This window comes from Streptomyces sp. M41 (genome assembly GCF_043673425.1).
GTDB lineage: Bacteria > Actinomycetota > Actinomycetes > Streptomycetales > Streptomycetaceae > Streptomyces.
Window position 1 is genome coordinate 1 of sequence record NZ_JBIMKE010000009.1, and the last position, 57671, is coordinate 57671.

General features: G+C 71.9%; 43 protein-coding genes and 2 pseudogenes (1 of these 45 running past the window's edge). 23 read left to right on the top strand and 22 right to left on the bottom strand.

The features are described 5' to 3' along the window. From ACHBTE_RS14385 to ACHBTE_RS14420, 8 genes and pseudogenes are all read left to right on the top strand, one after another. Nucleotides 1-122: pseudogene (locus ACHBTE_RS14385) on the top strand (S-(hydroxymethyl)mycothiol dehydrogenase); the annotation flags it as partial. Then, the gene (locus tag ACHBTE_RS14390) at nucleotides 122-751 is read left to right on the top strand and encodes an MBL fold metallo-hydrolase (RefSeq protein WP_394724182.1); all 630 of its coding nucleotides are present in this window, start codon (nucleotides 122-124) and stop codon (nucleotides 749-751) included. The pseudogene ACHBTE_RS14385 and the gene ACHBTE_RS14390, both read left to right, overlap by 1 nt. Before the next feature lie 51 nt (nucleotides 752-802). Next, a complete protein-coding gene (locus ACHBTE_RS14395; protein ID WP_394724183.1) occupies nucleotides 803-1177 on the top strand; it encodes a DUF4180 domain-containing protein in 375 nt (124 codons plus the stop codon). A 107-nt stretch (nucleotides 1178-1284) separates the two neighbouring features. Next, a complete protein-coding gene (locus tag ACHBTE_RS14400) occupies nucleotides 1285-2199 on the top strand; it encodes an SDR family oxidoreductase (RefSeq protein ID WP_394724184.1) in 915 nt (304 codons plus the stop codon). A 222-nt stretch (nucleotides 2200-2421) separates the two neighbouring features. Continuing rightward, entirely contained in the window at nucleotides 2422-3219 is a 798-nt protein-coding gene (locus ACHBTE_RS14405) for an SDR family NAD(P)-dependent oxidoreductase (protein WP_394724185.1), read from the top strand. Nucleotides 3220-3416: 197 nt separating this feature from the next. Further along, nucleotides 3417-4118 carry a L,D-transpeptidase family protein gene (locus tag ACHBTE_RS14410; RefSeq protein ID WP_394724186.1) on the top strand — a complete coding sequence of 234 codons (702 nt, stop codon included), beginning with the start codon at nucleotides 3417-3419 and terminating at the stop codon, nucleotides 4116-4118. A 3-nt stretch (nucleotides 4119-4121) separates the two neighbouring features. Beyond that, a pseudogene (locus tag ACHBTE_RS14415) lies at nucleotides 4122-4249 on the top strand (MarR family transcriptional regulator); the annotation flags it as partial. A gap of 114 nt (nucleotides 4250-4363) precedes the next feature. Continuing rightward, entirely contained in the window at nucleotides 4364-4552 is a 189-nt protein-coding gene (locus ACHBTE_RS14420; RefSeq protein WP_394724187.1) for a hypothetical protein, read from the top strand. 164 nt (nucleotides 4553-4716) lie between these two features. Here the strand turns inward: ACHBTE_RS14420 and ACHBTE_RS14425 are convergent, their stop codons facing one another. Then, nucleotides 4717-6081: a S1 family peptidase gene (locus tag ACHBTE_RS14425; RefSeq protein WP_394724188.1), complete on the bottom strand. Its 1365-nt coding sequence runs from the start codon at nucleotides 6079-6081 to the stop codon at nucleotides 4717-4719. A 280-nt stretch (nucleotides 6082-6361) separates the two neighbouring features. Here ACHBTE_RS14425 and ACHBTE_RS14430 point away from each other — a divergent pair, with 280 nt between their 5' ends. Then, nucleotides 6362-6754, top strand: a complete 393-nt coding sequence (locus tag ACHBTE_RS14430) for a PPOX class F420-dependent oxidoreductase (protein ID WP_394724189.1) — start codon at nucleotides 6362-6364, stop codon at nucleotides 6752-6754. A 204-nt stretch (nucleotides 6755-6958) separates the two neighbouring features. Here the strand turns inward: ACHBTE_RS14430 and ACHBTE_RS14435 are convergent, their stop codons facing one another. From ACHBTE_RS14435 to ACHBTE_RS14445, 3 genes are all read right to left on the bottom strand, one after another. Then, complete coding sequence (locus tag ACHBTE_RS14435; RefSeq protein WP_394724190.1) at nucleotides 6959-9730, bottom strand: hypothetical protein; 2772 nt, start codon at nucleotides 9728-9730, stop codon at nucleotides 6959-6961. A gap of 268 nt (nucleotides 9731-9998) precedes the next feature. Further along, a complete protein-coding gene (locus ACHBTE_RS14440) occupies nucleotides 9999-10412 on the bottom strand; it encodes a Zn-ribbon domain-containing OB-fold protein (protein ID WP_394724191.1) in 414 nt (137 codons plus the stop codon). Between the two features lie 223 nt (nucleotides 10413-10635). Continuing rightward, nucleotides 10636-11376, bottom strand: a complete 741-nt coding sequence (locus tag ACHBTE_RS14445) for a TetR family transcriptional regulator (protein WP_394724192.1) — start codon at nucleotides 11374-11376, stop codon at nucleotides 10636-10638. A gap of 250 nt (nucleotides 11377-11626) precedes the next feature. Here ACHBTE_RS14445 and ACHBTE_RS14450 point away from each other — a divergent pair, with 250 nt between their 5' ends. The 4 genes from ACHBTE_RS14450 (at nucleotide 11627) to ACHBTE_RS14465 (ending at nucleotide 19740) form a co-directional block, all read left to right on the top strand. After that, on the top strand, nucleotides 11627-12460 hold the full coding sequence (locus ACHBTE_RS14450; protein ID WP_394724193.1) for a hypothetical protein: 834 nt from the start codon (nucleotides 11627-11629) through the stop codon (nucleotides 12458-12460). Between the two features lie 175 nt (nucleotides 12461-12635). Further along, nucleotides 12636-13448 (top strand): cellulose binding domain-containing protein, encoded by an 813-nt coding sequence (locus tag ACHBTE_RS14455; RefSeq protein WP_394724194.1) that lies wholly within the window; start codon nucleotides 12636-12638, stop codon nucleotides 13446-13448. A gap of 133 nt (nucleotides 13449-13581) precedes the next feature. Next, the gene (locus ACHBTE_RS14460) at nucleotides 13582-13983 is read left to right on the top strand and encodes a hypothetical protein (protein WP_394724195.1); all 402 of its coding nucleotides are present in this window, start codon (nucleotides 13582-13584) and stop codon (nucleotides 13981-13983) included. An 18-nt stretch (nucleotides 13984-14001) separates the two neighbouring features. After that, a complete protein-coding gene (locus ACHBTE_RS14465; RefSeq protein WP_394724196.1) occupies nucleotides 14002-19740 on the top strand; it encodes a hypothetical protein in 5739 nt (1912 codons plus the stop codon). A 237-nt stretch (nucleotides 19741-19977) separates the two neighbouring features. Here the strand turns inward: ACHBTE_RS14465 and ACHBTE_RS14470 are convergent, their stop codons facing one another. From ACHBTE_RS14470 to ACHBTE_RS14485, 4 genes are all read right to left on the bottom strand, one after another. Beyond that, nucleotides 19978-20352, bottom strand: a complete 375-nt coding sequence (locus ACHBTE_RS14470) for a hypothetical protein (RefSeq protein WP_394724197.1) — start codon at nucleotides 20350-20352, stop codon at nucleotides 19978-19980. A 395-nt stretch (nucleotides 20353-20747) separates the two neighbouring features. Next, nucleotides 20748-21671 (bottom strand): MurR/RpiR family transcriptional regulator, encoded by a 924-nt coding sequence (locus ACHBTE_RS14475; RefSeq protein WP_394724198.1) that lies wholly within the window; start codon nucleotides 21669-21671, stop codon nucleotides 20748-20750. Between the two features lie 81 nt (nucleotides 21672-21752). Next, nucleotides 21753-23399, bottom strand: coding sequence for a phospholipid carrier-dependent glycosyltransferase (locus ACHBTE_RS14480; RefSeq protein ID WP_394724362.1), 1647 nt, complete (start codon nucleotides 23397-23399; stop codon nucleotides 21753-21755). 398 nt (nucleotides 23400-23797) lie between these two features. Beyond that, nucleotides 23798-24490: a nucleoside/nucleotide kinase family protein gene (locus tag ACHBTE_RS14485; RefSeq protein ID WP_394724199.1), complete on the bottom strand. Its 693-nt coding sequence runs from the start codon at nucleotides 24488-24490 to the stop codon at nucleotides 23798-23800. 204 nt (nucleotides 24491-24694) lie between these two features. On the opposite strand from ACHBTE_RS14485, the gene ACHBTE_RS14490 reads away from it, so the two are divergent. Together ACHBTE_RS14490 and ACHBTE_RS14495 are read left to right on the top strand one after the other, a co-directional pair. Further along, complete coding sequence (locus tag ACHBTE_RS14490; RefSeq protein ID WP_394724200.1) at nucleotides 24695-26191, top strand: hypothetical protein; 1497 nt, start codon at nucleotides 24695-24697, stop codon at nucleotides 26189-26191. Continuing rightward, nucleotides 26188-27132, top strand: a complete 945-nt coding sequence (locus tag ACHBTE_RS14495; RefSeq protein WP_394724201.1) for a lysylphosphatidylglycerol synthase domain-containing protein — start codon at nucleotides 26188-26190, stop codon at nucleotides 27130-27132. Before ACHBTE_RS14490 ends, ACHBTE_RS14495 begins: the two co-directional genes overlap by 4 nt. Before the next feature lie 37 nt (nucleotides 27133-27169). Here ACHBTE_RS14495 and ACHBTE_RS14500 read toward each other — a convergent pair whose 3' ends face one another. Both ACHBTE_RS14500 and ACHBTE_RS14505 read right to left on the bottom strand, forming a co-directional pair. After that, nucleotides 27170-28141, bottom strand: a complete 972-nt coding sequence (locus tag ACHBTE_RS14500) for a hypothetical protein (protein ID WP_394724202.1) — start codon at nucleotides 28139-28141, stop codon at nucleotides 27170-27172. 11 nt (nucleotides 28142-28152) lie between these two features. Continuing rightward, entirely contained in the window at nucleotides 28153-29625 is a 1473-nt protein-coding gene (locus ACHBTE_RS14505) for an APC family permease (RefSeq protein WP_394724203.1), read from the bottom strand. Nucleotides 29626-29934: 309 nt separating this feature from the next. On the opposite strand from ACHBTE_RS14505, the gene ACHBTE_RS14510 reads away from it, so the two are divergent. Together ACHBTE_RS14510 and ACHBTE_RS14515 are read left to right on the top strand one after the other, a co-directional pair. Further along, the gene (locus ACHBTE_RS14510; RefSeq protein WP_394724204.1) at nucleotides 29935-30435 is read left to right on the top strand and encodes a DUF5709 domain-containing protein; all 501 of its coding nucleotides are present in this window, start codon (nucleotides 29935-29937) and stop codon (nucleotides 30433-30435) included. Nucleotides 30436-30638: 203 nt separating this feature from the next. Next, a complete protein-coding gene (locus tag ACHBTE_RS14515) occupies nucleotides 30639-31850 on the top strand; it encodes a sulfite oxidase (RefSeq protein WP_394724205.1) in 1212 nt (403 codons plus the stop codon). A gap of 141 nt (nucleotides 31851-31991) precedes the next feature. Here ACHBTE_RS14515 and ACHBTE_RS14520 read toward each other — a convergent pair whose 3' ends face one another. Both ACHBTE_RS14520 and ACHBTE_RS14525 read right to left on the bottom strand, forming a co-directional pair. Next, nucleotides 31992-32198, bottom strand: coding sequence for a hypothetical protein (locus ACHBTE_RS14520; RefSeq protein ID WP_394724363.1), 207 nt, complete (start codon nucleotides 32196-32198; stop codon nucleotides 31992-31994). A 162-nt stretch (nucleotides 32199-32360) separates the two neighbouring features. Then, the gene (locus ACHBTE_RS14525) at nucleotides 32361-33578 is read right to left on the bottom strand and encodes a glycoside hydrolase family 64 protein (protein WP_394724206.1); all 1218 of its coding nucleotides are present in this window, start codon (nucleotides 33576-33578) and stop codon (nucleotides 32361-32363) included. A gap of 486 nt (nucleotides 33579-34064) precedes the next feature. Between ACHBTE_RS14525 and ACHBTE_RS14530 the strand changes: the two genes are divergently transcribed. Further along, nucleotides 34065-34961, top strand: coding sequence for a GNAT family N-acetyltransferase (locus ACHBTE_RS14530; RefSeq protein ID WP_394724207.1), 897 nt, complete (start codon nucleotides 34065-34067; stop codon nucleotides 34959-34961). A 98-nt stretch (nucleotides 34962-35059) separates the two neighbouring features. On the opposite strand, the gene ACHBTE_RS14535 is transcribed toward ACHBTE_RS14530, so the two are convergent. Beyond that, nucleotides 35060-35959 carry a Gfo/Idh/MocA family protein gene (locus ACHBTE_RS14535; RefSeq protein WP_394724208.1) on the bottom strand — a complete coding sequence of 300 codons (900 nt, stop codon included), beginning with the start codon at nucleotides 35957-35959 and terminating at the stop codon, nucleotides 35060-35062. A 538-nt stretch (nucleotides 35960-36497) separates the two neighbouring features. Here ACHBTE_RS14535 and ACHBTE_RS14540 point away from each other — a divergent pair. Genes ACHBTE_RS14540 through ACHBTE_RS14550 form a run of 3 tightly spaced genes read left to right on the top strand, consistent with a single transcriptional unit; the run spans nucleotide 36498 to nucleotide 48507 of the window. After that, on the top strand, nucleotides 36498-37754 hold the full coding sequence (locus ACHBTE_RS14540) for an MFS transporter (protein WP_394724209.1): 1257 nt from the start codon (nucleotides 36498-36500) through the stop codon (nucleotides 37752-37754). Further along, complete coding sequence (locus ACHBTE_RS14545) at nucleotides 37754-41098, top strand: type I polyketide synthase (protein WP_394724210.1); 3345 nt, start codon at nucleotides 37754-37756, stop codon at nucleotides 41096-41098. The genes ACHBTE_RS14540 and ACHBTE_RS14545 overlap by 1 nt, the downstream gene beginning before the upstream one ends. Then, complete coding sequence (locus tag ACHBTE_RS14550; RefSeq protein WP_394724211.1) at nucleotides 41095-48507, top strand: MupA/Atu3671 family FMN-dependent luciferase-like monooxygenase; 7413 nt, start codon at nucleotides 41095-41097, stop codon at nucleotides 48505-48507. The genes ACHBTE_RS14545 and ACHBTE_RS14550 overlap by 4 nt, the downstream gene beginning before the upstream one ends. A gap of 67 nt (nucleotides 48508-48574) precedes the next feature. Here the strand turns inward: ACHBTE_RS14550 and ACHBTE_RS14555 are convergent, their stop codons facing one another. Then, entirely contained in the window at nucleotides 48575-48922 is a 348-nt protein-coding gene (locus ACHBTE_RS14555) for a hypothetical protein (RefSeq protein WP_394724212.1), read from the bottom strand. Between the two features lie 115 nt (nucleotides 48923-49037). After that, nucleotides 49038-50000 (bottom strand): GlxA family transcriptional regulator, encoded by a 963-nt coding sequence (locus tag ACHBTE_RS14560; protein WP_394724213.1) that lies wholly within the window; start codon nucleotides 49998-50000, stop codon nucleotides 49038-49040. A gap of 223 nt (nucleotides 50001-50223) precedes the next feature. On the opposite strand from ACHBTE_RS14560, the gene ACHBTE_RS14565 reads away from it, so the two are divergent. Together ACHBTE_RS14565 and ACHBTE_RS14570 are read left to right on the top strand one after the other, a co-directional pair. After that, nucleotides 50224-50685 (top strand): DUF2269 family protein, encoded by a 462-nt coding sequence (locus ACHBTE_RS14565; protein ID WP_394724214.1) that lies wholly within the window; start codon nucleotides 50224-50226, stop codon nucleotides 50683-50685. 166 nt (nucleotides 50686-50851) lie between these two features. Beyond that, complete coding sequence (locus ACHBTE_RS14570; protein WP_394724215.1) at nucleotides 50852-51073, top strand: hypothetical protein; 222 nt, start codon at nucleotides 50852-50854, stop codon at nucleotides 51071-51073. 18 nt (nucleotides 51074-51091) lie between these two features. Here ACHBTE_RS14570 and tgmB read toward each other — a convergent pair whose 3' ends face one another. From tgmB to ACHBTE_RS14605, 7 genes are all read right to left on the bottom strand, one after another. Then, nucleotides 51092-52066: an ATP-grasp ribosomal peptide maturase gene (tgmB, locus tag ACHBTE_RS14575; RefSeq protein WP_394724216.1), complete on the bottom strand. Its 975-nt coding sequence runs from the start codon at nucleotides 52064-52066 to the stop codon at nucleotides 51092-51094. A gap of 16 nt (nucleotides 52067-52082) precedes the next feature. Beyond that, complete coding sequence (gene tgmA / locus ACHBTE_RS14580) at nucleotides 52083-52274, bottom strand: putative ATP-grasp-modified RiPP (RefSeq protein WP_394724217.1); 192 nt, start codon at nucleotides 52272-52274, stop codon at nucleotides 52083-52085. Between the two features lie 85 nt (nucleotides 52275-52359). After that, entirely contained in the window at nucleotides 52360-52689 is a 330-nt protein-coding gene (locus tag ACHBTE_RS14585; protein WP_394724218.1) for a YkvA family protein, read from the bottom strand. 290 nt (nucleotides 52690-52979) lie between these two features. Continuing rightward, nucleotides 52980-54200, bottom strand: a complete 1221-nt coding sequence (locus tag ACHBTE_RS14590; RefSeq protein WP_394724219.1) for a hypothetical protein — start codon at nucleotides 54198-54200, stop codon at nucleotides 52980-52982. A gap of 228 nt (nucleotides 54201-54428) precedes the next feature. Continuing rightward, the gene (locus ACHBTE_RS14595) at nucleotides 54429-54923 is read right to left on the bottom strand and encodes a lamin tail domain-containing protein (protein ID WP_394724220.1); all 495 of its coding nucleotides are present in this window, start codon (nucleotides 54921-54923) and stop codon (nucleotides 54429-54431) included. A gap of 189 nt (nucleotides 54924-55112) precedes the next feature. Continuing rightward, the gene (locus ACHBTE_RS14600) at nucleotides 55113-56477 is read right to left on the bottom strand and encodes an FAD-dependent oxidoreductase (RefSeq protein ID WP_394724221.1); all 1365 of its coding nucleotides are present in this window, start codon (nucleotides 56475-56477) and stop codon (nucleotides 55113-55115) included. A 192-nt stretch (nucleotides 56478-56669) separates the two neighbouring features. After that, nucleotides 56670-57671 carry the 3' end of a SpoIIE family protein phosphatase gene (locus tag ACHBTE_RS14605; RefSeq protein ID WP_394724222.1) on the bottom strand. 1776 nt of this gene lie beyond the right edge of the window, so only the last 1002 of its 2778 coding nucleotides appear in the window; the start codon falls outside the window, past its right edge — the gene reads right to left on this strand; its stop codon occupies nucleotides 56670-56672.

Sequence of the window (57671 nt, forward strand, 5' to 3'; positions counted from 1 at the left end):
ATCTGCAGGGCCGGCTGGATCTGGGCGCGTTCGTGACCGAGACCATCGCGCTGGACGAGGTGGAGAAGGCGTTCGAGCGGATGCATCACGGCGACGTCCTGCGCTCGGTGGTGATGCTGTGATGGCCACGCGCATCGAACACCTCGTCACTTCTGGCCAGTTCGCCCTCGACGGCGGCACCTGGGACGTCGACAACAACGTGTGGCTCGTCGGCAACGACCACGAAGTGATCGTCATCGATGCCGCCCACGACGCCGACGCCATCGCCGCCGCCGTGGGCGACCGCCGCCTCACCGCGATCGTCTGCACCCACGCCCACAACGACCACATCGGCGCCGCGCCCGCACTGGCCGACCGCACCGGCGCCACGATCTGGCTCCACCCCGACGACCTCCCGCTGTGGAAGCAGACCCACCGCGACCGCGAGCCCGACGCCCACCTCCAGGACGGCCAGATCATCGAGGCCTCGGGCGCCGACCTCGAGGTCCTGCACACTCCGGGGCACGCACCGGGCGCGGTGTGCCTGTACGACCCCGGTCTGGGCGTCGTCTTCACCGGTGACACCCTCTTCAAGGGCGGCCCCGGCGCCACCGGCCGCTCCTACTCCCACTTCCCGACGATCATCGAGTCGATCCGCACCCGTCTGCTGACCCTCCCACCCGAGACCAAGGTGCTCACCGGCCACGGCGACGGCACCACCATCGGCGCCGAGGCGCCGCACCTCCAGGAATGGCTCGACCGCGGCCACTGAGCCGGGAAAACTCGTGGTGAGGGGCGCGACGCGACCGTACGATCACGCCCCATGACCACCAACACGCTCGTGACCCTGCATGACGTACGCGTCCTGCGCTGCGCTCCCGACGGACCCGCCCTGGACGGCGAGAGCGCGGCGCTCGATCTGATCGGAGACGCGTTCGGGCAGGAGGCCGAGCTGGTCGTGGTGCCGGTGGAGCGGGTGGGCGACGACTTCTTCCGGCTGCGGTCGGGTGTGGCGGGCGCGGTCATGCAGAAGTTCGTCACCTACCGGCTGCGCCTCGCCGTCGTGGGTGACATCTCCCGGCACATCGCCGAGAGCTCGTCCCTGCGCGACTTCGTCCACGAGACCAACCAGGGCGGCCACATCTGGTTCCTGCCGACCTACGACGCACTCGACACCCGACTGCGCCCGCCCGGGTGACCCTGCCGGAAAAGGCGTCCCCCCACCCATAAAAGACGACAGAAGATGTCCGGCTTCCCCGGCACCCTCGAGAGCGACACCGCACACGCAGGCACGGGAGGCCGGACATGGCACAGTCGTTGAAGGACAAGGTCGCGCTGGTCGCCGGGGCGACACGGGGAGCCGGACGTGGCATCGCCGTGGAGCTGGGGGCGGCCGGCGCCACCGTCTATGTGACGGGACGCAGCACCCGCGCCCAGCGCTCGGAGTACGACCGCCCCGAGACCATCGAGGACACCGCCGACCTGGTCACCGAGGCCGGCGGCCACGGCATCGCGGTTCCCACCGACCACCTCGACCCGGCGCAGGTCCGCGCGCTCGTCGACCGCGTCACGAGGGAACAGGGCCGCCTCGACGTTCTCGTCAACGACATCTGGGGCGGCGAGAAACTCTTCGCCTGGGACAGCCCCGTGTGGGAGCACGACCTCGACAACGGGCTCAGGCTGCTGCGGCTCGCCGTCGAGACACACGCGATCACCAACCACCACGCCCTGCCCCTGCTGCTGCGCCGCCCGGGCGGGCTGGTCGTCGAGATGACCGACGGCACCGCGGACTACAACGGCGACCACTACCGCAACTCGTTCTTCTACGACCTCGCCAAGGCATCCGTCCTGCGCATGGCCTTCGCCCTCGGGCACGAACTCGGACCACGCGGCGCCACCGCCGTCGCGCTCACCCCGGGCTGGCTGCGTTCGGAGATGATGCTGGAGGCGTTCGAGGTGCGCGAGGACAACTGGCGCGACGCCCTGGAACGCGTCCCGCACTTCGCCATCTCCGAGACCCCCCGCTACGTGGGCCGCGCCGTCGCCGCCCTCGCCGCCGACCCGGACCTCGCCCGCTGGAACGGCGAGTCCCTCTCCGCCGGGCAGCTCGCCCAGGTCTACGGCTTCACCGACCTCGACGGCAGCCGCCCCGACGCCTGGCGCTACCTCGTCGAGGTCCAGGACGCGGGCAAGCCGGCGGACACGACCGGCTACCGCTGAGGCGGCATCGGGCCGGGCGCACCCGGACCGGCCGGCGCGCCCAGTGGCGTCAGAGGATCCGGGTGCGTCCCGTGACCGAGGTGGGCGGCGACCCGGTAGCCACCGTCACCGACTGGCCACCGTCACCGACGACTGCATCACGGCCCGCGCGCAGTCGAAGCGACACCGACATGGGTGCACGCCATCTGCCGGGATGATCGTCCCGGCACTACGGTGCGACGCATGACGGACATCACGCGCTTCTCAGGTCACACAGTCATGATCACCGGTGCGGCCCGCGGCATCGGCGCGGCCACCGCCCGCCGGTTCGCCGAGGAGGGCGCGCGGGTCCTGCTGACCGACCGGGACGGACCCGAGGTCGAAACGACGGCGGCCCGACTGCGGAAGCAGGGGCACACGGCACGGGCACGGGCGTGCGACGTGTCCGACGGCGCGTCGGTCGAGGAGGCCGTCGCCCATGCCGTCGACGTCTTCGGCGCCCTGGACGTCCTGGTGAACTGCGCCGCCTCCTGCACTCCCGACACCCCGCTCTTCGAGGACGGCCCCGACGCGGCTTGGGACCGCGACCTCGACATCACCCTGACCGGCACCTACCGCTGCTGCCGTGCCGCCCTTCCCCACCTCGCCACCACCGGCCGCGGCGCCATCGTGAACATCGGCTCCGTCAACGGCCTCCAGGACTTCGGCAACCACGCCTACAGCGCCGCCAAGGCCGGCCTCGGCTCCCTCACCCGCACCCTCGCCGGCCACGCCGCCGCCCGGGGCGTCCGCGTCAACCTGGTGACACCCGGCACGGTGCGCACCTCGGCCTGGGAGGGACGCGAGGAGGAGCTCGACGAGATCCGCAGCCTGTACCCCCTGGGACGGGTGGGCGAGCCCGAGGACATCGCCGCGGCCGTGGCCTTCCTGGCATCCGGTGACGCCGCCTGGATCACCGGCACCGCCCTCACCGTCGACGGCGGCCTCACCGCGGTCAACACCGGCTTCCGTACGGCGGTGCGGCACCCCGACGACGACTGAGGCGACCGCCCGGTCCGAGCCGGCTGCCCACCCCGCCCTCGGGACGCTCTCGGACCTCTTCGGGACGCCTTCCGGACGCCCTCGCACCCGGCGAAGTTCACCATTTGGTCACAGCCCGCCCCGGACCACAACCGACACCCCCGCATACGGGTCTACCTGGCAGAAGTCCACAGAACACGCTAGGGAAGGGCCCGGCCATGGGGGACATACGCAGACGGCGAGCCGTCGCACTCGGCATCACCGCGGGACTGGTCGCACCGCTCACCATGACGCTCGCCGCCGCACCGGCACAGGCGGCTCCGAGCTGCACCACCCAGACCGGCCCCTATCAGAAAAAAGTGGAGAAGTTCCTCGGCCGCCCGGTCGACGGCAAGCAGTCCACCGCCGACTGCAAGGCCATCCAGGCCTTCCAGACCAAGCACGGCATCACCCCCAACGCCGGCTACGCGGGACCCGTCACCTGGGGTGTGATGGACCTGATGAACAAGCAGAAGGCCGTCGGCAAGAACCCCAACAAGGACGGCAAGTGCCCCGTCAACAAGGGCCGTATCGCCTGTGTGAACCTCACGCTCCAGCTGAGCTGGATCCAGGACGGGAACAAGCTGGTGTACGGCCCCGTACCGGTGCGCACCGGCCGCAACGGCTACGAGACCCGCACCGGCCTGAAGAAGATCTACTGGCGCAACATCGACCACGTGTCGAGCATCTACGACGTGCCGATGCCCTACGCCCAGTTCTTCGACGGCGGCCAGGCCTTCCACCAGGTCGGCGTCAGCATGTGGAACCCGCCGGGCTCGCACGGCTGCGTCAACATGACCAAGACCGACGCGAAGAAGTACTGGTCGCTGCTGAAGAACGGCGACGACGTCTACGTCTACGGCCGCAAGCCGGGCACCTGACACGGCCGGCACTGGATGTGAACCCCAACGCCCCGCTCACCCTCGACGGGGAGCGGGGCAGCGCCGTCTCGCTGCTGACCATCCCCGGCATCCGCTACCAGATCCACGCGGCCACCGGCCACGACCGGACGTAAGAGGAGATTCTCGCCGGGGAGGGGGTCGGGCTCATGGACGTGATCAGCAACACGGTCCGTTAAGTCCGAATTGTGCGAGCTTACTCACAGCGCCTTCACCTCACCGGCCGTATGCTTCACAGCATGTCCACCACTGTTGAAATCGCCTCCGATCGATCGGCTGACGAGGTCAACGAGGAGATCCGGGCGCTGTGGCGCCGGTCGGGCGGGACACTGAGCGTCGAGCAGCGCGAGGAGTATCAGCGCCTCGTCATGGAGTGGGCCGCCGCGGTCCCGCAACCGGCGGCGAAGGCGGCCTGAGCACACGCCTCGGCGAAGTCCCGGTCACCCTCCTCGGCGCACCTCGCCAGGCATCGGAAGACCCTCCCGGGCACCCCTGAACCGACGGGTGCCCCCCACCACCGACCTCGGCCACACCCCACGGCCACCACGCCGCCGACCCCGGGGTGACAGGCCGGACCCGGTCACCCCCAGTTCGCCGAGTAGTACCGCCGGTACGCCTTGCGGTCCTGCTCGGCGCGGATGAACCGGGTCGCCACCAGCGCGACCAGACTGCCCGCGACGACCAGCAGACCAGGACCGACGTTCCGCGGGTCCGCGAGCCGCGACAGCAGCGTCGAGGCGTCCGTGCCCGTCATCGGGACCGACGAACCGGGCGAGGCGGCACCGGGCGCACCGGCGCCCTGCCCGGACGGCCCCGGCCCGACACCCTGCTGACCCGCGCCGTTCTGCGCCGCCACGATCAGCTTCATGTCGAGCGCGGCCAGCGCCTTCGTCACCGGCTGGAAGAACGTCGTACCCCCCGCGTTGCAGTCACCGCTGCCCCCCGACGTCACACCCAGCGCGATCCCCTCCGAGAACATCGGACCGCCACTGTCCCCCGGCTCCGCGCACACGTTCGTCTCGATCAGCCCCGTCACCGTCCCCTCGGGATAGTTGACCGTGGCGTTGAGCGCCGTCACCTCACCGTCGCGCAGCCCGCTGGTGCTACCGCTGCGGAACACCCGCTGCCCGACGGCGGGATCGGCGACGCCGGTGATCCGCACACCCTTGCCGTCCCCGATGGACACCACGTCGGCCCCCGCGCCCGCATCGCCGCTCGCGTACTGGACAAGGGAGAAGTCACCGCCGGGAAAGTTCTGCCCGATGGTCTGACCCAGCTGTTGGCGACCCCGGTTGTCGGCGAACCACACGGAGCCGTCCGGCCCGCAGTGCCCGGCCGTCAGGATGAAGTCGCGCTGCCCGTCGGTGACATTGAAACCGGCCGAACAGCGGCCCGCCGTCGACAGCATCGGCAGCGCGCCGTTGAGCCGCGTCGTGAACGTGCCCTCGGTGCGCTCCATGCGCACGAAGCCGCCGACGCCCTCCGCGAGCTCCGTCATCCGGGACCAGTCGGCCGCCGATACCGTGCTGTCGCCCCTGACGACCACCTCGTTGGCCCGGTAGTCCATGACCCACGCCGTGCCGGCCACACGCGGCGCCGAACGCAGCGCCGACGTGGCCGAGTTCAGCTCGTCCATGCTGTGGTCGACCATCTTCGCCCGTGCGCCCGCCTTGCGGACCTCGGCTGCCGCCTTGTCGTCGGTGACCGCGACGACCGGCTTGCCGTCGGCACCGAGCCAGCTGCCTGCCGTACGGGACGTGCCCAGGTGCGAGACGAGATCGCTTCCGGTGCCCGCGGCGGAGGCGGCGAACGTGCGTGGGACGGCGGAGGGGTCCGCAGGCTCGGCGGCCACCGCCCGGGTGACCATCGTCGCGCCGAGGAGGAGTCCGCCGACGGCCGCCAGCCGTGTCACTCGCCGGACGAGACGTCGTCGTGCGTGCCTCATGCATGGCTCCCGAACCAGTACAGCGCGGCGTCAACGCCGCGGGGCCCTCCCGTGGTTGAGCACCCTCTCTTCATACGTGGCCCGTGCCGTGCGTGTTCACCGCGACCGTGATCGTTCTTCCGCCGGCGACGGATCGGCGGGTCCGTCCGAGGACCGGCCCCCGACCCCGGGTCGGCGCCCCCGCCCCCACCGCCTGCACCCCGGCCACGCTTCCCGCCCGCGCTTCCACCCGCCTTTCCCGCCCGCGCCACCGCCGCCCTGCCCGCCTAGACTTCCGGCCATGGACGACACGTCGCTCGACCGGCTCGGCGCGGGCAAGTACCTGCTCATCACCACCTACCGCAAGAACGGCACGGGTGTCCCCACCCCGGTCTGGGTGGTCCGGGACGGGGACGCGCTCGGTGTATGGACGGTCGCCGACTCCTGGAAGGTCAAGCGCATCCGGGCCCGCGCGGACGTCCTCGTCGGACCGTGCGACCTGCGGGGCAACCCGACCGGCGAGCAGATCCCCGCCGACGCCGAGATCTGCGACGAGGCCACCAGCGCCCGATATCGCTCACTCATCGCCCGCAAGTACGGGATCACCGGCCGGCTCACCCTCCTCGGCAGCCGACTGCGCAGGGGCGTGAACGGCACCGTCGGCATCCGGGTGACACTCACGCCGAAGGGCTGAGCCACGCACGAGGCCGGCGCACGGTCCCGTCCCACGGTGGGATCGCAAGGTGGGATCGCCAAGTGGGATCGCACGGCGGGATCACACGGGTGTCGGCATCGGCACGGTGGCGGCACGGCGGCGTGGCCTCGACATGCCGTGCCGTGCACTGCTCCTGGCGTCACCGGGGGAGGCGGCCGACGCCGCCTCCCCCGGGCCTGCGGGTCAGGAGCCGTCCAGCACCGTGCCCGTCACCTCCGGCGCGCCGGGCTGCGGCTCGCCCAGCTCGTTCTCCAGCCGGAACCGCACCGACTCGGTCGGCTCGTCCACCCGGTCCGCGAGCGTCGGCAACTCCACCACCGTGCTCGTCTCCCCCGGATCGACGGCCGCCCAGAGATAGAAGCCGTCCAGGCCGGACAGCGGACGCTCCGGCACCGGGGACACGCCCGCCTGCGCCTCCAGCCAGGCCGGGTCGACGTCCTTCGTCGACAGCTCCTTGCCGCCACTGACCGGCAGCGCCAGGAACTGCCCGCCGACCTCCGCGTCGGCCACCGCGGACAAGGACAGGCGCCACTTCAGAGGCTTGCCCTCGGTCACCCGGCCGGCGACCGGAGTCACGGTGAGCGACGGCATCGGGTCGTCGTCCTGCACGTGCACCCCGCCGTAGTGGGAGCCCACGACAGAGGTGCGCACGGCCTTCACGAACACGTCGTGCCCCACGTCGTAGCCGTAGCGGTCATTGCCCTCGACCCGCACCGGCACGTCGAGGTCGTGCGTGCCGGGCCGGACGGTCATCAGCCGGTCCGTGACCTTGCCCGTGTCCGGGTCGACGACATAGAGCCGCACCTGCCCGCTGCCCTGCCCCGAGACCCGGACCGGCACTTGGTACGTCCTGAGCCCCGCATCCCCTTCCTTGACGGTCAGCCGGCCGACATCGACCCGGGGCAGAGGAGCTTCCCGCACGTCCGGAGTACCCGGCCGCCAGCTCCAGGCATCCATCAGCCAGGCCCGCCCCGAGCCGGAACGCGGCGTCAGCGTCAGGGACTTGATGCGCTTCAGGTCGACGACGGCCGCGTCGTCGGCCCCGACCGGCACGCGCACCTCGCGCGCCCAGTACGACGCCGTACGGTCCGTCCCCGGCAATCCGTCGAACTCGGCCCGGCCGAGGTTGCGCTGCCGTCCGGCGGTGTCGGTGACGGCTACGTCCAGCCGCGTTCCGGTGGTGTTCGGCGGCACGATGACACGCAGCGCCAACGCCTTCGCACCCGTCAGGGACAGCGGCCGGTCGGGACGTATGCGCACGGGGTGTCCCGCCTCGGACCAGCGCAGCGCGACGGCACGCCGGCCGGACTCGCGGTCCGTCTCCCACGGCGCGAAGTGCGGGGAGGACCCGGCCCGTTCCGAGGACAGGCACGCCTTGGCCGTCGAGGGATCCACGGCCGAGCACAGCCGGCCCCCACGCACCGCCACCTTGCCGTCCGGCAGGAACCCGGCGCCCCGACGCGCGCCCACCGCGTGGGCGAGAACGCGCGCCGGATCGGCCGAGGGCGCGCGCCGGCCCGTTCCGTCGAGCAGCCGTCGCACCCGGTCGTCCCCGGCGACGAACAGCCTTGCCGCCGCCGCGATGTAGGTGGCGCCGGCCTTGTGCTGCTGGCCGCCGGTGAGCCGGGTACGGGCACCGGGGGAGCAGACCGGGTCGGGCTGTTCCTCGTCGTGCCAGAAGTCGTCGTCCGCGGGCGCCTCGGCCTGCCCCGGTGTCCACTCGCTGTTGAAGAAGTTGTGGTTGGCGCCGACCATGTACACCGCGCTGTGCAGCGCCGCTCCTCGGCTCACGCCCCGGGTGCCGTCGACGTACACCTCACCCTGAAGATCGGAGACGTCGCCGTCACAGCCCGGCAGGATCGTCAGCGAGGGCACGTCGGCGACGGGGTTCTGGCCGAAGATCGTCGGGCCGATGAGCACGGTGCCGCGGATGTGCCAGCGCACGGGGCCCCGGTAGCCGTCCTGGTCCGGCGGCGGCGGGTAAAGGCTGTCCATCGCGGCCCGGTTGACCCCTTCACCACCCCGCGAGTGTCCCACCAGCAGAACCTGGGACGTATCGGCCTTCGGTGCCTTCCGTACGGCCGCAGGGGCCGTGTCCGAGCGGGCGGACCAGTCGGCCCAGCGGGCGAGGTGCTGACGCACGAGCGAGGAACGGGCCTGGGCGCCGCCGTCGGACGACTGCCCGTCCTGCGCGTTGATGCCGTTGGCCGAGACGGACACGGTCACATAACCCTGGGATGCCAGCAGTCGCTGGTCGCGCAGGTAACCCCGGTGGCTGGGCACAGACTTGGCGCCGGCCGGGCAAGGCCAGTCGCCGGTGATCTCGCCCTGCGGGGTGTAGCAGGTGGCGTGGCGGCCATGCAGGAACAGGGCGAGCGGCCGGGGGCCGTCGGCGTCCTCGGGCGCCACCACCACGGCCCGCATCTCGACCGGTTCGGCGAGCCCGGGAAGCCGTACCGGATCGAGGTCGTACTCGCCCGTCACGGTCCGGTACGCGCCCGGCTTGCCGGGGTCCACCTCGTTGGCCGGCAGCTGCCGCGGCACGGTCACCGCGGAGCGGGAGCGGGGGCCGCCGGCCGGTTCCGGCGCGTCCAACCGGCGCCCCGCGGCCCGTACTTGCAGGTCCCGCACCGAGTCCAGCCGGACCCCCGCCAGGCCGAGCCGGAAGGTGCGGCCGTCCTTCGCCTGCGCGGGACGGCCCAGCAGCCGGTCACCGGCGTAGAACTCCACACGGGCGTCGCCCATGGGCACCGGTTCGTCCGACCGCCAATGAAGCTTGCGCTCGGGCCCCTCACCGGCGATGCCCCAGTTCGCCGGCAGACCCTGGTTCGCGTCGGACGGGCCCCGCGACGGCCCTGCGTCCGAGGCCGGTTGGGCCTGAGCCCACCCTGGCGAGGCCCCCATCACCGCGAGTAACGCCACCGCGGTGACCCATATTCGCCGGGCACGGATCACGTACCCCTCCTTCTGCCCGCCCCAGGACCGCCCCGGGGCTCTCACTCCGGGAGGACGGGAGGAGGTGTCTGTGCGTTGCCTGTGCGGGGAGGGGAGCGTGGGGGGCGGTGGGATTTGGCGTGATCAAGGGGGACGGGCAGGCCGGTGAGTTGCGGGAGTTGTCGGTCTCGGGGCGAGAGCGGCTCAGGCGGCCGGGGGAGGGTGCCTCAGGCGGGCAGACGACGAGGCGGCCGGGGGAGAGTGCCTCAGGACGGCAGACGACGGCGGCTCAGGTCCATGCGCGGTAGGGCTCGTCCACCAGTTGGAACACCGGCTCGCCCCGGACGGGGTCCTTCGCCGTGGACAGCCGGACCCGGTCGCCGCTGTGGATGCCTATGGGCGGGCCCATCACCCGGCCGCGCACGACGAACCCCTCGGCCATCTCGACGAGCGACACATTGCGCGCCGCGGGGGTGTTGCGGTGGACCACCGTGGAATGCCGGACGGTCCCCACGCCCTCGCTGCGCTCCGTACGCAGATCACTGCCCTGACACACCGGACACAGCAGCCGGTGGTACATGGCAGTGCCGCACCAGGTGCAGCGCTGGAAGTGCATGGCATCCGTGTCCGGGGCCCCGGGATCGAGGACACCGACCCCGAAGCCGACGGCCTGACGAGCAACGGTTCCTGAGTGGTGGTACACGCTGTCAACTCCCTGCGCTCGGCCGGAATCCCACGTGCGCGGGTCATCCGTGCACGCACGTGCGCGGTTCACGTGCCACCGTGCACGCCCACAGAGTATGGCACTCAGTGCCACAGGTAAAGGCACTCCGTACCCTGAATATGGGGTGAGTGCGTCGGCACAGAAGCCGGGGGGGCGACATGCAAGTCGGTGTCGGCATGCAGGGCGGTGGTCGGCGCGCCGGTCAGTCCCGCCCGAGTGTGGTCTCGATCTCCTGCACGACCCGCCAGAGCGGAGCGCCCCGCCGGGACACGACCACCACCACGTCGTCGGGCTGTCCGTCACCGGGCGGACTCGGGGGAGGGGCGGCACCGAAGGCGGACTGCACATACCCCAGGGCGTGGTCCACCGCGGCGCTCGCGTCGCCCTGTCCGTCCGAACGCAACCAGGAACGCAGCGCATTGTTGTGCGCCGCGACCACGGCGGCGGCGATCACGTCCGCCTGCAGGGTCCCGTCCCGCCGGCCGGCGAAGCACTCGCGCAGGTACTCGGCCAGGGCGCGCTCGTAACGCCACACCACGGACAGCTCGTAGGCACGCAGACCCGGCACCTGCTTGGTGAGCCGGTAGCGCTGCACGGAGAAGGTCGGGTTCTCCGCGTACATGAGCAGCACCAGCCGGGCCGCGTCACACACCCGGCGCACCGGCTCGTGCTCCTCGCCGCTCGCTGCCAGGAAGGCCGTCATGTCGGCGAGGCACCGCTCGTGGTCGGGGAAGACCACGTCCTCCTTGGACGGGAAGTAGCGGAAGAACGAACGCCGCCCCACACCTGCGAGCGCCACGATGTCATCGACCGTCGTCTGCTCGTATCCGCGCTCCAGGAACAGCTGGAAGGCCGCCGCGACCAGGGCGTCCCGCATCGGAGGCTTGGCCGTCACGGCCTGCGCATTCTCGTCACGGCCGGGTGTCGCGTTGCTGGAGCTCATGGACGGGAACGTAGCACCAGAGTGGGCGTCGGTGGCACTCAGTGCTGCACCTGAGGGAACTGAGTGCTTTGCTCGGCTCTCGCCGGTTCGGTCGAGTGGGGTCGGTGCTGGGGTGGCCCGGCGAGGTGAGAGGAGGGGTCAGGCTCGCAAGAGCAGTGGACGACGGGCCTGTGACCTGGGACGTCCCCAGGTTTGTCCGGTGCTTGCGGAGCCCGTACGATCGGCTGCCGCCCCAGCCGAGGAGCCCCGCATGCCACCCGTGAGACCCCGGATCCTGTACGTCACCGACCTCGCCTACCAGGCCCGCGGGCGCCGCTACTGCGACGAGGACATCTTCCTCACCTCCCGGCTGCGCGACGAGTTCGATCTCGCCCTGTGCCACCCCCGGGACGCGGCAGCGCTCATGGACGCCTTCGACGCAACCGTCGTCCGCAACAGCGGCCCGGTGCTCACCTACCAGGAGGCGTACGACGACTTCCGCCGGCGCGCGATCTCCTCCGGGGCGCGCGTGTACAACCCGCTGACCGGCAAGGCCGACATGGCGGGCAAGCAGTACCTCCTCGACCTGACCGCATCCGGTCACCCGGTCATCCCCACGGTGGACCGCGCCGAGGATCTGCATCTGCTGCCGGAAGTCGACCGTTATGTCGTCAAGCCGAAACTCGGCGCCGACTCGATGGGGCTGCGGATCGTGTCCGCACAGGGCGCACGCGACCTGGTCACCGAGGACCTTTTGGTCCAGCCGCGCGTCGACTTCGCCTACGAGGTCTCCTTCTACTTCGTCGACCACGACTTCCAGTACGCCCTGTATGCGCCGCACACCGACGGCCGCTGGCGGCTGGAACCGTACGCACCCACCGACGCCGACCTGGCGTTCGCCCGGCGCTTCATCGACTGGAACGGCCTCGACCACGGCATCCAGCGCATCGACGCCTGCCGCGCTCCGGACGGTGAGCTGCTCCTGGTCGAGCTGGAGGACCTCAACCCCTATCTGTCCCTGGACGCCCTCGACGACACGCGAAGGGACGCCTTCGTCGACGCGATGAAGGCGTCCTTGCACGGATTCCTCGCCGCCGAGGCATGACCGGGCGCGGCGCGCATCCGCCCGTTCCAGGTGAGCCTCAGGCTCCTCCGCGTCCGCAGGTCGATGGACATCTGGGGAGCGCTGAACCCGCGGAAGGGCAACCCCGTATCTCTGCGTGGGGATGGCAAAGCCCAACTCCTCGTGCACAGGGTGCACAGGACGGAAGGAGAGCGGTGTGCCCACACGGCCCGATCCCGAGCGACCCGACGAGGAACCAGCCCGGGAGTCCGCCCTGGAGCCGGCCCTGGAGCCGATCCACGTCCTGCGACCGCGCCGCACCGACGCCCTCGCGGAACTGTTCAGGGAAATCGAGCAGGACGGCGGCAACTACGAGACGGTGCCTCTGCCCAGCACCCCCGCCGTGCCCGAGGTTGCTGCCTGCTTCGACGCCGAGGACGAGACACAGGAACTCCCGCCCGTCGCCGCACCCCGCCCCCGGCTGCGCCGCACGACCGTCGGTGTCGTCGTGGCGGCAGCCGCGGTCGTCGGCTTCGGCGGCGCTCTCCTGCTCCCGGACCGAGGCGCAGACCCGTCGGCCGCGGCGCCGGACCGATCCTCGACCGACTCAGGAGCCGCCGCAGGTTCCGACCGGACCGACCCGGCGGACCCGACCACCCCGACCGACCCGGGCGATCCCGGCGCCGGCGCTCCCGGTGCCCCGCCCCCCGCCTGCACCGCGTCCTACCGAACGGTCACCAGCTGGCAGGGCGGCTATCAGGGCGAGGTCACGGTGACCAACGCGCCCGCCGCTGCCGCCTCGGGCTGGACCGCCACCGTCGTACCGACCGAGGGCGCTCGCCTCACCCAGGTCTGGGACGGCACGCTCGACAGCACCCGGTCGGGCGCAGCCACCGTCGCCAACGCGTCGTGGAACGGTGTGCTGGAGCCGGGAGCGAGCGTCACGTTCGGGTTCATCGCCGACGCGTCCGCGTCGACCGGCACCCCGTCGGCGACGGTCACCTGCGCGGCCACGGCGGAGGGCGCCTGACACCTGATGCGCCCGGCGTGCCGGACGTTTGTACCCATGCCGGGGGATACCCAGTCGAGCCGTGCTCGTGGGACATTGGGGCACCGGCCGGGCGCGAGCAGGGCGCCGGCCGCGGGGGATGGGGGACCGACCTGTGGAACCAGTGTCTGTGGTGCTCACCGCGTTGGCGGCCGGTGCCGTCGTCGGGCTCAAGGAGACGGTGGGCTCGGCCGTCCAGGACGCGTACCAGGCGTTGAAGGGCCTGGTGACGAGGCGTGTCGCGGACCAGCCGCTCGGTGACCGGCTCGTGGAGCAGTACGAGAGCGAACCGGCCGTCTGGGAGGCGCCTCTTCGGCAGGCGCTGCTCGCGGCCGAGGCGGAGAAGGATCCCGAAGTGGTCGCGCTGGCACGGCGGTTGCTGAAGCTGGCCGACGAGAGCGGGGCCGGAGCCGGCGGCAGGTACTCGGTCGCGGTGGACGGAAATGTGCAGGGTCTCGTGCAGGGGGATCACGCGAAGGTCGACATGAGGTTCCACGAGCCTCCGCAGGGCTCGTAGCCCGGTGGGGGAGCGGGCATGGCCGACGGGAGCAATTCGTACGCGCCCCGGTTCGGCGAGACGCGGGGCGTCGTCGTCGGCGAGGGCAACACGGTCGTCCAGCAGTTCGTCACGGGAATCGACCGCCTGCCGACCCGGTACGACACGAGGATCTCCAACTTCCTGACCGCCTATCTGGGGACGTCACGCAGCCCCAGGCCGTTCGGTGGCCGCGACGCGGACCTCGCGCGCCTCGACGACTGGCTCGAGGACGCCACGCAGAAGCCGTACCTGCTGCTGTGCGCTACGGGCGGACGCGGCAAGTCCGCGCTGCTCGTGCACTGGTCGCGCGGCTTGCTCGCCCGCGCGCACACCGACGTCGTGTTCGTCCCGGTGAGCATCCGCTACCGCACGAATCTCCCCACCGTCTTCTTCCCGGCACTGGCGGCCCGCCTCGCCGCGGTGCACAACGAGGACCCGCCGTCCGGAGCCGATCGCTCACCCGATGTCTGGGAGGGCGTCGTGGCGGACTACCTGGCGCGGGTTCCGCCGAAGGACAACCTCGTGGTCGTGCTCGACGGCCTGGACGAGGCGGCGAACTGGGAACTGGGCCCGCATGTGCTGCCGGCGGACCCACCGCCGGGGCTGCGGGTGGTCGTATCGGCGCGGACCACCGCCGAGCGTTCCGAGGGCACGGACTGGCTGGAGGCGCTCGAATGGGAGTCCGCGGGTCTCGGCACGGCCTTCCGCCTGGACGGCATCTCGCGCGACGGTATACGTGACCTCGTCACCGCTCTGCCCATGACTGCCCAGGACCCGCCGGACCCGCCCGAACCGGACGTCCTCGTCGACGAGTTGCACCGGCTGACCGAAGGTGATCCGCTGCTCCTCGGCGAACACCTTCGTGACCTGCTGGACCGTTCCGGGTCCCTGACGGCCCGGGCCGACACGCTGCGCGCGCTGCCCGCCGGACTGGACGGCGTGTTCACACGCTGGTGGCGCGACCAGCGGGAGCTGTGGCAGAGCCGCTACGGATCCCTCGGCGTGCACGCGGTCGAGGCACAGGTGAAGACCCTGATGGCGGTGTTCTCCCAAGCGCTGGGCCCGCTGCGCAGAGAGGATCTGGCTCAGCTCGATCCCGGTGTCGACGGCGCCGTCGTCGAGACCGCCCTGGCCGCTCTCGACCGCTTCCTCGTGGGCGAGGGCACCGACCACGGACATGTGCTCAGCCATCCTCGGCTGGCCGAGCACTGGGCGGCGCGCGAGATGAGCGAAGCGCAACGCCAGGCGATGCAGGCCAGGTTCACCGACTGGGGACGGAAGGTGAACGGCGCACTGGACGACGGCTCTCTGCCACCGGCCGCGGCCCCCGCCTATGTGGTGCAGTACCTCGCCGCACATCTGAACCGTACGCGAGCCCCGTCGGCCGACTGGCTGACGCTGCTCTCCCCGGGACGGCAGCAGGCGTGGACCGCCCTCGACGGAACCTACGCCGGGTTCCTCACCGACGTGCACGCCTGTCGCGAGGTGCTGCGCCGGGCGGACGCCGAGGCGCTGGACCGGGCAAGGGCTCTCCCTCATCTCGCTGACGACGTGCTGTGCGCTCTCATCGACAGCAGTGTCGGCGACGAGACGCGCGGCATCTCCCCCGAACTGCTGGGCGCACTCGTCCGCCACGGAAAGTGGACCCCGGTGCAGGCCCTGGTGTACGCCCGCCGCACCGATCCCGCACACCGCCCTGCCGCTCTGCTGGCCGTGGCCGCGGAGCAGAGCGGGGCGGAGCGACGGGACAGCGTGGTGGAGGCGTTGCGCAGTGCGGCGAAGGGGCGGGGGCGGGGAGAGGTGGGCGCGGATGCCCTGGCGGCGGTGGTGGCACGCGCCGTCGAGTTGGGGGAGGCCGCTGCGGCTGCGGAGTACGCCGTCGATGTTCTGGGCGACCTGTCGCCCCCCGTGGCCGCCGCCCGAGTGATCCCGTATCTGACCGCCGAGCAGCGCGCGGAGTGCTTCGGCTCACCGGAGGAGGTGCTCAGGCAGGCCGCGGTCGCGGCCACCTTCTCGCCGGACGGCCGTGTTCCCGGGCGGGTCGCCGTGCTTGCGATGCTCCTGCCGTTCCTGGCAGAGAGCGAACGTCGTGCCGCCCGGGTGGTCCTGCGTGAACTGCTGGCGGGCGTGCGGCCCCATGCCATGCCCGAGCTCGCGGCGACCGTGGTCGAACCGCTCCTGGCGGACCTGGTGATGCTGGCACGGACCACCAGCGACGACGGTCCGCTCACGGTGAATGTGTTCGGCGCCGTGGCGGACCGGCTGCCCGACGCACTGCGGACCATGGCGGTGACGGACGCGGTCGCGGTCGCGCTGGACGGTGACCGGCGACACGGCCGCTGGCTGCCCTGGGGAACACGTGCGGTCGTGCTCGACGACCTGATGGACGTGCTGCCTCCCGAACTGCATGCACGGGCCCTGGAGACAGCGCTGTCGGCATCCGGCGACGTCGACAGGACCGAATGCCTACTGAGTGTGCTCCCCCATCTCACCGGCGAACTGCATGCCGAGGGGGTCACCGCGGCGAGGGCGCTGCCCTGCGCGGCTGCACGCACGCTCGCCCTGGCCCGGGCGACGCCCCGCGCGCCGGAGGAGCAGGCGGCCGGCCTCGCTCGTGAGGCACTGGCAACCGCACGGGAAGCGGGAGACCTCGACGCCTGGGCAGCGAATCTACGCCTGGTGGCCCCCGCACTGGACGATACGGAACTGACCGCGCTGGCCCAGGAGGCCCTCCGGGAGACGGAAGGAACCCGGGCGGTCCTGGCACTGTGGGGCATCGGAGTGGAACTGTGCACCCGAGGACGCTTCCACGAGGCCTTCTCCGCGGTGCAGAACATGGCCGACGGGCACGATCGCATCGCCGTGCTCATGGGGCTGGCATCCGACACGACCGGCGAGGACCACGAGACCTTGGTGAAGGCCGTGGCGGCCACGGCCGGCGAACTTCCCGACGCCGGCCTCGTGCACGTCCTGGCCCGGCACCAGGAGTCCATGGACGCACGACTTGCCGCCGCCCTCCTGGACCGGGCCCTGGCCGTCCCGGATCCGCGGCTGCGCTCCGTCGCCCTGCGCGCCGTACTGTCGTCCCTGCCCGGACCCCTGGACGACGAGGTGCGGGACCGTGTGATCGACTGCGCGGTCGAAGCGAACGGCAGCGTCCGGCTGTTCGCGGCGCTCGCCCGCCTCGGTCATGCGGAAGAGGCTCTCGCGGCCTGCGAGACGATGGACCTGCCCTGTGCCTCGTACGAGAACGTCGTCACCGCACTCGTGCCCCATCTGGCCGGGGAGCGGATGCGCGACGTACTCGCGCGGGTGTTCGATCATGTGCGGGCGGAGCCGTTCGAGCGCGACCGGACCCGGTCGATGGGGGAGACCACCACGATCGCGCTTGCCCTGAACGGACGTGCCCCCGGAGCGCGGGTGCTCACAGCGCTGGCGCGCAGGAGTGCGCAGACCGGCCGGCTCGGGCTCGTCGAGGACATCATGGGCTCCGTCGGCCTTGGCTGGCCGCCCGAGGACCGGCTCAGATGGATCTCGGACGTGGTGCCGTACCTGTCCGAGGAGGAACAGCGCCGGTGGGCGGCCCGCCTCCCCGGGCTCGCCAACCGGTCGGGCGTCGTGCACGACCTGCTGGAGCAGATCTTCCGCACGCTCCCCGCCGCGGTGATGACCTCGTTGTACAGGCCCGCCGGCGCGGCGGATCCGGACGACGGAGCGCGGACCGAGCTGACATTGCCCGGTGTGGCATTCCTTGCCCCTTGGCTGCCCGAACCGTTTCGAGGCCAGGCCCTGGACGAGGTGTGGCAACAGGCGAACGCGCACAGCGATGCCGACTTACGGGCACGTGTGCTGCGCTCCGTGGTCGTCCACCTCGATCCCGGCCGACGCGCCGAGGCGTGCGCGGAGCTGCTCGAGCGGGTGGCCGATGCCCCGTTCACGCCGGCTTCGCCCCGCGGCACCGGCATCCGGATCGGCCCGCTCGCGCCCCATCTGACCGAAGCACAGGTCCGCCGCTTCCTCGCTAACGAGTGGGTCGAGGGTCTGGTGGGGGCGGACCTGGTGGCACTGCTGCTGCGTCTGTCGCAGCTCGACGGCCTGCAAGAGGCCGTGTCCCGCGCACGGTCACTGCGGCGCGAGGGCGTGCTGACCCGGTGGGACGAACAGGCGCTGCTCGTGCGCATGGCCGACGGCGCGGACACGCACAGCCGCCGGGCCGGTCTGGAGCGTGCGTTGTTGGACGCCCGGACGATCGGGGACGGCACGGACGTACTGCGGCTGATGACCCGGCTGGCCGGAATGCCGGGGTCCGGAGAGCGCGAGGGCCTGGTCCATGAGTGCCTGCGCACCTACCGGAAGCTCACGGCCGCGGACATACCGGGTGACCTCGGTCTGTTGCTGAAGTCCGTCCTGCCGTTCCTGGACCGTGCGGCCCAGCGAGGGCTGCTGGAGGAGACGATCGAGACGCACGGCGCCGCCCTGTTCGCCAGTGGCGTGGCGAGCCAGGTCATCGGGGTCGCGGCGGCCACCGGCCACGGGGAACTGGCTCTGCGTACGGCCGCCTGCGCACCGCCGGGCACCGCCTGGGACGAGGAGACGGTGGCGGCGTTGGCCGGCCTGCCCGAGGACTTGGTGGACCGGGCGGTGGAGACTGCGCTCGAGTTGGCCCGCACCGACGCCGACGGACTCCCGATACCCCTGCTGTGCGGCCTGGCTGCCCGGTTCCCCGGCAAGCGGCGCGAGCAACTGGCGCGGCATGTGCTGGACATGGTCGAGAACTCCGCTTTCCCTCTCGACCTGGGCACGGTTCTCGGCCTTCTGCCGCCCCTGTCCCGGGACGTGACCCGTCGGTTCGAGAAGCTGGTCGCCGAGCGGGCCCGCTGGGAACGCGGCCACCTGCTCGCCGGGCTCGCACCCTCGATGACGACGCGTCGGCTCCAGAGTGCTCTGCGGGAGAGCCGCTCGTTCCTCCGTGAGGAGACGCTCACCGCCCTCGAAGGCCTGCTTCCGGAGCTGTGCCGACGGGGCCGCGTGCAGCAGGCCATGAAGATCTTCGACGCCCAGACCGGCAGTGGGCAGGACACGAGCAGACTGATCCGGGTGCTGACCCCGGTGGTTCCGCCCGACAGGATTCCCGTACTCATCGAGTCCTTGCGGCGCTTTCGGTACACCAAGTCGCGCGAGGGGCCGCTGTTGGCGCAGTTGGCGCTGCGTGCACCCGAGTCGGTGCTGGATTCCCTGGAGGAAGACGCGCGGTCCATGGTCGGCCATGGCAGAAGCCATCTGCTGGCGGCGCTCGCCCGGCGGGCGGACGGAGCGCGCAGCGCGGAACTGGTCCGGCGCGCCGTGGACGAGACGACGGCGCCCCACCGTGCGCCCCACACACGCGAGGCGACCACAGCTCTCCTGGGGGCGCTCGCCGACGCGGCGGATCTGATGGAGCCGGACGCTCTCGCCGACACCCTGCTCATGACGGCCCGCCACTTCTCCCCACGGGTGACTCAGAACCGTGACCTGTACCCTCACCTGGCCGAACTGGGCGCCGCGGTGGCACACCTGAGGCGGGACGAGCAGTACGAAGTCGTACGGCTCTTCCTCGACGGCACCGCCGACGCCCCGCGCAGAGGTGTACTGGCCGTACTCGGTGAACTCGTGCCGGCTCTCGTGACGCTGGGCGGTCCGGAAAGCACCGGGCGCGTGCTGGACGCACTTCTAGATGTGCAGCGCCGCTGGCCCTGAGTACAGTCGTACGGTTCGGGCTCGAACAGTCGGCAAAAAGTGGTTGAGTCGGCGGTGGCCTGGGCCGATGTGCGTCACGATGGGACGGTCGGCATGCCGCCCGCGCACTGCTCCGAACCAAAGGTCCCGCCGATGAACGCCTCTCGCATCCCCGGCCTCGTGCTGCCCGTCCTGTTTCTGCTCGCCTTGACCATCGGCCTGTTGTGGTACCTGAGACACCGCGGCGACTGAACGCACTCAGCGGATCGTGCTGCGCTGGGCCAGGGCCTGTGACACCGCACGGACGCTGCGCGCGATGTGCTGAAGCTGCATGACCTCCGCCGCGTACATCTTGATGGTGTGCTCGATGACCGACTCGGGCATGCCGAGCGCGGGCAGGTCGGCGCGGGCGGTCTGCAAGGCGGTGCGTGCGACCCGGATCTCGTTCTGGACCTGTATCTGGGCGTGGCGGGCGAGCAGCACGGGGTGGCGGATGAGTGCGGGGTAGCTGGCGTAGCGGGCCGGCACCAGTTCCCGCAGCCACTTGGCGGCCGATCGCTCCCAGTCGTACGAACCGGGGGTCTTGACCTGGCACGGCCAGTCCGGGGTGATGCGCGTGGTCGTCAGGGGCATGGTCCATCGCTTCCGGGTGTGCGGCGTCGTTCAGGGTGTCCGACGGAGTCGGGGCGGCCCCGGCCTAGGGGATGACCGGGGCCGCCGCCACGGGCGCTCGCGCATGCGATGCCCGACCGAACAACGCGGGCGCCGACGCGGGTAGGAGACGGCGGCTGCGTTGCCCGTTGAGGAGCCCGGAAGGCAGACGGCATTCGCACGACGGATGGGGTGACGTGCGCATGAGCGGACCGGCTGCTTTCTGCGGGCGGATGTTGCGTGTGCAGTATTTATATATGCCGTCCGCTTTGCAAGACGTATGAAAACATTCATGCGCGCTTTGAAGTGAATAGTGCCCTTGTGTGGCGGTTTGACGTGTGGAGAGATGCGTCCTGATGTGAGGGCGCGGTGAAGATTCAGTCTCGGAGGAAGAACTGGTGCTGGTCGGAGATGTGCTCGTACTCCTCCAGCCGCGCCTGCGTCCGCTCAGGGTCGGCGTCGGTCATGGCCTGGAGCAGCGCCGAGGCCATCACGCCGGGCGCGGCGTAGGAGTCGAAGACCAGCCTGGAGCCCGTGCCGGTGGCGAAGACGACGTCGGCCGTGTCGGCCACCGGTCCGAGCGCCAGGTCGGTGACCAGGGCGACCCGCAGTCCGGCGCTGCGCGCGACCCGTACCGCGGTGAGCGTCTCCTGGGCGTGCCGGGGCATGGAGAACGCGAGGACCCAGGTGCCGCCGGCCTCGCGGGACTGGAGCAGCGCGTCGTAGGCGACGCTGCCGCCCCGGGTCACCAGCCGCACATCCGGGTGGATACGGCGAGCCGCGTAGGCGAAGTACTCGGCGAGCGAGCCGGAGATGCGCAGGCCGAGGATGGTCAGCGGCGTCGACTGGGAGAGCTTGCGGCCGATGTCGATCACCTGGTCGGGGTCGGCGAAGTCGCGCCGCAGGTTCTCCAGGTTCTCGATCTCGGCGTCCACCGCGGACTGCAGCTCGTTGGCGCCGTTCTCCTCGGCGGGCGCCGGGCCTCCGGCGAGGGCGCCCAGGGCGATCGCCTGGAGCCTCTCGCGTAGCGCGGGGTAACCGCTGAAGCCGACCGCGCCGGCGAACCTCGTCACCGAGGGCTGGCTCACGCCCGCCCGCTCCGCCAGATCGGTGATCGAAAGGAACGCCGCCTCGGTGATGTGCTCGATCAGATACTGGGCGATGCGTCGCTGCCCAGGCGACAGTCGCGGCTGATCGAAAAGTGCCCTGAGCTGGGACGTCGGGGATGCCTCGACCTCCGGGACCGACTTGCCCGAGGTGATCGCGGATGCCTGCGCACGTGCCTGCTGGGACGATGGCACCGGTGTGCCTCCTTTGTCTCCCACAGTGCTTCAACATAGCTCACACACTGTGGTGACCAGGTGCGCTCCGACGGTCGACGCTCAACGGCGATAGATCGTGATCGAATGACCGACCGTGTCGATCGGACGACTGCTGTCGATCAACTCGGCCAGCCGGCCGGTCGCCTTGGCCGCGGAGGAGTCCGACACCACGAGCAGTCCGCGCACCTCACGGGCGGGCACCTTGCGCGGGTCGGAGGCGCTGATGCCGTAGGCCGACGGCACTCCGCTGCCCTTGTACACCAGCCAGATCCGCTCACCCCGGTACCGGTCGCGCAGCCGGTCGGCCAGCCGGCCCAGATCCTGGCCCCAGTCCACGTTGGAGTCGTGCAGCCGCAGACGCGTCTGCGCCGGACCGCCGAACGCCTCGTTGGAGTACGGCAGATAGTAGGGACAGGTTCGCACCGAGCTGACCACGACGAACAGCACGAGCGCCGCCACCGTGACCGGCGCCCACCGCCGCCGCACCCCGAGTACACAGCCCGCCGCCACCGCCAGGAACAGCGGCACGAACACGGCGTACCGCACACCGAAGTCCCGCGACCCCAGCATGGCGGCGCCGAGCAGTACGGCCGTGGGGATCAGCAGATAGGGCGCCGCGGGCCGCAACCGACGCACGGACGTCACGGTGACGGCGCCCGCCGCCCACAGGGCCAGCATGCCGAGCGGCGTCTTCACCAGCAGCGCGGCCGGCAGGTAGTACCAGAGCGACCCGGTGTAGAGGCGTCCGAAGAGAAAGCCCTGCCACGGGTGGTTCTCGAACGCGAACTGGATCCGCATGCCGTCCCGGTACGCCTCCGGGAAGGGCAGCAGGTCCACGGCGACTCCCCGCAACCCGTGCACGACGGGTACCGGCTGCTCCGGCGTCCAGCGCAGCCGCGGATCGACCATCAGATAAGAGGCCCATACGACGGCGACCGCGGCCAGCGCCAGGACGCCCGCACCCGCGAACGCGCGCACGAGCGTTCGGCGGCGGGACTCGCCGGACTCCCTCGCCCACCACATGGACAGCGCCGCGAGAGCCATGAGTACCGGGACCGCGGCCAGCATGCTCATCTTCGTCGCCAGGGCGGCCCCGAGCGCCACCCCGGCGAGCGGCACGGCGGGCGGTACGCCGAGGCGCGCGGCGCTCGACAGGGAGAGGGGCAGGGAGAACGGCCCAGAAAATGGCAGGGAAAAGGGGGAGGAGAACGGCGGACGCGGGCGGGGCCGGCGGCGGGCCCGCCACAGCAGCCACACCGACGTCAGCACGAACCCGGCCGCCGGCACGTCCAGCGTGGCCAGCGAACCGTGGGCGATGACGTCGGGGGAGAAGGCGTACAGGCACAGTGCCGCCAAACCGGCCGCTGTGCCCGCCAGTTCACGGGCGAAGGCAAAAACGATCAGACCGAACAACATGGTCAGAACGATCACGGGGAGGCGGGCGAAGAGCATCAGCCGCCAGGGATCGTTCCCGGACTCGTACAGCAGATGGCGTCCGAGGGCGCCCTGATCCCCCTCGAAGGACGGGTCGACATGAGGGTCGGCCAGGGCGACCCCGGCTCCGATGACCAGCTTTCCGAGCGGGGGATGCTCCGGGTTGTGGCGCAGACGGTGCTCGTGCAGATACTCGGCCGCCGTGCCCACGTACACGGGTTCGTCGATCGTCGGCGTCTGCTGCACCGCGGTCGTCACCATGGCGACGGCCATCTGACCGAGCAACAGGAGCACGAGAAGCGGCACGATCAGGCGCTCGCCGGACCGCCACGACCGCCACGACCGCCACGACCGCCGCGTGCCGGGGTTGCCCACGGCCCCGGCCTCCGAGGTTTCGGGCGTTGTCGGGCCAGGAACCGAGTGCTGTTCGAGCGTCATCGTCCGCTCCGCGGCGCCGTCGCCCCCGCGGCAGCGGAAACTGATCCCGAGCCGGCCCATGTGCCCACTCTGCACCAGCTCCCGCCGGGGGACGCCGCCACCGCTCGAGGAGTCGTACCGACGGACCATCCGTCGTGCAGACGGGTACGGCCCGCGGCGTGCCGGAGTTCAGTCGCGCCGACAGCGGCAGCACGCCGTCCCCGCCCCGCGGACGGAAACCCGTCGGGACGTCTTCAGTGCCGGGTCGTGGTCGCGCGGGCGGGCGGCGGCTCGTGCGGGACGGGCAGGGCCGTGGCCGGCACCACCAGATCGGCCGTGTCACGGGTCCGGGCGACCAGCTCCGCGTTGCGCTGGTCCGAGCGCATGACCCAGGCCACCGCCTGCTCGTGCGACTTGCCGAACTCCTCGTGCCGGGCGATCAGCCGCCGCAGCCGCTCCTGCTCGTCCAGCTCACAGAACCAGACCTCGTCCAGCTGGGCCCGTACCCGCGCCCACGCGCCGGTGCCCAGCAGGAGGTAGTTCCCTTCGGTCACCACCAGCCGGGCGGCCCGCTCCACGGCGACGGCGCCCGCGATCGGCTGCTCCAGTACCCGCTCGAAGCCGGGCGCGTACACGGTGCCGTCGCCGGCCTCCTCGCGCAGCCGCCCGAGCAGTGCCGCGTATCCGGCAGCGTCGAAGGTGTCCGGCGCGCCCTTACGGTCCCGCCGCCCGAGCCGGTCCAGTTCGACGTCGGCGAGATGGAAGCCGTCCATCGGCACATGCGCGACCCAGGGGTCCCCGGCGCCGTTCAGCTCCCGCACCAGGTGCTCGGCGAGCGTCGTCTTGCCCGCGCCGGGGCTGCCGGTGATGCCGAGGACGGCGCGGCGGCCGTCCCCGGGCAGGGAGCGGGCGCGGGCGAGGAGGTCGTCGAACGTCAGCGCAGCCACACAGCAGAGTGTGTCACTCCGCCCTGTCGGATCGCCCGGCCGGCCCGCCTCATACACCTGGCCGAACCCCGCACGGCATGCGTGACCCTTGCCGGTTAGTTTGTCAGTGTTTTGGTGTTTTGGTGATTTTCTGACTCCCCGCCGTCAACTCGCCCAGCGGTGGGGCCGAGACGCCCTACGACACGTAGGGGTGAGGGGTGGACGATGACCCACGGCACGCAGCCTCTGCTCATCAGCATGGAGCGGCGCTACGCCGCGACCATGTCCGGTGGGCTCTGGCGACCGCGCGACGACGCCCTGCTCGCGGCGGTGGCCGGCGTCTTCGTCCTCGCCCAACTCGTCCTCGTAAGGCCCACGCTGGGCCTCGGCTGGGACGAGGTGGTGTACGTCAGCCAGGTAGGCACCGAGGCCCCCGCGGCGTTCTTCAGCGCCCCACGCGCGCGTGGCGTCTCGCTGCTGGCCTGGCCCGTCGCCTCCTGGTCGGCGTCCACGACACTGCTGCGCGTCTATCTCGCCGTCCTGTCCGGACTCGGCCTGTACCTGGCCCTGCGCGCCTGGCGCGGGCTCTTCCCGGCCCGCGTCCTGGCCGGCGCGGGAGCGCTGTTCATCACGCTGTGGGTGACCCTGTTCTACGGCCCGCAGGCCATGCCCAATCTCTGGGTGGCCTTCGGCGCCCTGCTCTGCGTCGGCTGCTTCCTGCGGGCCCGCAGGAACCGCTTCGACCGTGGTGCCCTGTGGGGCGTCCTGGCCGGCGCCGCGCTGATGGCGTGGATGCGGCCCACCGACGCCGTCTGGGTCACGCTGCCGCTGCTCGTCACCGTGGTGGTGGTACGGCACTGGCGCCTCGGGGCCGCCCTCGTGGTGGGCCTGGTGGCCGGCGGCATCGAGTGGGTGATCGAGGCGTTCGTCAGCTACGGCGGACTGCGGGAGCGGCTCAACGAGGCGTCCCGCATCCAGGGCGACCTCGGCTGGAACCTCGCCGTCGACGACCAGCTGCGCAGCCTGGTCGGCAGCACCCTGTGCCGGCCCTGCAACGGGGAGATGCCCAACCCCGTCGTCTACGCCTGGTGGTTCGTCCTCCCCCTGCTCGCCGCCTACGGCCTGGCGGTCGCCTACCGCGCCGGACGCACCACCCGCACACTGATCCCGCTGGCCTGCGCCGCCACGGCCGCCTTCCCGTACCTGTTCATGATCGGCTACGCGGCACCCCGCTTCCTCCTCCCTGCCTACGCCCTGCTCGCCCTCGTGGTCGCCGACGCGCTGCTCCATCTGATCACCGCGCCGAACGGCCGCCCGCGCCCGGTGGTCGCCGCACTGATCGCGATCGGGCTGGCCGGACACCTTGCCGTGCAGTACGCCGTCCTGGACCGCACCGTGGAACGCAGTACCGGCAGCCGTGAGGACTGGGCCCGCTCCGCCGCCGAACTCCACCGGCTCGGCGTACGCCCGCCCTGTCTGCTCACCGGGCACGAGGCCATCCCCGTCGCCTACTACACGGGCTGCGACTCCGGCGCGACCGGCGGCCACAACGCCAACACCACCACCGCCGACATCCTGCGGGCCGCCCGCGGCATCCCGGTCGGCGCCCTCACCACACCCGGCGGCACCCCACCCCGGTACGCCCGGTCCTGGAAGCTGCACCGCCTCGACGGCCTGGAGGTCCGCATCGCCCCGGCGCCGGGCGCGGGCGGACGGGCATGACACCGCAGCAGGTCCTCCCCGCACCCCAGCGCAGACATTCCTACTGGCACACCGCTCTCACGCTCGCCGTCCTGGCGGCCGTGGTCTGGCTCGCCCGGCGTCACTGGCCGGTCATCGAGACCGGCGCCGTACGGCTGGCCGTCGCCGACCGGGGCTGGCTGCTGCTGGCCGCCACGGCGACGCTGGCCACATGGCCCTGTTCGGCGCTCGCGCAGCAGGGCGCGGTGCCCGGCCGGCTGCCCCCGGGGCGGCTCGTGGCGGCCCAGTTCGCCGCCTCCGCCGCCAACCACGTGCTGCCCGCAGGGCTCGGCGCGGGCGTGGTCGGCCTGCGTTTCCTGCTGCGCTGCGGCATACCCTTCGCCGGTGCGGTCACCGCGGTCGCGGTCAAGGGCGCGGCCGGGGCCGTCGTGCGCGGCGCCCTGATCGCCGTACTCATGGCCGTCTGGCCCGGCGAGCCGTTCCTGCCGACGCTCGACGCCTGGTACCTCATCGCCCTGTGCGTCGTCGCCGTCGGTGTGGTCGCCGTGCTGGCCGGGCCCCTGTCGTCGGCGTGCCGACGCGCCCTTGCGGCATTGCGCGCCCACGTCACGGCCGTCCATGCGCGACCGGCGCGGGCGGCGGCCCTGTGGGGCGGGTCGCTGGCCTTCGTCCTCCTGCACTGCGGTGTCCTCGTCGCCGTCACCCGTGCCGTGGATCTGCCCCTGCCTCCCGCCGGAGTCGCCCTGCTCTATCTCCTCGCCGGTACCGCGGCCACGCTGCTGCCCACGCCCGGCGGTCTGGGTTCCCTCGACGCCGCGCTGATCCTCGCGCTCGCCGCAGCCGGCGCCCCGCCCGTCGCCGCCACCTCCGCCGTGCTCGGCTACCGGCTGCTGACGGTGTGGCTGCCGCTGCTTCCGGGACTGGCCGTGCTCGGGGTGCTCGTCCGGCGCCGGTCGCTGTGAGCTCGGGAAACACTTGCGGGCGGGCGGGGCCGGGCGGTCACCCGCGCACGCCCAACTCTTTGTGCCACCGTACGAACTGCTTTTCCGGATCGCCGGTGTACGCCCACGGAGCCCGCGTCGCCCGGCGGCCCAGCATCCGCATGAGGGGCCCGGCGACGTCCTGGGCACCCGCCTGACACGCCGCGTGCGCCAGGTGGTTGAGGTCGCGCAACTCGCCGGGGGCCACGTCACTCCCACCACGCCCCATGCTCCAGCGGGACCAGGTCCGGCGTACGTCGCTGACGGCACCGTCGTGACTCCAGTGCTGGCCGAGGCCCAGGGAGGCATGCCGGCCGCGGGCCGCGTCCAGGGCGTAGCGGTACTCCTCGACGCGCGCGTACTGCACGAGCACCGGGAGCAGGCAGCCCGGCGGTGCCACGCCGGCCGCGTCGCGGGCGAAGTCGTACATCAGGCCGTGGGTGCCGTGCCAGCGCGAGGAGTAGTAGTGCAGCACCTGAAGGTGCCCCTCCACGCTGTACGGGTCGCGCCGGTGCAACTCGTCCCACCAGCGCCCCAGTTCCTGCCGGCGTACGCCCGACGGATACAGCCGGGCGACAGAGATCAGCGAGATCCATGGCGTCGGATCGTCCGGACAGGCGTCCGCCGCCTTCAGGCACGACTGCACCGCGGTGTCGATGCGCTGCTGGTCGATCGGCACACCCCGGCCCGCGGCGATGGCCAGATGAAACGCCCGGGCCGTCTCGGTCGCCGCCCGCAGCACCAGCGCGTCGGCGCTGCGCGGCTCGGCGGCCAGCCAGGACTCCACCGTCGAACTGCCCGAACACGCCTGTGCGAGCAGCCGGATCCGGTGACCGCGCGCCGGCCAGTCGGTCCCCGTCGTCCGCAGCAGTTCGCGCAGCCCCTGCCAGCGGCCGATGACGATGTCCTGCCGGGCGCGGGTCAGGGGCGCGTCCCCGCAGTCGGGGTCGAAGTCGGGAGTGAAGTCGCGCTTGGAGCTTCCTCGTGTCATGGCGGGCCCCCTCAGAAGTCGGTGGGAAGGCCCTCGTGGACAAGGGAGTTTGAGCCGCCGGGGCCGGCCGGGACGTAGTCCGCCTCGACGGTCCGTGCGGCGTCCAGCTTGGCCGGCCGGTAGTAGTCGCTGCCCTGCCGCCAGTACCAGAGCATCGGGATCAGCCCGGCCGCCAGCCCGCCGATACCGATCGCGATCGCCGAGCCGCTCAGCTCGCCCAGCGACTCGACGAAGATCCAGAACATGAACAGGGCCCCGAACAATGGCCACAAACCGCCGAGTACGAAATTGCCGACCGACTTCAGCAGCAGCTTGCGGTAGGCGACGACGACGGCCAGACCCGTCAGCCCGTAGTAGACGGCGATCTGCAACCCCATCGCCGAGATGGCGTCGGAGAGGATGTCGCCCACCGTGCCCAGGGAGTTGGCGGCGATGAACATCGCCAGCGCCACCACGCCGACCACCGCGACCGCCACCCACGGCGTGTTCCACCGGTGGTGCACGCGGCCCAGCGCGGGCGGCAGCGTACGGTCCCGGCCCATCGCGAACAGGGACCGCGTGACCTGGATCAGCGTGGTCTCCAAAGTGGCGATGGTCGACAGCATCACCGCCACGATCAGCAACTTGCCGCCCCAGCCCGGCCAGACCTCCTCCCCGAGCACCGCCAGCACATTGGCGTCGTGGGCCTGGATCTGCCGGGAGGAGAGGATGACGTTCACCGCGATCGTGAACACCTCGAACAGCAGGAACACGACGCCCACCCCGATGAGGCCGGCGAGTCCCGTCGTACGCCGGCTGTCGCGGGTCTCCTCACTGAGGTTGCTGGTGACATCCCAACCCCAGTAGTAGAACGCGGCGATCAGCGCCCCCGACGCGAACCCCGCCACCCCGTCGAAGTGCCCGAAGCCGAGCCAGGACCAGTCGAACGCCCGGGCACCGCCCGAGTGGATGAGGGCCAGCACGGCGAACAGGGCCAGTATCACCAGCTCCACACCGGACATCACGAGCTGCGCCCGGACGGTGAGACGGGCGCCGCCGAGCACCACGAACAGCATGACCAGGAACCAGCCGGCCCCGACCAGCGTGGACAGCGCGGTGTTCTCGGCGAGTTGCTCGTCGAACAGGGCCAGCGTCATCGAACCGGCGGGCAGGGAACCGGCCACCATGAAGATGGTCGCCGAGATCACCAGCGCCCAGCCGCTCATGAACCCCAGAAAGGGGTGCAGCGTACGCCCCACCCATGAGTAACTGGCGCCCGCGTTCACGTCGATCCGGTTGAGATAGCTGTACGCCAGCGCGATACCCAGCATGGGTATCGCGCAGTACAGCAGCGCCGCCGGACTGGCGAGACCCACCGCGCCGACGAGGACCGCGGTGGTCGCGGCGATCGAGTACGCCGGCGCGCTGCCCGCCACCGCCATCACGACCGTGTCGAAAGTACCGAGGGCATTGGCCTGGAGCCCTCTGCCCCTGTTGCTGCTCATGGATGCGCTGCTTTCCGTCGTGCACGACGGCGGGCGGACCGGCCCCGACGCCGTATGGGGGGTGGGGTGGAACAACGCCACGAACCGGAGAGGGATGACCTCGGGGCAGGGCGGCACGAAAGGGTGGCGGACACGGTACGGCGGTGCGTCGCCGACCGGTCACGCCGTGTGTGCGAGTGATGATAGCCCTCCTCATCGAGGCTTCAAGAGCGCTGAGATCTTCCGGGGTTGGGGCCGCCGCAACGGGAAACGCGGTGGGGGACACGCACAGCGCCGCAGCAGCCGACGCGCTCGAGTGAGGGAGGCCGTATGAGCACCGAACACACGCCCGCCGAGCCGATGGCGGACGACGCGTACCAGCCCACCGGGGGCAATGAGGAGCAGCAGGACGCAGCGCCGCTCGACCTCCAGGACGCCCTCGACGAGCGGACGTACGACGACACCCTCGACGAGGGGTACTCCCCGCCGGAGAAGCCGCTCGGGGTCACCAGGCACGGCACCACGGCCGCCGAGCAGCACGACGGCGAGACCCTCGACGACCGTCTCGCCCAGGAGGTCCCGGACGTCTCCGAGCCGGTCGGCGACGGCGTGGGCGATCTGCCGGGCGGCGCGGGTGAACCGGTCGATCCCGAGGCGGGCACCGAGCGCGCGGGCCGCCTCGTCGCGCCCGACGAGGGAGCGCACGGCGACATCACCAAGGAGGCCGTCGCCTTCGACCAGGGCATCGACGGTGGCGCGGCCGGCGCGGAGGAGGCCGCGATGCATGTCGTGGAGGACACCCAGCTGCCCGAGGGCGACGAGGAGCCCTGACCGGGAGGCTCCGTGCGGGCGGTGCACCGTCCCTGGCGCGAAGTGGCGCGAAGTGGCGAGGGAAGGACGGGAGTTGTGCCTGCGGCGATGCCGCGGCTTCCGCCCGTCCCCGACTCGGTCATGGCGGCCTGCGGCGCCCGCCAGGACGGGGCGATAATTTCCGTATGGGACGAAATGCTCGTGCGGGGCATCCACTCGCCGACATGAGCGCACCGGCCCGCCTGGCCGCCCCCGACGAGGGCATCGGCCCCGACGAGCTGGCGCTGGCGGCCCGCAACCACGGCCTGCCGCTCGAAGCGCTGCGTCACGACCGCACCCCGGTGGGCCTGCACTACGTCCTCACCCACTACGACATCCCGTATGTCCCCGACGGCACCCCCTGGCAGCTGACCCTCGGCGGCCGAGTCCGGCGCCCGCTGCGCCTGGACCTCGCCGACCTGCGTGCGTTCCCGCAGGTCACCACCCGGGTCACGCTGGAGTGCGCGGGCAACGGCCGGGCCCTGCTGACACCCCGGCCGGTGAGCCAGCCCTGGCTCGTCGAAGCGGTCGGCACCGCCGACTGGACGGGCGTACCGCTGCGTCTGCTGCTGGCTGAGGCCGGAGCCGAGCCGGACGCCGTCGACGTGGTCTTCACCGGGGCCGACCACGGGATCGAGCGCGGCGTCGAGCAGGACTACCGGCGCGCGCTGCCCATGGACGTCGCCGCGGGCGACGACCCCGAGGTACTGGTCGCGTACGCCATGAACGGCGCCCCGCTGCCACCGCAGCACGGCCGGCCGCTGCGGCTGGTCGTGCCCGGCTGGTACGGCATGGCACAGGTGAAGTGGCTGCGCGAGGTCACCGTCAGCGACGAGCCGTTCACGGGTTTCCAGCAGACGGTGGCCTACCGGCTGCGTCAGCGGCCCGACGACGTGGGAGAACCCGTCACCCGTATCGCGCCCCGCGCCCTGCTGGTCCCACCCGGCTTCCCGGACTTCATGTCCCGGGCCCGCGTCGTCCGGCCCGGGACGGTACCGCTGGAGGGGCGCGCCTGGTCGGGGTGGGCGCCCGTGACCCGGATCGAGGTCAGCGAGGACGCGGGGCGCAGCTGGGAGGAGGCCGAGCTGGAGCCGGACACCGGGCATCGGTGGGCGTGGCGCCGCTGGCGGCACAGCTGGACGGCGACCCCGGGCGAGCACGTGCTCAGCGCGCGGGCGTCGGATGCCGAGGGCCATACGCAGCCACTGGAGCAGCCCTGGAACCGTGGAGGCTTCGCCAACAACCTCGTCCAGCGGGTGCCCGTGCTGTGCCTGGATCAGGACGGGAGCGGGACCGTGACCGGGACCTGGGGCGGGGAGGGGCGCGAGGGCGGGGGATCGGCATCGGCGGGCGGCGCGGCCCCGCAGCAGTTGCACAGGGGTCAGGCGGGCGCATAGGGACTGAGCGGGCGCACAGGGGCTGAGTCGTCACAGGGGCCGGGCGGGCGCTGGAAACCCGGCAGGCACACAGGAGCCGCCCTCGGATGCCGGCGCCCGCACCCGAGGGCGACCCTGAAGGTCGGCCGGTTACATCTACGTCTAGGGCAGCAGCTTGTCCAGGGCGGACGGCCCCTCGGCCTCCAGCTTGCGCTTGGCCCATTCCAGGTTGCGTGGGGTGAGGTCCTTGCCTGAGGCAAGCACGATGTCCTCGGGGGACACCTCGGTGCCGGTGCGGGCGTGGAGCAGGTCGTCCGGGGTGGCGCGGTCCTCGGACGGCCCGGACGCTTCGGGCTGGGACGTCGGCATCATCTCTGCTCCTCGGATCCGGATCACTTCTTCGGGCCCGGTGCGGTCATCGGGTCTGTTAACACCATTCAACGCCGGAGCGGACCCTGCATCCGGAGGCACCGGGAGTCCGCCGGCATCGGTCCCTTCTCCGGACGCCCGGCCGCGCCCCGCCCCGCCGCGTCAGCTGTCGAAGGGCGTGAGCGTCAGCCGGATCCCGGTAGGTGCCGTGTCCTGGATGTACGAGGCGAAATCGGCCACGTCGTCGAAGGCGAAGCCGTACGCCCTGCCGTCCTCGGCGACCGTGTGCATGGCCTTGGCGTAGTGATTGGTGAGGTCGGTGCCGTAGAAGGTGCCGGCGTCGGTCGTCGGCTGGGCAGGGTGGCTGAGCAGCGTGGAGCGGTTGAGGCCGGCGCCGAGCACGGCGGCGACGGGGCCGGTCGTGCCGTCGTTGGGGGCCGCGAGGTTGCCGTCGCAGAACAGCACGTCCCGGGTCGAGGGCTTGCCGAAGGACACCTGGGCGGGCCCGTCGAAGGTGAACCGCTCGCCGCGCACACGGCCCGTGAACCTTCCGGCATTGGTGGTGACGGTGAGATCCCGCCCGGCGTACGCGCTCCAGACCTCGTCGATGTACGGCGCGAGGTAGTCCTCGGCGAACAGTCCCGCGTCCAGGCCGTGCCCCGGGGCGATGACGCGCGTGTCGTCCACGACGAGCCGGGCGAAGTCCTCGACCCGGCGGACCGCGTCGAAGGCCGCCGCACGTCCGCCGGGGCGCAGCCGGCCGGTCGTCTGGTCCTTGGCGCCGGTCAGCCGGATGCTCAGCGGCACGCTGAACATGTCGACCATGGTGGTGTTGCAGAACATGCCCGACGCGTTGTAGGTGAACTCGGCGCAATCGTGCAGCACCGGATGGTTGGGGTCGGACTTCACCCACCCCGCCGGGTACTGGAGCGCCGCGTCGCCGTTGCCGTCCGCGACGGCCTTGAACTTGAGCTTCTGGCCTAGCGAGACGTAGATCCGGCCGGACATGTGGGGGAGGGACAGCCGGGTCTCGCCGCTGCCGGCCAGGCCGATGGCGTAGTCGGTGAACCCGTCGGGGCCGTTGTCCGACAGCGCGATCGGCGCCAGGGTGCCGTCGGGCGTCAGACGCACCTGCCTGCCGTCCTGGTTGCCGACGACGTAGACGTGGACGCTCGCGTTGTCGAAGGAGCCGCTTTCGTTGACGAGCGTCAGCGGCAACGAGCCCGCCGCGGCCTGCGCTGCCGTTGCGGAGCCGCCCGCGGGCGAGTCCGCGAGGGCGTACGGGGCGATCGCGGCGACGGCGGGGGCGGCCACGGCCGCACCGCCGAGGGCGAACAGGATCCGGCGTCGACCGAGTGGGCGCTGGTGACGGGAAGTCATGTGGGGGGTCTCCCGGGGGGTCTGGTGCTGATGCGGGTGCCTGAACAGCGGTGACACCTACGGCACTTTGTGTGAGAGCGCTCTCACACCGCGCCTCGGCGCCACCGATGAGGCCCGATCGTACGCACGTCACCCGCCTCGGCCAACAGGTCCGGACCGAGCTCAAATGCCTCTGAACTGCGGAGACTTGAACCATCATGGAATGAACACGACTGCTTAAGCCTTGTCTAAGGCCGCCTTAAGCCGGGCGCGTGTCCGAGAGCGCTCCCGGCCGCCTCACGAACACCCCTCGGGAGGGTGGAAGGAAAAGGTGTGGACGGCACCCGAAAAGATCACCTACTGTGTGGACTCACGCCCAGAGACGGACGGAAGGAGGCGAGTGCCGTGCAGTTCACACCCATCCAGCGCTCCCTTTTCCGTACCCCGGCGTGATGCAGTCGATCTGACCGGGAGCGCTGCAAGCAGCCCATTATCCCGGAGGAACCCGTGACCGATCTGGTCATTCGCGCGCTCACCGCGAGCGACGCCCATCTTTTCGACGCACACCCCGACCCGCTGAACGCCCGTGCGGGCCACCAGCGGACCCGGTTCCGCCCCGAGTGGAAGCGAGTCGCCCTGCGCAATGGCGTGGTCGTCGCCCGTGGAGCCTGGTGGGGCGGCCCCGACGACGCGGAACCCCTCAACATCAACTGGTTCGACGTGGCCGCGGGCGAGGAGGAGGCCGGCGCCGAACTCCTGCGCACCGCCCCCTGGCAGGTCGAACTCGAGATCAACCTGCCCGGCGGCCGGCGGGACGATCCCGCGCTGAAGGCCGCCGCACAAGCCCGCTTCGATGCCGCACACGCGGCGGGCTACGAACTCCTGGTGGAACGCTTCCTGTACCGCTGGACGCCGGAGCACGGCCTGCCCGAGCGCCCCGGCCGCCTGCGTTTCCGGGCCGAACCCGACGACGCGGTCTTCTTCGACGCCCTGCGCCGCATCCACTCCGCCACCCTCGACGCCCACGCGCTGCGCGCGATCAAGGAGGGCGGCCTCGACCAAGCCGCCCAGGAGGAGCTCGACTTCTTCCACTGGTGCCCCTCCCCACGGGAGTGGTGGCAGCTCGCGCACACCCCGGAAGGTGAGCTCGCGGGCATCCACATACCGGCCCACAACCCCTCCGGCCCGACCATCGGCTTCATCGGCGTCGTACCGGAACAGCGCGGCCACGGCTACGCCTACGACCTCCTCGCCGAGTGCACGCACTTCCTCGTCGAGCAGGGCGCGGAGTTCGTCAGCGCGGCGACCGACCAGGGCAACTTCCCGATGGCCGCGAACTTCACCAAGGCGGGCTTCCCCGTCGTCAGTGAACGCATCAACTTCGAACCGGCCGCCCGGGCGTAGCGAGCGGTAGCGCCCGGAAACAGTTCCGGTACGGCATGGCGGTCCGGTCCCAGCCGCGGGCCGGACCGCTGAGCGTACCCACGCATGTCCCCGTGCGCTCAGGCACCGCTCGGCCGGGCACCGTCCAACAGGCCCTCCGCCGAGGCCAGGATCTCCGTCACCCGCAACGCGAACCGGGCGTCGCACGCGTGAGCGCGCCCGGTCCGGGAGGACTCCAGCAGAGCGTCCCCAGCCCGCGTCAGGGCCAAGACCGCGCTGCCGGTGCTCTTCGGAAGGAGCGTCACCCCGGCCGCGCCTCGCAGCTCCACCGTGGCCCCCGCCGCCGCGGACGGCGCCGTCAGGCTCAGGGCCAGTGTGCTGGACGCGCCACTGACGTGCTCCAGGACCAGATGGACGGTGTCGCCGGGCCCGTGTGCCGCGGCGCTCACGCGCAGGGCGTCCCCCAGCACCGGCAGCAGTACGGACAGGGCGTGGGGGCCCACGTCCCACAGCGCGCCCTTCTCCTGCCGCCACGGCGAGGCGGCGAACGGGCTGCCGTCAGGGCCGAACACCGCGCCGAGCCACTCCGCCCGACCCGTGAACCACCCTTCCGCAGCCGCCTGTTCGGCGATCCACGCGTCGGTCTCCGGCTGAAAACGTGCGGTGAAGAAGACGACCGAGGCCACGCCCGTCTCCTCGACGGCCTCGACGACCGCCCGCCCCTCGGCCACCGTCGTCGCGAGCGGCTTGTCCAGCAGCAGATGACGGCCCGCCCGGGCGGCCCGTACGGCCAGGTCGGCCTGGACGGCGGGCGGCAGCGCGACGGCGACGGCGTCCACGTCGTCGAGCAGCGCGTCCACCTCGTCGTAGGCCCGCACGCCGTGACTGTCGGCCAACTCCTTCGCGGCGGCCCTACGACGGCCCCACACTCCGGTGAAGTCCAGTGCGCCGTGTCCGCCGAGGGCGGGCGCGTAGGCCATCCGAGCCCACGGGCCGGTGCCGAGAAGTCCGATGCGCATGCCGCCGCCTCTCCCTGTGCCGGGGGTGTCCGTGGCCGGTGCAATGGCCGATGCCGTGGTTGATGCCGTATTTGATGCCGTGGTCGGGGTGAGCGTGCCATATCGACCCGGAGGCCGTGCAACCGGCTCGGCGGCCGAAGTGACCGCGGACACGCGTCCGGGCGCGGCGCCCGCGCAGCCCGAGGCCCAGGGCGCGCCTTTCATAAGCGCTCCGAAATCGCCAAATCCGGACCGGAATTCGTCTGGACCACGCCATGGTCTTGAACGGGCCTGTCCCATTCTGCTTGGGTTGCGGACAAATGGCCGCCGTCCGGTGGCCTGCAAGGGGATTGGTTCTGTGCTGGGCCGGCCATGGGGGCATCGACACGCCGTGCGACAGCGGCTCCCGCGCCTCGGGCGCGACGGATGCGACGCACGCGACGGGCGACCGCACCGGTGCCCACCCTCCGCCCGGACCGCGTACCGCCATTAGCGGGCGGCAGCCGGGCGTCACGGCCTCACATCACTCACACCCTTCATGCAGACCAGAGGAAGGTGCATGAGGTATTTCCGGCTGCTCGTCCTGGGCAACGGCATCTCGGCCTACGGCAGCTATCTGAACATGGTGGCGCTGAACGTCTTCGTCTACGACGCGACAGGCAGCGCGCTGGCCGCCGGCCTCTTCATGGCCGTACGCCTGGCGACCAGCGTCGTGTCGGGCTGGGTGAGCGGCCGGCTCGTCTCGGCCTACGACCGCAAACGGCTGATGGTCGGCGCCGATCTGTGCCAGGCGACGGCGCTGCTGACGCTGCTGCTCGCCCCCGACGGCGCGCGTCCCGGGCTGCTGTACGCCCTGGCCGTCGTCACCGGCGGCTGCTCGACCCTCTCCCAGGTGTCCCTGCGCAGCAGCATCCCGGAGATCGTCGGCGCCGAGCACCGGGTGCGGGCCAACGGGCTGCTGGTGACGGGGCGTTCACTCGCCATGATCGCCGGGTTCGCCTCGGCGGGCGTGGTGGTCGCGGAGCTCGGTTACTCGGCGGCGTTCGCGCTGGACGCCGCGACCTTCCTGGTCTCAGCGACCGTGCTGTTCCTGCTGCCCGTGCGCACCAGGGCGGCCAAGAACCCCGCCGCGGGCGCGGCCGAGGGCTCCGGCGCCGCCCGGTGGACGGCCAGGATGCTGCTCGGCACGGCCCCGCTGCTGATGGCGATGATCGCCGTCCGGGCGGTCGACGGGCTCGGCTCCTCTTCGCACAACGTCGCCCTGCCCCTCTACTCCGCCGGCCTGGACCCCGAGCATCCGGCCACCTTCATCAGCCAGTTCTGGGCCACCTGGGCCATCGGCAACATCGTCGCCCAGCAGGTGATCGGCCGGGTCACCAAGAAGAGCGGGCGGACGCCGGGGGAGCGGGCCTTCGCGCTCGGGGCCTGTGTGATGTCGGCCGGATTCATCGTGGTCTTCAGCGGGCTGCCGACCGTGCCTGCCGTCATCGCCGCACTGGTCGCCGGAGCCGCCGACGGATTCACCGAGATCGTCTATGTGTCCAGACTCCAGAGCGCCCCCGACGAGCAGCGCGGCAGGCTCTTCGGGCTGTCCGCCTCGGCCGAGAACACCGGCTTCGGGCTCGGCATGCTCGTCAGCGGCGCGCTGCTGGAGACCTTCTCCCCGCTTCAGGTGGTGGCCGCCTTCCACGGACTGGCGATCGTCCTGTGCGCCGGCCTGCTCCTGTGGCTCGTCGCCCGCGGCACCGGACCCACCCGCACCGAGGAGGCGGCGGCCGACCGCGACCGGCCGGCCGTGCCGGAGGGAAGCAACTGATGAGCACGAGCGAACCCGACCCGCGGATGGCCGTCATCGGCATGGCCTTCCGGCTGCCCGGCGCCGGCACGCCCGAGGAGTTATGGCAGGTCGTCCGCGACGGCACGGACTGCATCACACGGTTCACCGACGAGGAACTCGCCGCCGCCGGTGTCCCTGCCGAGGAGTACCGGGCCCCGGACTTCGTCGGCGCCTCCGGAGTACTCGACGACATCGCCGGGTTCGACGCCCAGCACTTCGCGATGACCCCCCGCGAGGCACGGCTCACCGACCCCCAGCAGCGCATGCTCCTGGAATGCGCCCAGCACGCCCTGGAGCACGCCGGCTACCCCGACGAACGGCACGGCGCGCGCGTCGGTGTCTTCGCCAGCACCGGCTACCACCTCTACACCCTCCAGAACTACCTCCTGAACAACGTCCTGCCCAGCCAGGCCGCCACCGACTGGACGGTGGGGATGCAGATCACCGTCGGCAACTACGCCGACTTCACGGCCACCCGGCTCGCCTACCGGCTCGGTCTGACCGGACCCGCCGTCACCGTGCAGACCGGCTGTTCCAGTTCCCTGGTCGGCGTGCAGTCGGCCGCGCAGTCACTGCTCATGGGCGACTGCGACATCGCCCTCGTCGGCGCCACCGCCGTCCATGTGCCGCAAGTCCTCGGCTATCGCTACGTCAAGGGCTCGATCCTGTCCAGGTCCGGCCGGCTGCGGGCCTTCGACGCCGGTGCCGACGGCACCGTGGGCGGCACCGGCGTCCTGGCCGTCGTACTGAAGCGGCTGGCCCGGGCCGTCGCCGACGGCGACACCGTCCACGGGGTCGTGCGCGGCTGGGGCATCGCCAACGACGGGGCGGGCAAGAAGGCGTTCGCCGCGCCGAGCGCCGACGGGCAGCGCGCGGCCGTCCGTCAGGCCCTGCGCCGCGCGGGAGTCGACGCGGACAGCATCGGCTATCTGGAGACCCACGGCACCGGCACCCTCAAGGGCGACCCGATCGAGTTCGACGGCGCGGCCGGCGCCTACCGAGAGGACACCGACCGCACCGGGTACTGCGCCCTCGGCTCGGCAAAGGCCAACATCGGCCACCTCGACGCCGCCTCCGGACTCGCCGGACTCGTCAAGACCCTGCTGGTCCTGCGGCACGGGGTCATCCCGCCCATGGCGAACTTCAGCGAACCCAACCCCGCCCTCGACCTCGAGAACAGCCCCTTCTACATCCCCCGTACCGCCCGGCCCTGGCCCGCGAGCGACCTGCCGCGCCGCGCCGGGCTCACCTCGCTGGGCGTCGGCGGCACCAACGTCCATCTGATCCTGGAGCAGGCCCCCGAGCCGGCGCCCCGGACCGCCGCCGACCCCCCGCCGGACGTGCTGCTGGTCTCCGCGAGCAGCCGGGACGCGCTCACCGACAACGCCCGCGCGTTCCGCGACCACCTGCGCGAGAGCCCCACTCCGCACCTGGCCGACCTCGTCACCACGGCAGCCCTCGGCCGCGTACACGGCCGTCATCGCCTCGCCGTCCGCGGTGGCACCCCGGCGGCTCTCGCCGACGCCCTCGACTCCTGGCTCGCGGGGGCGCCGGCAGCGGCCGTGACCACCGGGACCGCGCCCGGGGAGGGCCACGCGCGCGTGGCGTTCCAGTTCACCGGGCAGGGCAGCCACTACCCGGGCATGGCCGACGACCTCTACGCGCGTTTCCCTGCCGTACGCGAGGTGCTCGACACCTGCGAGCAGCACTACAAGGAGCTCACCGGCGACTCACTGCTCACCGCGCTGCGCACGTCCGACCCGCCGGCCGGGGTGCCCCGGGAGGAGGGCCCGCTCGGGGACACGGACACCGCCCAGCCCGCGCTGTTCGCCCTCCAGTGCGCCCTCGTCCGGCTGTGGCGCGACCTCGGTGTGGAGCCGTACGCCGTGTCCGGGCACAGCGTCGGAGAGTACGCCGCGCTGTACGCCGCCGGAGCGCTGTCGCTGGAGGACGGCCTACGCCTCACCGCAGCACGCGGCACCCTGATGCAGCAGCGCTGCGCGCCGGGCGCGATGGTCGCGGCACCGCTCGACCGGGAGGCCGCCCTCGCCCTGGCCGCCGAGGTGCCCGGCCTGGAGACGGCCGTGACCAACGGGGAGCGCGCCCAGGTGCTCGCCGGCCCCGTCCCGGCAGTGGAGCGGGCCGGTGTCCTGCTCGACCGGCGCGGCACGCCGGGGCGGCGGCTGCCGGTGACACGCGCCTTCCACACCGCCCTGATGGAACCGATGCTGGAGGAGTTCCGCAAGATCCTCGACGACGTGGACTTCCGGCCCGTGCGCATCCCGGTCGTGAGCGCGCTGGACGGCGCGACCCACCCGCCCGGCTGGATCCCGGACACCGGCCATCTGGTGCGGCACACGCGGGAGGCCGTCCGCTACGACGAGGCGCTGCGCGGCATCGGCGAACAGCGGCCCGACGTACTGCTGGAGATCGGACCGCACACCACCCTCAGCGCGCTGGCCCGCCGGTCGTTGCCCGCCGTACGAGCACTGCCGTCGCTGCGGCGCGGCACGGGTCTCGGGGCCCTGTGGGGTGCGGCGGCGGGGCTGCACTGCGCCGGGGCGGACGTCGGCTGGCGGGTGCTGCTGGCCGGGAGCGGGGGCAGGCGCATCCCGCTGCCCGGCTACCGGTTCCAGCACAAGGACCACTGGATCGGGCCGCAGTCGGCGGCTTTGAGCACGGGAACATCAGCGAGAAAGGGAACCGAAGTGGTGCAGCAAGAGGCAGCGGTCGCACGGGTACTCCACAGCATCGTCGAGGCCACAGCCCGGCATCTCGGGGAGCATCCGTCCGCCATCGCCGGCGACGCCTCCTTCTTCGACCTCGGCGCCGACTCGCTCCAGATGATCAGCGTGCTGCGGGAGCTGGAGCAGGAGCACCGGGTCAAGGTGACGATGCGGGAGCTGTTCGAGGAGACGGGCACCCCGCTGCGGCTCGCGGAGTTCATCGCGGCCCGCCTGCCGGACACCGGGCCGCCGTCCGCAGGCCCCGCGATGTCCCCTGCGCCCGGCCCGGCACAACCCCCGGCGGCTCCGGAACCGTTGCCGCACGCCCCTGCGCCTGCCCCTGCCCCTGCCCCTGCTCCTGCGCCCGCGGCAGCGCCCGCCCCCACTCCGGCGTCCATACCCGCCCCCGCGTCGCCCGGCCCCGCCGTGCCCCCGCCGGCTCCCGAGTACGCGACCCGCGAGGAGCTGGAGGACCTGGCCCGCAAGATCCAGCAGATGTCCCGGATACAGCTCCAGATGATGTCCCAGTTGTCCCAGCTCCTCGCGCTCCAGACCGCCTCGGTGACGGAGCGGCTGAACGGCACGGTGGCCAAGTGACCGCGCTGAACGGCATATCGGACGCGCTGGACCGGGACCTCGCGGCGATGACGGAGCTCTCGCAGCGCATCGCCGAGCAGATGGGCGCGGCAGCCGCGCCGGACCAGGAGCCGCCGCGCGTCCACGGCCCCCGGGTGTCGGTCGAACGGACCTCCGGCATGGTGCGGGACGTCTCCCCGCAGTCCCAGCAGGCGCACCTGGACGACCTCGTACGCCGCTACACCGCCAGGACCCCGACGTCCAAGCGGATCGCGCAGCGCTACCGCCGGGTCCTCGCCGACAGCCGTGCCGTGGTCGGCTTCCGCAGCGGGACGAAGGAGATGCTCTACCCGATCGCGGGCCGCCGGGCGAGCGGGGCGCGCCTGGAGGACATCGACGGCAACGAGTACATCGACATCACGATGGGCTTCGGCGTGCTCCTCTTCGGCCATGAGCCGGACTTCGTCACCGAGGCCGTGCGCGAACACCTCTCCCGTGGCATCCAGCTCGGCCCGCGCAACGTGGAGACCGGCGAGGCGGCGGAACTGCTCGCCGACCTCACCGGATTGGAGCGGGTCGCGTTCGCGAACTCCGGTACGGAGGCCAACTCCGCCGCCATCCGCCTCGCCCGCGCCGCCACCGGCCGCGACAGGATCGTCACCTTCGGCGGCGCCTACCACGGCCACGCCGACAACGTCCTCGGCCGCACCTCCGGCAGCGGCACCGACCAGCTCACCGTGCCCGTCTCCCGAGGCATCCCACAGGCCGCCGTCGCCGATCTGCTGGTCCTCGACTACGGCAGCGACAGCGCCCTGGACACGATCGCCCACCACGCCGACGACATCGCCGCGGTCGTCGTGGAACCGGTGCAGAGCAGACACCCCACGCTGCAACCGGTCGAGTTCATACGCCGGTTGCGGGAACTGACCCGCCGCCATGGCATCGTGCTGCTCTTCGACGAGATGCTGACCGGCTTCCGCCCCGCCCCGCGCGGCGCGCAGGAGCTGTACGGCGTCACACCGGACCTCGCCACCTACGGCAAGCTCCTCGGCGGCGGCTTCCCCATCGGCGCCATCGCCGGCCGGGCCGACATCATGGACGGCGTCGACGGCGGCCACTGGTCCTACGGCGACGACAGCTACCCGCCCGCCGACACCACCTTCTTCGGCGGTACGTACATCCAGCACCCGGTGTCCATGGTCGCCGCGCGTGCCGTACTGAGCCACCTCAAGGAGCACAGCCCGCGCCTCCAGGAGCGGCTCAACGCGCGCACCGCGGAACTGGCCGCGACGCTCAACGGGTTCTTCGAGGCGGAGGAGTACCCGCTGCGGATGAGTCACTTCGGCTCCCAGTTCCGCTTCGAGCACCGCGCCGACATGGAGCTCTTCTACCACCACCTGATGCTGCGCGGCGTCCATGTCTGGGAGTGGCGGAACTTCTTCCTGTCGACCGCCCACTCCGACGGCGACATCGAGTTCGTGGCGGACGCCGTACGGGACTCGCTGCGCGAGCTGCGGTCGGCCGGGTTCTTCCCGGGCGGCCCGGTCGTGGCACCGCGGCCCGCGCCGGCCGTGACACCGCGACCTGCGCCAGCCGTGACACCGCGACCTGCCCCGGCCGTGGCGTCGCCGCCCGCACCGCCGAAGCCCGCGTCCGTCGCACGGCCGGAGCCCGCCGAAACCAACCCCGCGCCGACCCCCGCCCCCGTGGCCGCCATGGCCTGGAACGCCGCGGCGGTCACCGGATCCCGCACGGCCCCTGCACCGGCCCCCGCCCCCGCGCCGGCGGCGCCACCCGCCCCACGGGCCCCCGACTTCAGCGTCTACTTCTTCGGCGACTACCCCCAGGACCCCTCAGCGTCCCGGCCGGGCCAGTACGAACTGCTCATGGACGTCGCCAGGTTCGCCGACCGGCAGGGCTTTCACGCCCTGTGGATGCCCGAACGCCACTTCCACTCCTTCGGCGGCCTCTTCCCCAACCCGGCGGTGCTCGCCGCCGCGCTGTCCCGGGAGACCGAGCGCATCCGCCTCAACGCCGGCTCCGTCGTCCTGCCCTTGCACGATCCGATCCGGGTCGCCGAGGAGTGGTCGATGGTCGACAACCTCTCCGGCGGGCGCGTCGGCATCGGCATCGCCAGTGGCTGGAGCTCCAAGGACTTCGTCTTCTTCCCCGAGCGGTTCGGCCGGCACAAGGAGCTGATGTACGAACAGCTGCAGGAGGTACGGAAGTTCTGGCGCGGGGACGCCGTGCGCCGCACCGGTGGCGACGGCGAGGCCGAGGTGCGGCTCTTCCCCCGACCGGTGCAAGACGCCCCGCCCCTGTACACGGCGGTGGTCGGCAACCCCGCCTCCTACGAGACGGCCGCCCGCCACGACCTGGGCATCGTCACCAACCTGATGACCCAGACCGTCGAACAGCTCCAGGAGAACATCGCCCGCTACCGCGCCACCCGGGCCCGGCACGGCCTCGACCCGGATGCCGGACGGGTCGCCGTCCTGCTGCACACCTACCTCGCCGACGACCACGAAACCGCGCGCACCGAGGCGTACGAGCCGCTGTCCCGCTACATGCGCGCCTCGCTGTCCCTGTTCAGCGGTGTCACCAACAGCCTCGGCCACAGCGTCGACCTGGCCGACCTGAGCGAGGACGACCTGGAGACCGTGTTCCGGCGCGCGTACGGGCGCTACTGCGACCAGCGCGCCCTGATCGGGACGGTGGACAGCGTCCGCCCGGTGGTGGACGCGGTGACCGCGGCGGGCGCCGACGAGATCGTCGCGCTGGTGGACTTCGGTGTCGCGCCGGGCGAGCTGCGCTCGGGCCTGCCACGTCTCGACGCGCTGCGCCGACTGTACCGTCGGCCGTCGGCCACCGAACGCGCCCCCGCTGACGCGCCCTTGTCACCCGGTCAGGAACGGATCTGGTTCCTGGAGCGTCTGCTGCCGGGACGCACCGCCTACAACGAGGTCAAGGCGATCCGCCTCGACGGCCCCCTCGACACACCCGCACTGCACGCCGCGGTGCGGGGCCTCGTCGCCCGGCACGAGGGGCTGCGCACCGTCTTCCGGGAGACCGGCGGCGAACCCCGGCAGGTGGTGCAGGCGGCTGCCGAGCCGGACTTCGAGGTCGTCGACGCCACCGGCAGCCCTCGAAGCACCCTCCAGGACGTCCTGTCGGCCGAGAGCGCCCGCCGCTTCGACCTGGCCGACGGCCCCCTGTTCGTCACCCGGCTGGTCAGGCTCGCCGAGGCGGAGCACGTCCTCGTGCTGTCCCTGCACCACATCGTGGTCGACGCGGCCTCCGCCACCGTCCTCGCCCGTGACCTGTCCGCCCTCTACCGCGCCGAACGCGACGGCACCGCCCCCGGCCTCCCGGACCTCACCTGGAGCTACGCCGACCACGCACGGGAACGGGCGGCGTCCGCGCACAGCGACCAGGCCCAGGAGGACGTGGCGTACTGGCGCCGCACCCTCGGCGGCGACCTGCCCGTCCTCGCCCTGCCGGCCGACCGGCCGCGCCCGGCGACGATGACCTCCAACGGCCGCGCGGTCTTCCACACCCTGGACCCGGAACTCTCCGACCGCCTGCGCGAGTTGAGCCGCACCCGCCGCAGCACCCTCTTCATGACCCTGCTCGCCGGGTACGCGGCGATGCTGCACCGGGTCACCGGACAGACGGACATCGTCGTCGGCACCCCGATCTCGGACCGGCCCGCACAGGCCGAGCAGCTGCTCGGGTTCTTCGTGAACACCCTCGCCCTGCGCGTCGACCTCTCCGGCGACCCGGCGTTCGAGACCCTGCTGGAACGAGTGCGCACGGTCGCCCTCGACGCCTACGACCACGCGCACGTCCCCTTCGAGACGGTCGTGCGCGAGCTCGCCCCGGCGCGGGCGGCCGACCGGACGCCGGTCTTCCAGACGTTCGCCGAGTTCCAGCGGACCGAGCCGTTCCGCTTCGACCTGCCCGGCATCGAGGCCACACCGCTGGACGCCGGCCCGGACAAGTCCCTGACGGATCTCACCGTCTACTTCACCGACCAGCCGCAGGGCATCCGCTGTCATCTGGAGTACAACACCGACCTGTTCGACCCGGACACCGTCGACCGGTTCTTCGTCACCTTCCGGGACCTGCTCGCCGCGGCCGTCGACACCCCCGGGACCCCGCTCTCCCGGCTCGCCCGCGAAGCCGACGGCCCGGCCGCCCTCGCCACCGCTACCGCCGGGGGTACGGGCGTACCGCCGTCCACGCAGCACGGCCCGTCCAGCCCGCGCACGGCCACCGGCGTCCACGAACTCGTCGCACGGCACGTGGCCGCCGTGCCGGACAACACGGCCGTGATCAGCGGAACCAGCCGGCTGACCTACCGCGAACTGGACGACCGCGCCGAACGGCTGGCCGGCGCCCTACGGGAACGCGGTACCTGCGCCGGCGGCGCCGGTGCCGAACTGGTCGCCCTGTGGCTGCCCCGCTCCACCGACCTCGTCGTCGCCATGCTCGCCGCGCTCAAGGCGGGCCGCGCCTATGTGCCGCTGGACCCCTCCCTCGGCCGGGCGCGGGCCGAGCAGATCATCGCCGAGTGCGGCGCGCGGACCCTGGTGTCGGACCAGGCCGGGGCAGCCGCCCTGAAGCTGCCTGCCGGCGTGAACGTCGTACCGCCGGAAGCGGCCCCCCAGCATGCGCCGCGTCCGCGCGCCGCGTCGGAAGCCGGCGACCAGGCCCCGTGCTGCGTCCTCTACACCTCCGGCAGCACCGGCACGCCCAAGGGCGTCGTCCTCGCGCAGCGCGGTGTCGTCGACCTGTGCGCATGGCAGCACCGGCGGTTCGCGTTCACCTCGGCCGACCGCAGTGCCGTCGTGTGCAGCCAGAGCTTCGACGCCTCGGTCCTGGAGATCTGGCCGGCGCTGACCGCGGGCGCGTCCATCACCATCGCCGGCGAGGAGCTGCGCCGGGACCCCCTCGCCCTCGCCCGGTGGTACGCCGAACAGGGCGTGACCTTCTCCATCCTCCCCACCGCCCTGGGCGAACAGTTCCTGCGGCTGCCCGCCGGTGACCAGCCGCCGCTGCGCCATCTGCTGCTGGGCGGTGACGTGCTGCGCACCCGGCCGCGTCCCGAGGCGCCGTACGAGACGGTGAATGTGTACGGGCCGACCGAGGTCACGGTGCTGTGCACGGCGCAGACCGTGACCCCGCAGGACGCGGACCCGGCCCGTCCCATCGCGATCGGGCGCCCGGTCGACAACGTGACGCTGAGCGTGCTCGACGCCTCCGGCGGCCCGGTGCCCGCCGGTGAGACGGGGGAGTTGTACGTCGGCGGCCCGGGTGTGGCCCTCGGCTATCTGCACCGCCCCGACCTCACGGCCGAACGCTTCCTGCCGGACCCGGAGGGCGGGCCGGATGCCCGCAGGTACCGCACCGGCGATCTGGTGCGCCGACGTGCCGACGGAACGCTGGAGTTCTGCGGCAGGGCCGACGACCAGGTGAAGGTCCGGGGCTTCCGGGTCGAGCCGGAGGAGGTCTCCCGGGTGCTCAACGCCCTGGACGGCGTCCGCGAAGCGGCCGTACTGGCCCGCCGCAACGACCGGGGCGAGGCGTATCTCGCGGCCTACGCCGTCCCCGCCGACCCCATCGGCTCGGTGGCCGACGACCGGCAGGCCCTCGCCGACCTCCTGGCCGAGGCACTGGCGACCCGCCTCCCGGAGTACCTCGTGCCGCGCGCCTGGCGGATCCTGCCCGCCCTGCCCATGACGGGCAACGGCAAGCTGGACCGATCCGCCCTGCCGGCGCCCGACCTCGTCTCCACGGCACCGAGCCGGCCGCCGGGCGACACCGGCGACGCGTCCGCCGCCGGTCACCGCACGCACGTCGAACGACGCGTACGGGAGCTGTGGGCGGCGGAGTTCGGCATCGATGCCGCCGGCATCGCGGCCGACGCCTCCTTCTTCGACCTGGGCGGCCACTCGATCACCGCGATGCGGCTGGTGAACCGGGTCCGGGAGGAGTTCGGCGCCGAGTATCCGATGCTCAGCTTCTACGAGGAGCCGACGCTGAGCGCCATGACCGCACAACTGGCAGGCGGGGCGGGCGAGATGGCCACGGACCTGCCCTGCGAGGCCGACGACCGGGCGCCCGGCACCGTGGAGCGCCGGGCCCCCGCGACCGTGCAGCAGGCCCGCTTCGCCACCGTGCACGCCGACCACCTCCTCCCGCAGGTCTTCAACGTCGCCCTGCGCCTCACCCTCTCCGGCGACCTGGACGTGAGCGCCCTGCGCACCGCGCTGACCCGCCTGGTCGAGCGGCACGAAGGGCTGCGGACCCGACTCGCCCGCAGCGGGGACGGCTGGGAGCAGCACATCCTGCGGCCCAGCCCCGTCGAGCTGCCGGTCGAGGACCTCACCGCGCACCCGGAGGCGGACCGGCGGACCATCCTGGAACGGGTCTGCACCGAGGCCGCCGAAACACCGCTCGACCCCACCGACCGGACCCCCCTGGCGGTGCGTCTGCTGCGCACGGGCGAGAGCACCTGGGTCCTGCTCCTCGTTCTGCACCACTCCGCCTGCGACGGCTGGTCCGTCAGCCTGCTGCTGAAGGAGCTGGCCGCGCTGTACGGCTCCGCCGCGACCGGCGCACCAGCCACCCTGCCGCCCGTGGAGTGCCAGCCCGAGGCGTACGCGCGATGGCAGCTGGCACAGGCCGACGAGGCCGCCGACGAACAGAAACTGCGGTTCTGGCTGCGCGAACTCGACGGCGTGCCGTTCACCGTCGATCTGCCCCTGGACCGGCCGCGCCCGACGAGCGCGAGCGGCCGGGGCGGCGCCGTGATGTTCACCGTTCCGGCCGACGTGCGCGCGGCCGTCGAGCGACTGGCGCGCCGGCGGGGCACCACGCCCTTCGTGGTCACGGCGGCGGCCCTGGGCCGGATGCTGGCGCAGAAGTCCGGTCAGTCCGACGTGGTGTTCAACATCTCGTACGCCAACCGTGAGCGCCGCGCGTTCGAGTCCCTGCTGGCCTGCACGGTCGCCGGCTTCGCGCTCCCGGTGCGGGACGGAGCGGCCGGTTCCTTCACCGCCCTGACGGACCGGGTCGCCCGTACGACCGTGGAGTGCATGGACCGGGCCATGCCGGTACGCCGGATCGCGCCCGCCTTCCGCGAACGCAAGGGCGTCGAGGTGCCCGACCGGCTGGACGTGGGCTTCGCCTACCAGAGCTCCCTGGACGCGGAGGTCCGACTGCCCGGGCTGGTGACGGCCGTCGAGGACCTCGCCCCGGCCGCGGCCCGCACCGAGCTCACCTTCGGGCTCGTCCCGGCCGGGGACGAACTCAAGGGATTCGTGGAGTACTCGGCAGATCTGTGGGACCGCTCCACGATCGAGGGCTGGACCCGCGACTACGTCGCCCTCCTGCGTGCGGAGGCCGACCGGGCCCTCGGGGACTGACCTTCGCCCGCCACCACCGCCCCGCCGGACGCCGCTCGCGGGCTCCGCGCGGGGCGGTGCCGTGCGCTCATGCGGCGCTGCTGCTGCGCGGCATCCCGTGCCGGCAGGTCACGTCGTGCTCACTGCCGAGGCTCGTCCACCACCGCTCGCAGCACGCCGAGTCCAGCTCCGCCCGCACGATCGCCTCGGCGGCGTCGTCACCCCGCCTCGCCCGCGCCACCAACTCCAGCAGCCACCGCCGCTGATCGGCGATCACCGTCTCCCGTACGACCGCGATGACGGGTACGACACTGGCGGCGGCGAACAGGCACGCGGCCCACAGGGGACCGAACCGGAATGTGAGGACCGAGGTCCAGGCGAGTCCCGCGCTCGTGGCGACATAGAGGGCACAGAGGAGGCGGCTGGAGCAGTTCATGGGCGTACACCGTCCTTGGGGCGGATCGACACACCTTGTCCAACTGCTAACGACCCGGGGGGACTCGGGTGATTCATCCCACCGTGACCGATGGGGAAGGTCCGCGGTCCGCCGGTTACGTCCGGGTGGCCGGCGAGTCCTTCCCCCGGAACGCGGAGCGATAGGCGTGCGGGGTGGTGCCGACCACCCGGCGGAAACGCTCACGGAACGCCGTCGGCGAGCCGAACCCGGCCTGCCGTGCGACCCGTTCGATCGCATGGTCGCTGTTCTCCAGCAGATACTGGGCCCGTCGCACCCGCGTCCGCAGCAGCCACTGAAGCGGAGTGGTGCCGGTCTGCTCACGGAACCGGCGGCTGAGGGTGCGCTCGCTCATTCCCGCGCGCCGCGCCATCTGCTCGAGCGTGATCTCCCGGGCCAGATTGTCCTCCACCCACTCCAGCAGGGGTTCGAGCGCCGAGCCACGCGGCACGGGTGGCTGCTCGTGCACGATGAACTGCGCCTGCCCGCCCTCCCGTTCCAGCGGTACGACCGACATGCGCGCGGTGTGCGCGGCGACGGCCGATCCCAGGTCCCGCCGGATCATGTGCAGGCACATGTCGAGTCCCGCGGCGGCACCGGCGGAGGTGAGGATCCGGCCGTTGTCGACGTACAGCACGTCCGGCTGCACATCGACCTGAGGGAAGCGCCGGGCCAGCTCGTCGGTGGCCATCCAGTGGGTGGTGGCGGGCAGCCCGTCCAGCAGACCCGCCTCGGCCAGGACGAAGGCGCCCACGCACACCGAGGCGATCCGGGTCCCGGACGCCGCCGCCTGCCGCAGGGCCGCCAGCACGCGTGGGGAGGGCGGCCCGGTCCCGTCGCAGCCGGGCACGATGACCGTGTCCGCGTCCGTCAGTCCGTCGAGCCCTCGCTCGATCCGCAGGCCGAAGCCCTCCGTGGACACCTCCGGCGACTCGGCGCACAGCCGGACCCGGTAGGGGCGGCGGCCGTCCGGCAACCGTGTCCAGCTGAACATCTGGAAGGGCGCCGCCATGTCGAACGGCACCACGTCGTCGAGAACCAGGATCGCCACGGTGTGCATGAGCGCCACCTTAGGCGGATTCCCGCCGGCAGAAGAAGGCCAGGTCAGCAAGGTGACGGATGGCACGGGGCCTGGACGGCGGGTTGGCGGGAATCCGTTGCAGGCTGTCGTTTCAGCCCCTGTTCCTCCGGTCCCGGTGATCCCTAACGTGGGGCGGGCCGCCCCGCAGCCGAGCCGCGCGGGGCACTCACGCCCACGCCGACACGGAGACCGACAGCACCCGATGACCAAGATCCTGCTCATTCTTCACGTCCTGGCCGCCATCGTCGCCGTGGGCCCCGTCACCGTCGCGGCCAGCATGTTCCCGCCGGCGGCGCGCCGGGTCCCGGCGACCGACGGGGCGGTGGCGGTGGGCACCGTCCGGCTCCTGCACCGCATCTGCCGCGTCTACGCCGGCATCGGGGCGGCGGTCCCCGTACTCGGCCTGGCCACCGCCCTGGCGATGGGCGTGCTCGGCAGCGGCTGGCTCATCGTGTCCATCGCACTGACGGCCGCCGCCGCGGGAATCCTGGTCGCCTTCGTCCTGCCCCGCCAGGAGGAACTCCTCGACCAGCTGGAGGCCGAGCGGCCGGTCGAGCGCTCCGCGACGATGCAACTCGCCATGTCCACCGGCGTCTTCAACCTGCTGTGGGCCACCGTCACCATCTTGATGATCGTCCGGCCGGGCTCGACGACGAGCGCCTGACCAGGGGAGAAGTGCACGGGCCACGGTGCCGGGCCGGCGCCGTGGTGCTCGGTGCCCGTACGTCAAGCGCTCTGGCAGAATTCGTACTTCAGTGTGCGTCGGCGCCTAGACTCGACTGCCGTGCCCCTCTGTGCAGGGGGTGACGACATGAAAGGCGCGTTGACGGGTGTTCCAGGATTCCCCCATTTACGACCGGCTCATCGCGGAGCGCGGCGACATCCCCACCCAGGTGCGCAGGGAGGCCGAGCGCGTCAGCAGGGAAATCGAGTTCGCCATGCAGCCGTTGCTCCAGTCGTCGGCGCTCCAGGCGCCGCCGCCGGCCCGCCCGGCGCCGCCCGCCCCGACCTGGCAGCGCACCGCGCTGCCGCCCGGCCCGCCGTCGCTCTGAGCCCGACGCGCCGCCCCGTCAGAGCGCCTTCACGCTCGCCCCGTTGACCTGCGGCTGTGGTCCTGCGGCGGGGCGGGCGAGCCACTCGGCGATGGTCCGGGCGATGGGCTGACCGGTGTCCGCCTCCACGAACCCGAACTGCCCCGACTGGTTGCACTCCAGGAACCACCACGTGCCGTCGGCGTCCTCCACGAAGTCGAAGGCGCCGTAGGCCAGTTCGGCGTCCCGCAGATACGCCGCCACGGCCTCGGCGACCCGTGGCGGGACCTCCACGGGTTCCCAGGGGGCCTCGGACTCGGCGAAGCGGACGTCCACCTCGCCGTCGGCGTCGGCCGGCTTGCGCGCGGCCAGCAGTCGCTCGCCCACGGCGGTGAGCCTGATGTCGGCCCGCTTGGCGACGCGGCGTTGCAGCAGGGTGGGGCCGAACGCGACGGCGGAGAAGTCCGTGTCCGGGGCGACCCTGCTCGTGGGCACCGCCCTCGGCGGATCCTGGGGATGTGTCCCGGACACCGGCTTGACCACCAGATCCGGATACCGCTCGGCGAACTCACGGGCGGCCTGCGGGAACGACGTGATGAGCGTGGCCGGCACGGGCAGACCGCAGCGCTGGGCCAGCCGCAACTGCCAGGGCTTGTACCGTGCCCGGCGGGCGGCGTCGGGGTGGTTCATCCAGCGGGCGTCACAGCCGCGCAGCATGCCGTAGAGCGCCTGGCCGGCCTCCTCGGCCAGCCAGGGGGAGGGCGTGGCCGCGTGCGCCGCGGCGGTGCCGGGCCGGCGCAGCCAGACCGACCGCAGCCCGCCGATGCCCACCAGGCGGCCGGCGGCGGAAAGATGGCCGCGGAAGGCACCGTGCACATACTCGCCCGACAGGGCGACCCCACCGGTCAGGTCGGCGGGATCGAGCCGGACCACGGGGACGCCGGACGCGTGCAGATGCACGACCACCATGTCCGCGGTCACGTCCTCTTCGTTGGTCAGAATCAAGACCGTCATCGTCGCCGGCCTGTGTTCAGTCGTCGAAGTGTGTCTTCGAGCCGGCCGTGGACGTAGTGGTCCCCAACTCGCGCATCAGGGCGAGATCGCAGGCGGCTATCCGCCCGTCTCGGAGCACGTTCAACTGCAGACCGGAGTCGTACACGTACGCGGCAGTGACCTCCAACTGCGCTGCCGGCCGTGCATAGTTGAGCGCGAACGGTTGCATCGTCTCTCCCTCACAGGTGGTGCTCCGATCGAGCTTCGGTCACCCCGCGGCGCCCCTCGGTTCGCCGACGCCCCTTGGTTTCCACTTACTTATACGAATCGAACGAGTGATTGGTTTCCTTACTTTCTGTAACCAACGGGGCCGACCGCCCGGATTCGGGAGAGCGGCGCAGGGTGCGCAGAGCCAGCAGGAGTACGCCGATGTCGTCCAGATACACCGGGTCGGGCACCAGATCGGTGGGCAGCACGAAGTAGAGGAGAGCGCCCCAGAAGACCCACCGCGGCCCGGTGGGCAGTCCGGCACGGCGCAGCAGACGCCGCGTGCGCACGAGCCGCACCAGCACGCCGACGGCCACGGCCAGCAGAACGACCGCGACGGTCACAGAGACGAAGATCACAGTGGTGGTCGACTCCATGGAGCCTCCTCCTGCCGGGGTGCGCACCACGCGCACTGCTCAGTCGGATTCCCCTCTTCGCCGTGCGCATTGCATGACGGCGGTCACCAGGCACCCGCCATCACTCGTCAGGACGAAAGACGCGTGAAACCACCCGGCCACCTGCCTGGGCGGGCGCGCGGGCCGTCCAGCCGCGTACCGAAGGGAACCCGCCCGACGCCGTACGCGGCGCGGACGAGCCCTGCGCAGCCGCCGTACGCATCCCGGCCGAACGGGCCGACGGGCCGACTGCGGTGCCCCCCCGGCCCCCGCTAGCGGTCCGAGGCCGTCTGCGCCTGCTCCTGGACCGCTTCCGGCCGCTCCTCGGCGCTTTTGCCGTCCTCGCTGTCCTTGCTGTTCTGCGCGTCGTCCTGCGCGTCGGTCTTCGTGTCGAGGGTGGCCCGGCGGGCCCAAGTGGAGCCCTTGAGGCGTTCGAAGGTCCGGGTCAGCTGCTGGAGGGGGGTGGGCGCCGGGTCGGCGGACGGCTCCGGCCGCGGCGCGGGTACGGCGTCGGCGGACTCCCGGTACGCGGCCAGCGCGGCGTGCGCCTGCTCGGCGGCCTCCCGGTACAGGTCGCGTGACTTCGTCATCGCCTCGAGCGCCTCGGCGTACATCGTCACCAGCTTGCGCTCGCGCTCCAGTTCCTCCTCGAGCGTCAGCAGCCCCCACTCCTCGCGCAGCGCGGTGAGGGCGTCCTCGGCGCCGTCCCGCAGCGGGCGCGGCAGCGCGGCGAACCGCGTCACGGCATGGATCAGCTCGGCCGGCTCCGAGCCGTCCAGGAACACGCTGCGTACGGCGAAGTCCTCCGGGTCGTACGCGGACGCCGCCGCGGCCCCGGGCAGGACCACGGCGCCACCGCGCGGCACCTCGACGCCGAAGTCGCGCAGGGCCCAGTTCACGACGCGCAGCTGGCTGGGCGCCGCCCGGTGCTCGACCACCCGGTGGCGCAGGCTCGGCGGCAGCATCCCGGCCAGCGGCAGGCGGCCCCGCTGGTCGGTGGACATGGCCTCGTGGACGACGACATGGATGCTCCAGCCGTCACGCGCGGCGTCGCGCAGCATGCGCCGTACGACCTTGTCGTCCGCGGGTAGCGGGTTGATGTCCGTCAGGCGCAGACCGGTGACGGCGTCGTGGTCCCAGGTGGCGTCCGGTTCCTCGGGCCAGAACAGGGCGGCGGGCGAGGGCCACCGCGGGTCCCAGGGGGCTTCCGCCTCGGCGACCAGCAGCCACTCCTGCCCGATGTCGGGGCCGCGTTCGACGCTCAGGCGGGCTCGCACGGTCACACTCCCGGCGACCCGCCATCTGGCCTCGAAGATCCACTCCAGGGCGCCCTCGGTCCCGGGCACCTCGTGGAAGTCGTCTATGACCCCGTCGTCCTTGTGCTGCCGCAGGCTGCGCCGGAGAACGTCCTGCGCGGCGGATCCGAGGTGGCGGCCACGAGCCGACCACACCGAGGGCGGGGCTGTGGGGCGGGCGCTGGAGGAGCTGGGCATGGGTCCATCTGTGGGCGGGGGTACGGGTGCCTACCAGTATCGCCGCCGCGGGCGGGTGTCGATCAAGCGGGGTCCGCACACGGGGTGTGCGTGATCCGCACAGTTCGAGGGCCGCTCACTCGTGGTGGGCACCAGGCCGCATGGTGACAATGACCCGGTGAGCAGGACCCGCCCACCATCCGCATCGGGGCGGGTCCTGCTCCTGCCGCTGCTACCGCGCTGCCCTGCTCAGTTGTGGTACGTGATGTAGCCGTTGCGGTCCGGGTCGGATCCGCTCCTCGTGTAGGAGTGCGAATCGGCCCCGGCGCCCGAGGGCTTGTGCAGGTAGATCGAGTCCTTGTCGTTGTTCCACATGAAGTTGCAGTTGTCGCGGTACACGACGTTGCCCGCGTCGGAGTCGGAGCCGTTGCCGCCCCGGAGCTTCACGTAGTCACCGGGCTGGAGGTAGTGGTTCGCGGTGAAGGCGAAGCGGTTGCCGGCCTTGTCCTTCACCACGTAGCCCTTGAGGTTGACCGTGGTACCGGACGAGTAGTTCTTGATCGTCAGGTACTCGTCATCGGTGTTGCCGGTGGAACAGCTGTTGGAGTCGCTGCCGGGGGCGTCGTACTGGATGCCGCGGATCTTGAGCGCGGACGAGTACTCGGTGGCCTGGGCCGGGACGGCGGAGAGCGCGGCCAGCGTACCGGCGGCGACGACACTTGTGGCGATGGTGCGTATGCGCATGGAGAAATATCCCCCCTGTGTGGAGCTTCCGTGAAGATCAGGAGTGTATACATGGGCTGCCGGTGTCATGTGAAGTTCACCGAAATGTGGGACGGATGCACCACGGCCGGGTATGGACGCGAAAAGACCGGGAGGGCCAGGGGTTCACCCCCCTGGCCCTCCCGGCCCTCGTCGGTGTGTGTCGCTTTGTTAGGCGCCGCTCTCCCGGAGCATGTCCTCGCGCTCGACCAGCTTCACGCGCTCGCGGCCCTGCGGCTCGCCCAGGGCCTTCTCGGCGGCGTCCAGCTTGTACCAGCCCTCCCAGGTGGTGAACCGGACCTCGCGCTCGGCGAGGAACGCGTCCACGGCCTCCGGCTCCGGTGAACCCGGCGTCTGCAGACGCCCGTTGGCGAAGTCGTCCAGGAGGTTCGACACCGTCTCGTTGGCGTCGCCCTTGGTGTGACCGATCAGGCCCACCGGGCCGCGCCGGATCCAGCCGGTGACGTACATCGACTGAAGGTGCTCACCGGACTCCTGGACGACCCGGCCGCCCTCGTCGGGGACGGTGCCCGTCTCGATGTCCCAGGGCAGCTTGGGGAGTTTGTCGGAGAGGTAGCCGACCGCGCGGTAGATCGCGGAGACGTCCCAGTCCTTGAACTCGCCGGTGCCCTTGACGTTGCCCGTGCCGTCGAGGGCGGTGCGCTCGGTGCGCAGGCCGACGACCTTGCCGTCCTCGCCGAGGATCTCCGAGGGCGACTCGAAGAAGTGCAGGAACAGCTTGTGCGGGCGGTCGCCGACGTCGCGGATCGCCCAGTTCTCCAGGGTCTTGGCGACCATGTCGGCCTGCTTGTTGCCGCGCCGGGTCTCGATCGAGCCCGCGTCGTAGTCGATGTCCTCGGGGTCGACGATGACCTCGATGGTGGGGGAGTGGTCCAGCTCCCGCAGCTCCATCGGGGAGAACTTCGCCTGCGCCGGGCCGCGGCGGCCGAACACGTGGATCTCCACGGCCTTGTTGGCCTTCAGGCCGTCGTACACGTTCGGCGGGACCTCCGTCGGCAGCAGCTCGTCCGCCGTCTTGGCGAGGATGCGTGCCACGTCGAGGGCGACGTTGCCGACGCCGAGCACCGCGACCTTCTCGGCCTCGAGCGGCCAGGTGCGCGGCACGTCCGGGTGGCCGTCGTACCAGGAGACGAAGTCCGCGGCGCCGTACGAGCCGTCGAGCTCGATGCCAGGTATCGGCAGCGCCCGGTCGGCCGTCGCGCCGGTGGAGAAGACGACGGCGTCGTAGAACGCGCGCAGGTCGTCCAGGTTGATGTCCGTCGGGTAGTCGACGTTGCCGAAGAGGCGGATCTGAGGCTTGTCCAGCACCTGGTGGAGGGCCGTGATGATGCCCTTGATGCGGGGGTGGTCCGGGGCGACGCCGTACCGGATCAGCCCGAACGGCGCCGGCATGCGCTCGAAGAGGTCGATGGACACACCGGGATCGGCGGCCACGTCGGACTTGAGCAGGGCGTCGGCGGCGTAGATCCCGGCCGGACCGGCTCCGACGATGGCTACCCGCAGGGGGCGGGGCATGATCAGGTTCCCTTCGAGCGGTGATGGAACGACTCGACGGGAAGCCTAAACTAAGGCAAGCCTAAGTCGGTACGCGGGTCCGGTCTATGGGCCCATAAGGCGCTTTTATGAGTGAGCGGAGCGCTCGCTCGTGCCCCGGCGCCCCGCCAGGAGTGGGGCACCGGGCGGGGCTTCGGCCGGCGCCCGCGCCCGCTACAGCAGGGTCTGCTCCGCCCAGATCACCTTGCCCGCGGGCAGGTAGCGCGTGCCCCAGCGCTCGGCGAGCTGCGCGACCAGGAACAGTCCGCGCCCGCCCTCGTCCGTCATGGTCGCGTACCGCAGATGCGGCGAGGTGCTGCTGCTGTCGAAGACCTCGCAGATCAGCGAGCGGTCGCGCAGCATGCGCACCCTGATCGCGTCACCGCCGTAGCGGATCGCGTTGGTGACCAGCTCGCTCAGGATCAGTTCCGTGGTGAAGGACAGCTCCTCCAGCTCCCAGCGCTGGAGCGTGCGGGTCACGGCGGAGCGCACCTGGGCGACGGCCGCCGGGTCGGACGGCACCTCCCACTCGGCCACCAGGTCGGGCCCGAGCGCCCGGGTACGTGCCACGATCAGCGCGATGTCGTCGCTCGACCGGGTCGGCAGCCGGGCCTCCAGCACGGCCTGGCACGTCTCCTCCGGTGACCGCCCGGCCCCGGCCAGCGCGGCGCGCAGCAGCTCCAGACCCTCGTCGATGTCCCGGCCGCGATCCTCCACGAGCCCGTCCGTGTAGAGCACGAGCCGGCTGTCCTGCGCCAGCTCCAGCTCGGCCGTCTCGAACGGCAGCCCGCCCAGGCCCAGCGGGGGACCCGCGGGCACCTCCGGGAACTCCACCTCGCCGTCCGGCTTGATGAGCGCCGGCGGCGGATGGCCGGCGCGGGCGATCGTGCACCGCTGGGAGACCGGGTCGTAGACCGCGTACAGACAGGTCGCGCCGGTCACCGGAGCGCTGTCGCCGGTCTCGGTCTCGTCCTGGTCGATCCGGGCCACCAGCTCGTCCAGCAGGGCGAGCAGCTCGTCGGGCGGCAGATCCAGTGCGGAGAAGTTGTGCACGGCGGTGCGCAGCCGACCCATCGTGGCCGCCGCGTGCAGCCCGTGCCCGACCACGTCCCCGACGACCAGTGCGACCCGGGCCCCGGACAACGGCAGCACATCGAACCAGTCACCGCCCACCCC

What these genes read in the sequence shown, in the direction of transcription:
- ACHBTE_RS14520 (WP_394724363.1), bottom strand. Translation starts at nt 32,198, where the DNA reads ATGCCGACGTCCCAGCCCGAAGCGTCCGGGCCGTCCGAGGACCGCGCC.
- ACHBTE_RS14405 (WP_394724185.1), top strand. Translation starts at nt 2,422, where the DNA reads ATGACGGACATCACGCGCTTCTCAGGTCACACAGTCATGATCACCGGT.
- ACHBTE_RS14430 (WP_394724189.1), top strand. Translation starts at nt 6,362, where the DNA reads ATGGACGACACGTCGCTCGACCGGCTCGGCGCGGGCAAGTACCTGCTC.
- ACHBTE_RS14400 (WP_394724184.1), top strand. Translation starts at nt 1,285, where the DNA reads ATGGCACAGTCGTTGAAGGACAAGGTCGCGCTGGTCGCCGGGGCGACA.
- ACHBTE_RS14565 (WP_394724214.1), top strand. Translation starts at nt 50,224, where the DNA reads ATGACCAAGATCCTGCTCATTCTTCACGTCCTGGCCGCCATCGTCGCC.
- ACHBTE_RS14495 (WP_394724201.1), top strand. Translation starts at nt 26,188, where the DNA reads ATGACACCGCAGCAGGTCCTCCCCGCACCCCAGCGCAGACATTCCTAC.
- ACHBTE_RS14525 (WP_394724206.1), bottom strand. Translation starts at nt 33,578, where the DNA reads ATGACTTCCCGTCACCAGCGCCCACTCGGTCGACGCCGGATCCTGTTC.
- ACHBTE_RS14395 (WP_394724183.1), top strand. Translation starts at nt 803, where the DNA reads ATGACCACCAACACGCTCGTGACCCTGCATGACGTACGCGTCCTGCGC.
- ACHBTE_RS14480 (WP_394724362.1), bottom strand. Translation starts at nt 23,399, where the DNA reads ATGGCCGTCGCCATGGTGACGACCGCGGTGCAGCAGACGCCGACGATC.
- ACHBTE_RS14595 (WP_394724220.1), bottom strand. Translation starts at nt 54,923, where the DNA reads ATGCGCATACGCACCATCGCCACAAGTGTCGTCGCCGCCGGTACGCTG.
- ACHBTE_RS14540 (WP_394724209.1), top strand. Translation starts at nt 36,498, where the DNA reads ATGAGGTATTTCCGGCTGCTCGTCCTGGGCAACGGCATCTCGGCCTAC.
- ACHBTE_RS14590 (WP_394724219.1), bottom strand. Translation starts at nt 54,200, where the DNA reads ATGCCCAGCTCCTCCAGCGCCCGCCCCACAGCCCCGCCCTCGGTGTGG.
- ACHBTE_RS14445 (WP_394724192.1), bottom strand. Translation starts at nt 11,376, where the DNA reads ATGAGCTCCAGCAACGCGACACCCGGCCGTGACGAGAATGCGCAGGCC.
- ACHBTE_RS14535 (WP_394724208.1), bottom strand. Translation starts at nt 35,959, where the DNA reads ATGCGCATCGGACTTCTCGGCACCGGCCCGTGGGCTCGGATGGCCTAC.
- ACHBTE_RS14450 (WP_394724193.1), top strand. Translation starts at nt 11,627, where the DNA reads ATGCCACCCGTGAGACCCCGGATCCTGTACGTCACCGACCTCGCCTAC.
- ACHBTE_RS14465 (WP_394724196.1), top strand. Translation starts at nt 14,002, where the DNA reads ATGGCCGACGGGAGCAATTCGTACGCGCCCCGGTTCGGCGAGACGCGG.
- ACHBTE_RS14510 (WP_394724204.1), top strand. Translation starts at nt 29,935, where the DNA reads ATGAGCACCGAACACACGCCCGCCGAGCCGATGGCGGACGACGCGTAC.
- ACHBTE_RS14600 (WP_394724221.1), bottom strand. Translation starts at nt 56,477, where the DNA reads ATGCCCCGCCCCCTGCGGGTAGCCATCGTCGGAGCCGGTCCGGCCGGG.
- ACHBTE_RS14560 (WP_394724213.1), bottom strand. Translation starts at nt 50,000, where the DNA reads ATGCACACCGTGGCGATCCTGGTTCTCGACGACGTGGTGCCGTTCGAC.
- ACHBTE_RS14515 (WP_394724205.1), top strand. Translation starts at nt 30,639, where the DNA reads ATGAGCGCACCGGCCCGCCTGGCCGCCCCCGACGAGGGCATCGGCCCC.
- ACHBTE_RS14505 (WP_394724203.1), bottom strand. Translation starts at nt 29,625, where the DNA reads ATGAGCAGCAACAGGGGCAGAGGGCTCCAGGCCAATGCCCTCGGTACT.
- ACHBTE_RS14545 (WP_394724210.1), top strand. Translation starts at nt 37,754, where the DNA reads ATGAGCACGAGCGAACCCGACCCGCGGATGGCCGTCATCGGCATGGCC.
- ACHBTE_RS14470 (WP_394724197.1), bottom strand. Translation starts at nt 20,352, where the DNA reads ATGCCCCTGACGACCACGCGCATCACCCCGGACTGGCCGTGCCAGGTC.
- ACHBTE_RS14585 (WP_394724218.1), bottom strand. Translation starts at nt 52,689, where the DNA reads ATGGAGTCGACCACCACTGTGATCTTCGTCTCTGTGACCGTCGCGGTC.
- ACHBTE_RS14390 (WP_394724182.1), top strand. Translation starts at nt 122, where the DNA reads ATGGCCACGCGCATCGAACACCTCGTCACTTCTGGCCAGTTCGCCCTC.
- ACHBTE_RS14410 (WP_394724186.1), top strand. Translation starts at nt 3,417, where the DNA reads ATGGGGGACATACGCAGACGGCGAGCCGTCGCACTCGGCATCACCGCG.
- ACHBTE_RS14500 (WP_394724202.1), bottom strand. Translation starts at nt 28,141, where the DNA reads ATGACACGAGGAAGCTCCAAGCGCGACTTCACTCCCGACTTCGACCCC.
- ACHBTE_RS14490 (WP_394724200.1), top strand. Translation starts at nt 24,695, where the DNA reads ATGACCCACGGCACGCAGCCTCTGCTCATCAGCATGGAGCGGCGCTAC.
- tgmA (WP_394724217.1), bottom strand. Translation starts at nt 52,274, where the DNA reads ATGCAACCGTTCGCGCTCAACTATGCACGGCCGGCAGCGCAGTTGGAG.
- ACHBTE_RS14425 (WP_394724188.1), bottom strand. Translation starts at nt 6,081, where the DNA reads ATGAGGCACGCACGACGACGTCTCGTCCGGCGAGTGACACGGCTGGCG.
- tgmB (WP_394724216.1), bottom strand. Translation starts at nt 52,066, where the DNA reads ATGACGGTCTTGATTCTGACCAACGAAGAGGACGTGACCGCGGACATG.
- ACHBTE_RS14555 (WP_394724212.1), bottom strand. Translation starts at nt 48,922, where the DNA reads ATGAACTGCTCCAGCCGCCTCCTCTGTGCCCTCTATGTCGCCACGAGC.
- ACHBTE_RS14420 (WP_394724187.1), top strand. Translation starts at nt 4,364, where the DNA reads ATGCTTCACAGCATGTCCACCACTGTTGAAATCGCCTCCGATCGATCG.